Here is a 49,402-nt window from a genome sequence, read left to right on the forward strand (position 1 = left end):
TTCCACGCAGTTCCGAAAGAAATCCGGATGTTGGTTATTGACGGTCCCCAGTGAGATATAAACCGCCGTTCTTGCGTCTGCCGCTTCGGTTGAAATTTGCCTCAGGGAAGGTCCGACAAACTGAATCCGGTCGGAAAAGGTCTCGGCATACGGCTGAAATTCACGCGACGTGTAAACGATCGTGCAGGTCTGATCATCGTTCTGCAGGATGGAAAGCAGATTCTTAACCGGATAGCCGTGTTCCCGCAGCCGCCGGATCTGACGGCGAATCTGCGGCATCGAGCAGATCAGGCTGAACAGCTGGCCAAAACTCTGTTTCATGATTTTGGCGGAGTATCGGTTAAAGGCAAACGTGGTTGTCGACGAGATCAAGGGAATTCCCAGCTTCAAGGCCGCGAACTTTCCCCAGACTGCCATCGAGTCGGCCACAATGCAGTCCGGCTGTAAGGCTTGCAGTGTTTCGCATATCTTTTTGTCAAGCGCCAGCGTCGTATCTGTCAGCAGCTTGATCGACCCGCCGACATCACTATTGGCCGCCATCGCTCCCGCCTTGTCCATGGAAAGCTCCGCATCGCAGTTAATAAACCGGGCGCCCGCTTCCTCAATCCGCTGCTGAAATGGTGAAAATGAGAAGTACACAACCTGATGATTCCGCTTCGTTAGTTCCCGGACGACTTCCAATGTCGGGTTGGTATGCCCGTAAGCAGGAAGGCAGAAGAATGCGATGATTGCCATATAACAACCTCCAAAGCCGGTTTCCCGGTCTTTTATTTTACGCCGCGTCCTTGGCTGAACGCCGGTGAGAATCTTGACGCAAATGGAACAAAAGAATCAATACCTTTACTTTTTCGTTTGACGGATAGATTCCGCGAATACTTTTGAATCTTCCTCCGGCATGTCCGGATAGAGTTCTTTGGCCTTGCCCGCAAAAATCGCGTCGGCGATCTTCTCAAAGACGTCATAGCGTTCGATCGCAATGCCCTTCTCCCTGTCCGCCAGCAGCATCAGCGTATCGCAGGGCTGAATCTGAAACAAATCGCGGACTTCCTTCGGGATAACAATCTGGCCTTTCGGTCCGACCTTCACAGAACTCATATATTTTCCGTCTTTTACCTGTGCTTTCATGTTTTTCTCCTTGTATAAAAAGTATAACTTGTATAACTTATAACACCATATTACTCCTGTCTGCCAGGCTCGTCAAGCAACTTCCTGGATTATCGTGTCTTCCCGCTCTGAATTTCATGAACCAGCCACTTTCTGCCGCAGGAAATAAAAAACGATCCCGGTTTATCCAGAAATCGTTTTCCGTCTTCTTTCAAATTTATTCAGCTTTGCCTAAAAAACTCAGCAGCTCCGCTTTCCGCGTTTCACAATCCGCCTTGCCCAGTTCAAATAACTGCTTCAAGGCTTCCGCGTCGCCGGAGAACCGCTTCACGCCGAGATTTTTTGAAGGTCTTAACAACAACGCTTTGCCTTCCTTCTGCAAATCATCGACCAGATTCATTTCTTCATAATACACGTCGCTGCGGATTTTCAGCGCGTCGATCAACGCCTGGTTATGATACGCCATCTTCGAGGTATTCAGCAGCATCTTGCTGCTCGGCTTACGCACATAACCCTCGTCCTTGGTCACAATCACCAGATGCTTATCGCAGCCATAACCCAGCGAACGCTTGATCGGCACCATCGTCGTCACGCCGCCGTCCATATATAGCCCGCCGCGGTAAGGCACCGGCGCACCGGCCAGCGGCAGTGTACACGCGCCTTTTAACAGCCGCAGATCATCGTCCAGCTCCTGTTTTTTGACCCACTCCACTTTCGATGTATTCAAATTAAACAAGCCGATCTCAATCTCCATCGGCGACTTCCGCAGCGCGTCCAGCTCATAGTGGATCGTGTCTTTCAAAAGCCGGTCAAACATGAAGTCATATCCGACATAATGCCGTTCCTTCAAGAGAGGATTCAGCCCTACATTCCGCTTGTCCGGCATGTAGATAACGCCGACATCATACAGATACTGTTTATTCCGCATTGCGAAGCTGCATAGATTCATCGCCCCGGCTGAAATGCCGACGCCGTAATCGAATTCGATCTCATGGTCGATCAGCCATGTCAAAACCCCAGCCGTATAGGCGCCGCGCATCCCGCCGCCTTCTAAAACCAGTCCGGTTTTTCCCATAAATTCACCTCAATCATCCAGTCATTTATTGTAACAAAAAAAACTGAATTTACCACTACAAAATCATGGTTTCGTCGCTTCTTGAACCATTTTTACGAATTCTTCCGTCCGGTCCGCGGATAAAATCCGGTGCGGGCAGTCCTTGCCTGAGAAATCATGGTGCTGCTTGATATCCTCAATCCGCAGATCATACGCCTTCATCAGCTCGGCGCACAGTGCGGCCGCGTTTTCCATTGTCTTTTCAAAATCATTGCCTTCGTTAACGCACAGCTCAATCCCGATCCCCGTCATGTTGCCGCCGTTTTCCGTCATTTTATCACCTGCGTGCCAGCCGACTTCCTCATCCGGCAGGGAATGATAAATGGCATGATCGTCGACTGTGTAATGCCAGGAATTGATGTCCGTTTCATTCGTCTTTAAATATTCGTTATGATGCCAGGCATCCGCGCTGGCTGCTTCGTTGTCCGTTTCATGAATGACGATCCAGCGGATTTCACGCTGAATCCCGGGCCGGTTCTGATGCCCCTCAGGAATGTAATCATGCACAACTTCAATGCCGTTGACCGTCTGCAGCTGCACGCCTACGGTATGATAGATCCGTTTTTCCCGTGCCGGCCACAGCCACAACAAAAGCAGCGCGATGACGATCAGCCCCGCCAGCACGCCCAGAATTGCCAGCTTGCGGCGGACCGACGCTTTCAGACGGTAACGTTTATGCGCCCGTTTTTGTTTTCCTGACGAAGAACGCGAGGAAACCGCCCGTTGACGCGCGGCGGTTTTTCCTTGTTGAGTATTCATAAAACATCCCCAATCTGCGAAATAAACTTTATTTTATTTTAACATGTTCCTCCGCCGAACACTGAAGGAAATTCTTAATTCTTTCTAAAGCATGCTATAATCAAAAACAAAGGCAGGAAGTGAATATGAAGAAAGTCATTTTTATCAGCGGTACGATGGGCAGTGGAAAAACCACGGTCAGCCGCTTATGCAGCGAACTGCTTACCCGCAGCGTCTGGCTGGATGGAGATTGGTGCTGGATGATGCATCCGTTTCAGGTCAGCGACCAAACTAAAGCGATGGTTCAGAACAATATTACCTATTTATTGAATCAGTTCCTCGCCCAGCCGGACTTCGATTATATTTTGTTCAGCTGGGTGATGGACGACCCCGAAACCGTGCGTTCGATTTTAAAACGGCTTCACGGCGAGTTTACTTTCAATCATTTTACCTTATCGCCTTCCCCTGCTCAGCTGCGCCGCCAGCTGCAGTCTGACATAGACCGGGGCCTGCGAACACCGGAATGTCTTGAGCGCAGCTTGGCCCGGCTGCCTCATTATGACGACATTGACTCAGAAAAAATAGAAACAACCGGACGCGAACCCCTCTCCATTGCCCGGGAAATTCTGTTTCGGCTGCGCTGACTCGCTTCAATTTCATCTAAAAAAAACTCTTATCCGCGTAAGAAGTTTTTTTGCAATGACTTTCATGAGGATATTTCCGCAGATTTTAGAAAAACATGTGTTCCACAAAGATCCGCAGCCCGATCAGAATCAAAATCACACCGCCCAGCACCCGGGCTTTTTCTTTGACCATCGAACCGAAACGCTTCCCCATTGCCGCGCCGATCAGGCTCAGTCCGAAAGTGATGCCGCAAATCAACAGACAGGCAGTAAAAATATTAACGTGAATGACCGCGAAGCTGATCCCCACTGCCAGGGCGTCGATACTGGTGGCGACCGCCTGCATCAGGATCGTCGGCAGCGTCAGCGTTTTATTCCCGCAGTTTTCACATTCCGATTCCCGGCTTTCCTGCCACGCTTCTTTAATCATATTCAGCCCGATCACGCCCAGCAGAATCAGCGCGATCCAATGATCGATCGAGCTGATCGCGTCGCTGAACATCCGGCCGCAGAAATAGCCGATCAGCGGCATGATTCCCTGGAACAAGCCGAACGCCCCGGAAGTGATCAGCGCTTCTTTGCGGTGAAAGTTTTCATAACATAAGCCGTCGGTGATCGACACCGCAAACGCGTCCATCGCCAAACCGACCGCTAACATGACTAACGTGACCGCATCCATAACATTTGCATCCATACATTTCCCTCTTTCTTCCTAAAAAAAGACCCAGGCATAAGCTCGTTAAAGCCTATGCTTGAGTCTTGTTCATTAAGCCAAACCAGGCGGCAAACCGCCATTGTGTTGATTTGACACGCAGGTTTCCCCACGCAAACTACTCCCTCAAGAAGTATGTTCAATATACCAAAAATAGGATGAAGATGCAAGCCTTTCCGCCTGTTTTTCCGGCCGCTTTCGACAAAGTGGCGCAGGTGTTGGAATTTACTTGAAATTTCCGATCCACAGCGGACTGCCGATCGCTTTCAAATGATCCTGAAACTCGTTCGTTCCATAAAGAACGTCGCGCTGATTCACCAATTCAATTTTGTTTTCAATAATCCAGTTTTTATATTCCTCGCTCGTGCATGCCTGCAGCTCTTTGCATCGGTGTAGATTACAGGTCGATTCTTCCATGATGTGATCGTCGCAATAGCCTGGATGCCAGCCATACATGAAAACTTCCTCGGCGTCTGTCCACCGCAGCGCCATCATTTTCTCCAGCGGTTGATAATCTTTGAAATCTTCCAGCTTATAGCTGGAGTTTGTTGCCAGGCCGGAAGAATAATAACGCAATGCCTTATATTTCGGATCACATTCCGTCGGATGGCGATGATCCGGCGCGGAGGAAAAAATATTATAGGCGATTCCGTATTTTTCCACGACCGCTTTAAATGCTTTTTCAAGCGGCAGCTCGCTGTTTTTCACACTTGCGACATCAGGATATTTCCCCAGGATGCGGTAACATAACTCCATCTGCGCGTCAAATTCCTTATACGCGTCTTCATAGGTTGCTTCCTGCATTAACTCCGGATGCCGGTGTCCCCATTTAAACCGGCCTTTTTCATTGACTAAAGAAGGAACTTCCTCCGGCGGCAGGACGGGACTTTCCCACAGATGACGATGCCAGCCGATCGACAGCCACGGTTTGTCCTTCAGCCAGTTTAACGCGGCGATAGTATCCGGCGAATCGAACATCACGTCCGCGGACGACGCGATCCCGCATTCAAATGCCTTAAACGCCCCCATGTCATAGGCCGGCGTATAACCGACGTCGTCGACCCTGAAAACCAATCTTTTTCTCATTCTCCTATTCCTCGTCTTTCTGTACTTATTATATAAAATCCTCCGCTGTCTTCTGTCGCAAAAAAAGTTTTAATATGAGTGAAAAAGATGACACTTATCGGCATAGCGCCGCTTTGCGGCGTGCCCTTAACAATCCGTGGGCGTTCTTTCTCCTAATTCAACAAGAAACAGCCCGGAAATCCGGACTGTGTGAAGACGCCTTGAAATTTTTACTCGTTGAAAATATCCGTCATTTGCGAAAGTTCGTCATTGTTTCCCTGGCCTCGGACTTGCCGTGCCTGCCGCCATAACAACGGCTGGATTTCCGGATATGTCAGTTCTTCAGGCAGTGCGCTGAACCATCGGGTTTCGGCCATTTCAAACGCGGGAAGGGGGCCCTGGACGCCGGCGGACGCAGCGTAAAGCAGACCGCTGTCCTGCCGGCCGTCCTGGCTCACCGTATAAATGCACACCGGTTCAAGTTCAGCTTGCATGACGCCGGTTTCCTCCCACAGCTCGCGTTCAGCCGCCTGACGCGGAGTTTCTCCCGGTTCAAGATGTCCGCCAGGAATTTCCCAGGAAGACCGCCGGCGATGCCGCGCCCACAGCACCTGATCGCCATCCCGCAGAACGATAACGACATATTTCAGGGGTATAGCCTCGGCGCAGGATTGAAAGCTAACCTTAATTTCGCTCATTTCCAACTCCTTTTCGACTTATTCTAATGTTTGACGTCCTTATTAAAACTTCATTCCATGGGGCTGCACACTGGGAAACCCGGCGTTTACATCATCGGCGCAAACAGATTCAGAATAGCCCGGATTAACCGCACGGCGGCCGGAGTCTTGCGGCAGTCGTCCAGCGTCACTTCGCGGCAATCCTTTAATGTCTCGATGTAGTCCTGCTTCATATCCCGGATGATCGAACTCTTGTACGCCAGCACCCCGCATTCAAAATGCAGATAGTAACTGCGGTAATCCATGTTGGTCGTACCGCACAGACCGATCTCATCGTCGCTGACAAAGGATTTGGAATGGATGAAGCCCGGCGTGTACTCATAGATCTTCACGCCTGCTTTTAACAGCGGCTCATAGTTGGCGCGCGTCACCATAAACACCAGCTTTTTATCCGGTACATGCGGCACGGTGATGCGCACGTCGACGCCGGCCTTGGCTGCGGTTTCCAACGCCCGCTGCATCTCATAGCCGATGATTAAATAGGGCGTGTGGATGTAGACATAATGCCGCGCCTGATTGATGATGTTGAAATGGATCGTGGCTCCGACTTCCTCCTCATCCGTCGGGCTGTCGGAAAACGGCTGGATATAGCCGTCGCTTTGCGGCTGTTCCTCAGGCTTGTAGACCGGCCAGTAATCGTCATAGTTGCTCGGCGCCATATCTTTATAAACAAAGTTCCAGAACTGTAAGAACATGACGGTCAGACTCCACACGGCCTCGCCTCTGAGCATCACAGCCGTATCTTTCCAATGACCATATTTTTCATAAGCGTTGATGTATTCGTCGGCCAGATTGATCCCGCCGACAAAGCCGATCTTCCCGTCGATCACACAGATTTTGCGGTGATCGCGGTTATTCATCTGGATCACCAGCCGGGCTTTTAACGGATTGAACACGGCGCAGCGGATTCCCAGCTTTTCTAAGATTTTACGGTAGTTGGCCGGCAGGGTATAAACGCAGCCGGCATCATCGTACATCATCCGCACGTCGACACCCTGCTTCACCTTCTCAATCAAAATTTCCAGGATTGAATCCCACATGATCCCGTTATCGACAATAAAATATTCCAGGAAGATATACCGCTCCGCTTTTTTCAGTTCCCGCAGCATGTGCCAGAACTTCACCTCGCCGGTCGGGCAATAGGTCGCCTCCGTATTTTTATATACCGGATAGTAGGCGTTGTTGAGCACATACCGGAACTGCTTGACAATCTGATTGTCCTGTTCCTCAATTTCTTTCAAAATTTTCTCATTGCGCGGCAGGACGGGATGGGTTCGGGCCGCTTCCGCGATCGCTTCCCGGCGCAGCGCCTTCGGCATTTTCCGCCCGCCGAACATCAGATAAAATAACCCGCCGAACAGCGGGAAGACGAGCACCAGGATGATCCAGGCCAGTTTATATGACGGATTTTCCTGTTTGTTCACGATGTAGATAATTAAAAAGAAGTTGATGAAACGAAGCAGGTCGCTGACCAGCTTGAACCCGGACAGGCTCACCATCACGCCGATGATCAAGCCCAGCTGAAGCAGGATAAGAACCGCCACGATGAAAAGTCGGTTCGCCATGATGTTCCATAGTTTTTTCATCATTTTTCCTTCTTTCCAAACTGCAGCGCATCCCACTGTTCCCTGACGCGCACGCCCGTCAAATCAATAAACGTCTGAACCTCGGCGATCCGCTGCGGCATGAGCGCAAACTGCCGGGGGTCATGGGCATCCATGCCGTAGACCGCGGTACAGCCGAAGGTTCCGGCGATTTCCCAGAACCTCGCCCACGGGTAAGCGTAACGCCAGCCTTCCCGATAAGCCAGCTTGCCATGCTTCATTCCCTTGAGATTGATCTCCAGCGGCACCTCGGCGTTCACCGCCGCCGCGCAAATGATCCGCGCCGCTTCGTCGCAGGCCGGCGACCAATGGTCGCGGCTTAACATAAAGTATTCCGGATGGGCAACATAATCCGCCAACCCTTCCGCTAACGCCGCCGCGATCCGGCGGGCATAAAGCAATACGCTTTCATCCTCCGCCGCTTCGCAGAAATCCATGCCACCGGGGGTCAGATAGTGGTTGCCAAGGATCATATAGTCCGTTTCATCCCGGCGTTCCTGCAGCTCCTGGCGCAAGGAGGGAAAATATTCAAATTCATATCCGGTAAGAATGGTAATCTGATCCCGGTATTTATCTTTCAGGCTTGCGATCGAGTTCAGATATCCTGCTTTTTCTTCGATATTCATGCGGTCGCGCTGATCTCTCAAACACGCGAACGGGCAGTGATCGCTGAAGCCTAAAACCTTGAATCCGGCTTTGATCGCCGCCTGAACATACGCTTCATCCGAGCCGACGGCGTGACGGCAGCGGGCGGTATGAGTATGGAGATTAAAATCCGGCATGCTTTCACCCCTCAATACGTCATATTATAGCGAAATCCGTGCCCATTTGCACGAAAGACTTTCTTAAGATCAGCCTAAGAAATGAAGCTGGAAAAGCCTGGAAATCGAATATGCGCAGAAAATGTCCGCAAAGGGCATATCATTCAACATTTCGTTGGACGAACAAGCCGGAAGATATGAAAAGAACCGGCAGCGCCGGTTACAGGTGATATTCAAAAATACATTTCTGAACGTCGCCGTACTGATACAGATAATGCTCCTTCGGCACGTCGACGATCGCCTTCAGTTCTCCGCCCAGCGCTTCCAATGTCCGACGCGAAGGCAGATTGTCCGGATTGCACGTGATAATCAGCGAATCCATGCCATATTTCTGCTTCGCCAGCTGGAACAACAGGCGGCAGGCTTTAAGCGCGTAATGATGTCCGCGGTACATCGGGTACACGGTATAGCCGATCTGCCCGGCATAATATAATTCCTCATTCATGCCCATCCGCAGATCGCAGCGTCCCACAGCGGCGTGCTTTCCATGTTCGCGGATTTCAAAAACAACGGACGGCACATCGTTGCGGCCCGCCTCTTTTTTGACTTCCATGACCTTGATCAAATCAATTTCCTGATCGGTCAGCACCTCTCTGCGAAACAGCCAGTCCATAACCTTCATCCGCCTAGCCCACGGCCGCTTCGTCCAACAGCGCCTGAATCTGCGCGCGTGTCAGCGCGCCTTCCAGTTTCTTCTGCGCGCCCAGATAAAAGGTCGGGACATAATAATAATCATATTGATCAGCCAGCTGCGGATTTTCGCCTTCATCAATCTTCGTGATGCGGATATCCCGATAGCGCGGATCCGCAAGCAAAGCGTCGAGATCTTTCTGCGCCTGGCGGCAATAGGGGCAATTCTTTAAGACAAACATTGTGATTTCCTGCATGGTTTCACCTTCTTATCTTCAGTTTACCAGAATCAGGAAAAAGAGACAATGCCTTTGCCTGGAAGAAGTCCCGACAAGTTTCGTCCCATTCCGCGATTTCTTTCAATTCTTTTACGAATTGACAAACGTTGAAAGCGCATGAACAGAATATGATAGAATAAGACTAATTATAGAGCGAACAAATCCAAAACGGGAAAGGAGGCTTTCAAATATGATGAGAAAAACAGGGGTGCTGGCTTTATGTGTTCTGCTTTTGGGCGGCTGCGCCAGGCGGGTAGAAAATCCCGGGCCGCCGCAGATTACGATTTTAGAAGACGCCGTCATCGAGGTCAATCAGCCTGATTTTTCAGAAGATGTGCTGCGGGCTTATTTTAAAGCCGTGGACAGTCAGGGCAACGAACTGCCTGCGGAAAACGTCGTCTTTCTGAACAACGCCAATAATTCTCTGCTCGGGACCTCTTATATCAAGATCAAGGCGGTGGATAAAAACGGTTATTACGATGTGAAAACCTTGAAGGTCACGACGGTCGATCATACCGCTCCAACCTATGTGCTGCCGGTGCAGCTGCCGGTCTTTTTAACGGGCGAAGCTCCTGAACTGACGGCGAAGACCGCCGGGATTTTGCTGCAGGATAATTTCAACCGCGAATCCACGCTGGTCAAAAACTTCCGCTGGCTGATCAGCGACGTCGATTACGCGGCCCCGGGAACGTATTCCCTGCCGGGCCGGTTCCAGGATTCTTCCGGCAATGCCGTGGAATTCACACTCGCGGTGAAGGTCAGCGAGGATCCGGTGGAAAAAGCGCAGGCCTGTCTGGAATTAATATTAGAGCTGTGCCAGGGATCCGCGAATTACTTCATTCTGGACGCGGCCGGCGAGGATCAGCAGGTCGAGATTCAGAATTACGACACAATCCTCAACACCTTCTTCACCGCGGAAGGCCGCCGGCTTCTGGAAGCCTCTGCGTTCGCCCAGCGTGTTATAATTACGGATGATACGGTCAGCTGGATCGGCGCGCAGACGCCCGCCGGCGACGGACAGTATATCAAAACCAGCTTCACTCTGGCCAAGCAGGATGAAGATCAGCTGACCTTTGACGCGACTTCGGCATGGCAGGTTCAGGGACAAAGGGTCGAGGAAACCTCCGAGTTTATCCTGAAAAAAGAACAGGGCGTGTGGAAGATCGACAGCTTCGTCAATCCGTTGGACGGACCGCCGGCAAATCCGAAAACCACCCCGTCTCCTTCTCCGCAGGCCACAACCTCTCCCTTGCCTTCCGCTTCCCCGCAGCCAACACCGTCCGCCAGTCCGAAAATCGGATAAATCCTAATCTCAAAATCGGCGCAAAATCAGAGGGACAGCGATCATGAGGCAGGAAAACGGCTGCCGCGTTGACAAACTATGCATCGATTCTGACACGACATCCGGTTTATCTGTTCCGCAATTTTTCACAAAATAAAACAACGTCGGGAAGTCTTTCCTCTGGACGTTGTTTTTTTAGAATGAGGAAGCCGGTCTGGTCTATCCAGCCTTCTTTTCCGCCCGCATCGCTTGCTCAGTCCGCCATCAGGTTGTTGCCGGACAACAACGGCGTCGCCAGCGCCAGACAGACAAGTCCGATCAAGCCGTTGACAGCCAGGCCCGCCAGCTGCACAGCCAGCGCCGGCAGTCCCGGTACGAACATCAGCGCCACGACCGTAATACCGTAAGGAATCGCCAGGATCAGACAGAAAACCATCTTGATCATCTGCTCCATCAACGGCGTCGAGCGGCTTTTCATCAACCGCAGACAAACCAGCGAAGCGCTGAGAAACAACCAGCCGAAGCCCGTCATCATCAACGCGGCCGGTATGATTTCTGCCCAGCTGCAGCCCAGGACAAACGGACAGAAAACTAACGAAGCGAACACCACCGCCACGATGTGCAGCATCGACGGCACCATCAGGGCCGCCAGCTTTTTAAGCGGCCGGTCCGGAATCAAATACAAATAGAACACCCGTAAATCCTGGGCGATCCGATCCGTCGTCGCACTGGTGAACAGGACGATTAGAACGAAGAACTGATAAAAGCCGAACCCTTGTCCATTCATCCAGACAATCCCCAGATAAATTGCGATTAACAGCACTTCCTGCAGCGATAACAGCCGCCGTGTTTTGCGCAGGATCAGAAGATTCTTGGAAACCAGCGCCGCCGCGCCGCTGCCAAAGCGCGCCTGCTTCACTGACACAACCTTTTCGTTCGTTCCACCCGAAGACCGCCGCGCGCGGGCATTCTGCCGCAGCTCGCTGATCCATTCCGCGTCCATAATCGCCTGTTCGTAGAAATCACCCTTAACGTTCAAAATCAGCGCGGTGATCCCGGCGCAGACAAGAAACGTCGCCGCAAAGCCGATCAGACAGGCCGTCATATCCTGACTCACTAAGCCGATCAGCGCCATTTTGCACCAGCCGAACACCGGCACCCAGTTAAACAACGGATCGGCTACAAACCGGGTGATTGTACTTTGAATCCCGCCGCCGTCAAAGCCGACGTTGCGAATCGCGATCAAGCCGATAAACCCCAGCAGCACCGCCAGGAATCCATATTTTAACCACTTCGCCCGCGGCTTCACCAACTCCAGAAAATAAAACCAGGTGAACAGGGCAAACGCGAAGTAAAACATCAACAAGCTGCTCAGGATTAACGAAAGCACTAACGGAACGGTCAGAATCACGGTGGAGCTCATCATCATTAAGATATAAGCCACGGCGATCAGCGCATAAATCAGGCTGCCTTCCACCGTTTCAATCAACAAGTAGGCCAGCGTCTGCTTCCGTGTAAACGGACCCGCAAAAATAAACTGGGCGTCATCACGTGTCACGATCGCGGAACGCTTCTGCAGGATCATAATCGTCATCAAAAACAGCACATAACCGCAGAACAACATCATCCAGCCCTGCACTGACTGAATGTTCATCATTGCCGACATCATTTCCCGATTCCGCACCGCCGAATAAATGGAAAATCCGAAGAATCCCACGACCAGCAGTGTTACGATCGCCGAGGTCGGCTTAGAAAACAACCGGCGAAGCTGCGCCTTGAGCTTGACAAAAAACAAATAGCTGAGCGCATTCATCCCTGTTCCCCCTGCGTGCAGGCAAAGAAAATTTCCTTCAGCGACTGATCGCCCAGATCCTCGCGGCGGACCTCGCGCACGATTTTTCCTTGATGCAGAATGTACGCGTCATCCCACAGCGATTCAAACATGTCGATAATATGCGTGGAAATCAAAATACTTTTTCCCTCGTCACGCAGCTCTTTCAGCAGCTGCAGCACAGTTTCAATCGCTGCCGGATCAAGTCCGATCATCGGTTCGTCGATCAAAATCGAATCCGGATCGGCCAATAACGCCAGCACCATCGACAGCTTCTGCGACATTCCTTTGGATAATTCGCGGGCTGTTTTTTTCGTTTTATCCGCCAGCTCCAGCCGTTCCAGCAACGCCTGGGCACGGGTCTCACCCTGTTCAGATTGATATGCCCGGCTGATGAACTGGATATGTTCCCGGATCGTCAGCTGATCATACAGCACCGGCGTTTCCGGAATATAGCCGAACCGCCGCTTCGCGTCGATCGACGAATTGGGGAAACCGTCAATAAGAATCTTGCCGTCAAATTTAAGCAGCCCCGCGATGCTTTTAATCGTTGTGGACTTGCCCGCTCCGTTGGGGCCTAAAAGAATTGTGATCCGGCCATTGTTCGCCGTCAGCGACAGATCGTCGACCGCTTTAAACGAGCCGTATTTTTTTGTGACGTGATAGACTTCAATCATTGAAATCACCCTCCCATTTTATGTTTCTTATTCTAGCATATTTTTCTTATTTATTACAAATTCTTAACTTTCGTCTCCAGCTCGCCTCCTTGCCCCTAACTTACGCCCGGACGTTAGGGACAGGTCAAGCAATTTCTCATATTTTAATATAGAAACAATCGTTTTCCGTCATTGCCTTTCTAATCTCAGTTTTAGCGGATTCAGCCCAGTTCTTTCATTTGTTTCCAGCAAATTAATTTCAGTCCCAGCCCGGCGCTGACCTGCAGCGCGATCAGAAGCCATAACCCTACGGGCATCGGCTTGCGGGCATAAGCGATCATCAACAGGTATAAACCCGACAGAAGCAGAAGCAAATGCGCGAAGGCCGTCCGCGTAATGATTTGTTTCCGCAGCCGATCCTCAAGCTTCTCCTGCAGCGACGCCTGGCGTTTCAGCAGCTGCATTCGGATGCGGTAGGCGGAAGCACACATCGTCGTCATCGTAAAGCCGATCAGCCCGATCAGAAAGATCAGCGCAATCCCCCGGCCTTTAAGTCCAGAGAACAAAAGCGCGATTAACAAGCCGCCCAGAACCAGACTGATCCGCGACAGACCGCGGGCCAGCGGCGCATAGGACTCCAGCTTCGTCGATGCCTCCGTATGGATCGGAGTCCGCTTTTCATCAGACCAGAATAAAACGATCGGATCCTGACGAAATGCCGGATGCCAGCCGGAGGCTTCCATCAAGGCCAGATATTCCTGCCGTTCAGCCGGATCGGAAGGCAGATAATCAAATTCATACTGTCTGAACTGCGGCTCGCCCCGAACCAGCCGCCATCCTAATCCACCCCAGGCCACACTCTCGAACAGCCAGCCTTCCTGCGCCAGTTTTTCAAGCCGCAGCTTTTCCTGTTCTTCCTCAAATACAAGACCCTGGGCTAATATAATTTTTTTCTTCATCGGTTATATTCCTTTCTCCAGCATTATTTTGCGGGCCGTCGCGACAATCGTTTCCCGGCGGGTTAATTCATGGCGCAGTAAGATCCGGCCTTTATCGGTCAGCACGTAAGACTTCTTTCCCTCTTCCGCCGCCGTCTGCGTGATCAGCTCGTTGGCGCACATCTTTTTCAGCAGCGTATACAACGTGCCGGGCCCGATCATTCCCGGTACGCCGGTCAGCTGTTCAATATACTTCATAATCGCATAACCATGCAGCGGTTCGATCAGCGCTAATAAGATGTAAAATGCCGCGTCGGTCAGCTGTTCTGTCTCAAAGGTATCTTGTTTTGGCATTCCTATTCCTCACAGTCTATTCACGATATATCCATTTAAGATATATCTATTATAGATATACTGAAGAACTCTGTCAATGAGATTTTTCGTTAGTAATAAGGCATTGATCTTGAATCGCAACAGTTAACTGTTTATAATAAACTTAAAATCAGGAATCAAAGCAAGATTCAAACCAATTCATAAGCTGCCGGAGGATCAAGATTCAATGACGGCAATTTTACACATAAAAAAAAGGTTCTTTCAAGATGTTTCTTCGATAAATAGTTATGATTAACTAATAAAAAAGGAGTAATTGATCATGAGATATTGGTTTGAGAGCGTGTTAGATAATATTAATACTACTCGGCTTGTCATAAGACGAAACGATCACTATGACTTTGAACGTTGGGATCATAAAAAGAAAGATTGGGTAGAAGACAGCGATATGGCTAAACTTCTCATTGGTGAAATGATCGTGGATGACTGCACAGAAGAAAAATCAAATCAGATTATTGAGAGGTTTAAGCATGAGCATAATGATTGATCGCGCTTTAAAGATTGCGACGGAAGCCCATAAAGGTCAAAAAGACAAAGGCGGGTGTGATTACATCAATCACCCTGTAACCGTAGCATCAATGTGTGATACAGAAGAAGAAAAGATTGTTGCCTTGCTTCATGATGTAGTCGAAGATACCGATATAACTCTGGAGGATTTAGAGAAATGCGGTTTTGATCGTTCCATCATAGAAGCCGTTGACTGTATTACGAAGCGGCCCGGGTTTTCCTATGATGAATATCTTAAAAGATTGAAAAATAACGAATTGGCCAGAAAAGTCAAAATCGCGGACATGACGCATAATTCTGATCTATCCAGACTTAAGGCTCCAACAGAGAAGGATTACGAAAGGGCTGCAAAGTATAAAGAAAAAATAAAATATTTGACAGATTAAGCACGGTTGGTCGTGCTTTTTTTCTATTAAGAGAAGATAATGAAAGGAAGGGTAAATTGTTATTTAAGTAAATCCGGCTATACGAGCCAAATTGGCAAAAAAAATACAGCCGGAAGATGAAGCGTACAGTCCATCTAGCCGCTGCATTTGTAATTGCACGACGAAGGGTAGGATATCAGAATTAAATAGAAATACGATTCTTCAATTTTTCCAAAGAGAGCAGCTTACACAGGAGAAAAATAGAATTCAAACAGAATGGTCTTAAAGAATCGCAGGATACAAAATACGCCACAGCCTCCGGTTTATTTTCTTTGCCTTAAACATAAAAATGATTGAAAATATGCTAAAAGCACGCTTACAAAATAAGTGGAATTCATTTTCTGCAAATTTAACAGTAAAAAGGATTCCTGTCGCTTTACCTGCTGCAGAAATCCTGCTCGCCAGTCTTCTTTTAATCAACGGATGATCTATGAATTCGCTTCATAAAACATTTCCAATACCAAGGCTGACAACACTGAGAAGCGGAATGAAGCCTCAATCCTGGCTGCCCGCCATCCAGCCGTCCAACGTCGCCGCCTTGATGTTTCCCGGCCGTTTGACATCGCCGATTTTCCAGGTGTGGCAGGTAATTCCATAAAAACGATCAGCTTCCTCGCTTAACGGTTCAATGCCCGTGCAGATGATCAATATGTCGGCTGGAATCGTCATTAAAACGCCCGTTTTTTCTACAACGATATGCTCGGAATTTACTTTAAGGCAGCATGTTTCCCGGAGGATTTTCAGATTTTCACAGCGTTTCAGATGCTCGTCCAGCGCTAAACCGACAAGTAGATTTTCCCCGCGGTGAAGCTCACTTCCCTGTTCGATCAAGACAACCGGACACCCGGTTTCCGCAAACTTCAGCGCCAGCTCGCAGCCGATCGCACCGCCGCCTAAAATCGCAACGGATTTTCCATTCGGAATCGGATTTGTATAGGCTTGAGCCGGCGTCAGTCCCCGTTCGATTCCCGGAATTGGCGGAATTGCCCACTTTCCGCCCAACGCCAGAATTAAATGATCGGGATTCAGGTTTTTCACCAGTTCCGGCGTCGCTTTTGTATTCAGTCTGACGTTAACCCCTGACTTTGCGATCTGTTCTATCAGATAATCCCGGTAACGCCGTAAATCCAGTTTATGCGGCTCCTGATTAAAGATGGTCAGCGCGCCGCCCAGACTGGAATTTTGTTCCAGCAGCGTGACCTGATGTCCCCGCCGGTCCGCCGTCAGCGCCGCTTTCATTCCGGCCGGTCCGCCGCCGATCACAACAACCTGCTTGCGGATTTTAACCGGCAGGCACTCAGAAGACATCCAACTTCCGTTCATATAGGCAGGATTCACGGAACAGCCATGATCGCGCCGGTCAGTCGTCCAATGCATGCAGCTGCCGCAGCGCAGGCAAGGCACAATATCCGCATCCCGGCCGGCTTCCGCTTTATGAATCCAGTCTTCGTCTGCCAGCAATGCCCGTCCCAGAACCACAAGATCGGCATCCTGTTCCTCAATCACCGCGGCAGCTTCCTGCGGCGTTAAGATCGCCCCTACCACCGCAACGGGAATCGTAAGGGTCTGCTTAATTGCGCGAGCCAGCTGACGATTGACGCCATGCGGCTCCAACGTGGACGTCGCCATGTGGATGTTGCCCTGTTTGTCCATATCCTGTCCAGCTGACACATTCACCATATCTAAATACGGTTCGGCCTGTTTCAAAAAAATCAGAACCTCGTTCAGATCAATCCCGCCGTCAATCCACTCCTTTGCGCTGATTCGAAGATCCACCGGATAATCCGGACCGACAGCTTCACGTACTGCTTTAATAATCGCCAACGGAAACTTCATCCGGTTTTCAAGACACCCGCCATAGTCATCCGTCCGATGATTCAGCGCTGGTGAAAGAAACTGTGCCGGCAGCCAGCCATGCGCGAAATGAAGCATGACCATATCGAAGCCCAGTTCTTTAGCGTCGCGGCAGGTTTGCGCGAACGCTGCAGACGTCTGATCCATTTCCGCTGGTGTCATGGCTTTCACCCGATTGCCATAGGCATTAACACCGTCAGTCGATCCCCAAAGCACGTCATCCGGATGCGCCCCACGTCCGACGCTGCCCATGTGCATGACCTCGAGCGATACTGCCGAACCTCCCTGACGCATAAAGTTCAGCCACTGGCGCGTATTCTGAATCTGCGCCTTGGCAAATAAATACCCCGGATCAAACCAGGCGTTCGGCAGATCTACACCGCCGCAACCCGCAATCAAAATCCCTGCTCCGCAGCGGACACGCTTGTTATTGAGCGCCTCGTTCATCGGCGCGGAAATAATCCGGTTGGGAATCATCAGAGAATTGATTTTTAACGGCTGAAATAAACTCGCAAACTTCATAGACACCACTCCTTTTTAAATATATAAGCAAAAAGCGTGCCATTTGAGCCTATTTTCAAAAAGAAACTTACTTTCATTTAAACACAGGGGTGTAAAGCTGGGAAATCCTGTATTTTCCATTCTTTTTTCTGTTTAAAATCAGATAATTGAACCATCCGCATAATAATTCCTGTTATCTTCTTCCTTGCGGCACCCTGTAAATTCACAGTGTCGAAAGCTTTTCGACACGCCTCGAAGATACATCCCGAAAAGAAAAAACCTGATCGTTTGATCAGGCATGCGGTTCCGAGCGCATCAGTTTATCGAAGATCAGATAGGCCGCGAAATAGAACGCCGCCAACATAAAGGAAAACAGGATGGTAAATTTATCAATGTTCTGCAGCAGCGTCAAAAGCAGCGTCTTCGGCTGCAGCACATCCCAGGTATTCAGCCGCAGAAAACGGCCGATATAAACACCGTAACCGCATAACAGACTGATCACGCTCATCCAGCAGAAGTTAAACACCTTATTTCTGCGCCATTTGACGTTTTGATGAATTAACGAGGTGGAAAACAAGCCGTCGACCAACGCCATTAAAATCCCGCCGACGATATAAATCAAGCGCACCCAGCCGGATAAGCTTTGCAGATAAACGCCGTTGCCGCCGATCAGCTGCGAACCTTGAAGATGGATCAGATCCGTGACCATGTAACAGGCGTTGGGCAGAAACAACAGCCAGCCGATCGCAAGCCCCAGTGAAATCGGTCCCCAGTGTCTGCGCCAGCTGGTCAGCAAATAAGCCGGCACTGCCAGCGCCACCGGCATGAACGCCAGACCCAGGTTCCAGAACAACCATCGTAAATTAAGCTGGATCCCGGCTTTCCGCAAGCCCAGACCCGCCAGAATATAAATGAGATGAAGGGCCAGGATCAATCCTAAAAGCATCATATTGCGTTTTTGTCTGCGTTTCATTGTGATCACACTCCTGACATCGACCGTATTATACCCAATTTTTATGCGCTTTTCTTTAAGTTTTTCTTACGTCTTCCTGAAAGTTGCTTCCACAAGCGCTTACTTTGACTTTTCCTTTCACCCGGCAGAGAAAAACAGATAAAAGAAAAGGATCGCAAAGATCCTATTTCAGTTTTTCAAATATTTTCTTGTAAATGCCCTTCAGCTCTTTTTTCTGGCTGTCGGTCATGTTGCCCTGGCTCGGACTGTACGAATCGACGGTGCTCAGATGATCGCCTACGATCTTTCCGTTTTTCACGACGAACACCTGCGGCACAAACAGCGCCGGTTCACCATCGTCATCAGTTTTCAGGAAATCCTTCACCAGATCGATAAATTCGTTGTAGCTTTCTTCCGTGTTGCCGTCGTCCGTGCCCATATCGACATAATAAATCGTCAGACCCAGCTCTTTGGCAACTTCGTTCATCACCGGAACCGCCTGCGTGCACCAGGCGCAGCTTGTATATCCATAGTACAGGATACCGCTTCCGCCTTCTTTATAAATGCGGTTGGCTTCCTTCAGCGTAACCCGCTTGAACTGATGCTCCGCCACATTGAATCCCTGATACCCGCTCATATCGACGTCCACCATCTTTAAGTCGTCTAAATAATGAACCGGCGTATTATCCTTCTGACTGCAGGCACTCAGCGCCAACAGGCAGCAGCCTAACAGAACTAAACCTTTCAGAATCTGTTTTTTCATTTTCTGCCTCCTTGCCATAACAGTACTAGTATAAATCAAAATCTTCCGTTTGGCTAGAATTCTATCGATGAATCTTCTTCCAGCCCCTGCGGCGTCAAGCGCAGAATCCGCTCCGTCACCTCGGCTAAAAAGCGGCGGTCATGGCTGACGGCGAGGATACAGCCGGGAAAGGACGCCAGCTGCGCACGGATCTGACCGGCGGACAACGGCGAACAATTCCGCGTCGGTTCGTCCAGAAGCAGCACGTCGTTGTGATCGACGACCAGCTTCACCAACAGGATCTTGGCTTTCTGACCGCTGGAAAAGGTACCCATCGGCTGACGCATCTCCTCCGGCGTAAATTTCAGCGAGCCTAAATGATTCTGAATCCGCGTCCGGAACGCCTGATCCTGGCCTTCGCTTAAAAAGTCGACCGGGTTCTTATCCATCGGCAGCTGTTCCTCATAATTCTGCGGCATGTAACCGACGCGCAGATCTGTCCGGTCCTTCATCTGTTCCCAGATCAGCCGCAGCAGCGTTGTTTTCCCGCAGCCGTTCGATCCGATAATCGCAACCTTCTGCGGTCCGACGATCTGAAGATTGATCCCGCTTGCGCAAAGATGCGTCCCTGCCCAGAGCTGCGGCTGGTGGAAATCAAGAATCTGCTTGCGGGAATTGGCAATCTTGACTTCCGGATCAAAAAACAATTCGATCTGTTCCTCGCCTTCAAACTTATGCGTCAGCGGTTTGTCCTCCAGCCGTTCCCCCAGCGCCTTGACCGAACGCATCTTGCGTTTAAGCATCTTGGCTGCATGCGGCTGTTGCCGGGAGACGGAGTTCAGCGCGTGATCGACGCTTTGGTATAACCGCCGGTAGCGCTCCATCTGCGCCGCGTACTCCTGATGTTCCTTCACTGACAGCTGATCCTGCCGGCTTGCCAGGGCTTCGCGCTGCCGCACGTAATCGGCATACCCCAGATGCACAAACGTATGCCGGGCCTGGGTCTTGCGAACGATTTGTTCCAGATGCAGAATCCCGTTGGCGCAATGCTCCAGCAGTGTTTCATCATGCGAAACAAACAGAATGCCGGCCGGACTCGACAAGATAAACTGTTCCAGAATTTCAAGCGTTTCCAGATCAAGATCATTGGTCGGTTCATCCATCAAAATCAAATCTGGTTCTTTTAACATCAGTTTGACCAGCTGCAGCTTGACTTTTTCCCCGCCGCTCAGCTGACCCATTTTTCTTTCCAGCAGGTCGGCGCCGGCTCCGACGTCTTCCAGCCGCACATACAGTTCGCCGATCTTTTCATAATCAGGAATTTCTGAAGGAGTTTCGCTCATACAAAAATCCAGACCTGTCGTTTCAACCCACCGCGTATCCAGCGACTGAGGAAGATAGCCGATCACCGCCCCGCGGCGGTCAATCGTGCCTTCCATCACGGTATATTCTGAAATCAAGTCTGGATTCCAAATTGCTTTAAACAACGTGCTTTTGCCGTTCCCCTCTTCACCGATCACCGCAATTTTATCGCCTGCGACGCAAGTAAAGCTTAAATGATCGATCAGAATTCTATCTTTGAGGGTCTTAATTGTAAGTTGATTTACAGTTAACATCCGCACCACCTCCTTAGGAAGCGGTAAACGGTAAAAAAAGAGAACGACAAAAAACAAGATTTCAGAAATTCAATTTTCTTCGTCTTATTTTCTGTACATCCTCTCACCTCGCATCATCTTGATCTATGATATCAAGCCTCTTCGTTTTCGTCAATCTTTGTTACAAGAATTTCGTCATAAAGGCTTTCAATTTTCTCCCGGGTCGCCATTCCTTTGGAAAAAGCGGTCGCGATGCCGCAGCAGTTCGCGTATTTAAAGGTTGTAATGATATCGCGGGAACGCAGATAATTCATCACGAAGCCGGCGATCATACTGTCGGCCGCGCCGACGGAATTGACAACCTCGGCGTCGATTGAATTGGCATGGTATACACCGTCCTGATTGATCAGCAGCGAGCCATCTTTTCCCATCATTAAGATAACATTCTCCGCCCCCAGCTCCGCGCAGCGCCGTCCGGCATGGATCAGCTGTTTCTGATCGGCGATCACCTCGTCAAACATCGTTTCCAGATCCTCAATATTCGGCCGCACCAGAAACGGCTTGTATTTTAACAATCTCAGAAGCAGCTCATGATTGACGTCAAGGACAAACTTCACGTCGTTTTCAATGCACAGCTGAATCATTTTCTCCGTCAGATCGACCAGATTATCCGGACAATTGCCCGACAGCACAAAGATGTCGCTGCGGTTGAGACGTTCTACCCGTCTTAACATCATCCGCATATCTTCTTCCGTAATACTCGGACCTTTGGCGTTCAGCTCGGTTTCCAACAGGTCGCCTTTAACCTTCACGTTAATCCGGGTGTGACCTTCAATGAAGGTGAACACCGGCTCGATATACTCATATTTCTGAAGCAGGCTGATGAAAAAATCCTTGGTAAACCCGCCGACAAAGCCCAGCGCCCGGGACGGAATCATCAGATTATTTAAAACGATAGAAACATTGATGCCCTTACCTCCGGCTTCATAGTATTCCAGCGAACTGCGGTTCGTTTTCCCCAGCTCCACTTTATCAAATTCCATATAGTAGTCCAGCGATGGATTCAGCGTACATGTATAGATCATAAAAAAGCCCCTTTCTCTTGAATTTATTTTAGCACATTCCGGTTCCGGAAACGGCAGAATTCTGAACGAATTTCCAATTAATTCTGAAATCTGTCCTTCTTTCAACACGAAAGGCAAAAAAAGAGTTCTGTCAGGGAATACAGAACTCTCGGCTGCGTCGGTCATCCGCAGGGATTCGGCAGACCGCGCTGGAACTTCCGCTCAGGGATTAGCGTTCGTTCCTATTATCTTTTAAATTTAAGAAGAGGAAAAATGTTTAAAGCGTTAATTTACTCTGCGATCCTCCTTTCTGAATCCTAGTATAGAAAACCGATGTGGTGACAAAATGGAGTTTCTGTGAAGAAATGATGAATTTGAGAGATTCTGTGAAACCAAGACTGCCCGGCAGCCGATCAATCTCAGAACCTGGAAACTTTATCCCAGGTAATTTCCGGTTTTATCCATGTTTAACCACATCTGTAATTACTTCCAATTTATTACATAAGAAAAATCCTGTTCAGGGGAGGGAACAGGATTTCCTGGAAGGCGGGAGGGGAAGCCCGCCTTCGCACATTATTTTTATTTTAATAAGAGGGGAAAATATTTTACTTGTAAAGGGAATTTATGCTTTATGCTTTTTCAGCTTGAATTACCTTGGATGCCTCCTTCCTTGTATGCTTGTATTATAGGCAAACATTATGGGATTATGATCAAAAGCGGGTGAAGGTTCCGTGAACTTCCTAAAGAATTTCTTAAGGCTTATTTTCCTGCCAGCCAGCACTGGATTTTGTCCAGGCACCGGCTCAGAATAGCATCATTCCAGATTCCGGCCCCGCCGTGATCGGCATTCTTGACTTTAATCCAGTCTACTTCATGCCCCGCCTTCAATAAGGCTTCCACCAATTCCACACTCTGCGCCATCGGCACATTGCGGTCCTTATCCCCATGCACGATCAAAAATGGAGACAGCGCCGCCTTGCCGATATAGGTTGTGACGGAAGCCTGGCGCGCCTTCTGCGGATATTCTTTAACCGCAACGCCGCCCAGCAGCTTTCCGGCGATGGAATCGGAACCCGCATGATCCTTGGCTGACAGCTGATCCGCCATACTGAGCAGATTTACCGGGCCGTAAAAGTCGATCACCCCTTTGATCGCGGGCAGAAAGGCTTCGCCGTTTTCGAGTGGAAACGCCCCTGCCGCTTCACTGACCGCTGTCAGAGCCGCTAAATGTCCGCCGGAGGAACCACCCCATAAAATCAGCTGATCCGGATCGCCATGAAGGCCCGGCGCCTGCGCACGGACATATTGAATCGCCTGTTTGACATCCATCAATTGGGCAGGAAACGGTTCGCATTCGCTGCCCCGGTATTCAATCATCGCCACAAGAAAGCCGTGGACAGCGATCTTTCCCAGGCTGCAGATATTGGACTCCACATTCTGCCAGCGCCAGCCTGAGCCCTGGATAAACAGAATGATCGGAAACCGCTGACCTTCAATCATTTCCTCAGCGACAAATGAAGGCTGTAAAAATCGGATATGCAGCCCCCGTTCACCCGCCCGGGCATATTCCTGCAGCGGCAGCGCATGCACGCTTCGCTGATGCGGATCGATTTCAATTTCAGTTTGATGTGGAGCCGTGAGTTCACAAGCCGGAAATTCTTCATAAGTATAAGATTTAGTGTCCATATTCGATTGTTTGGCAGATCTGGTTCAAGTGCTTCGATCTGTCTGCTCCTTTACTTCATTATATCGCTTTCTTGGAAAACGGAAAAGAAAACCCGCCAGGGGAAGGCGGGCTTTCTCCGGCAACCAAGGAGGGGAGCCTTGATCACCTGATTATTATTAAGGTTGAGAGGGGAAAAACATCTTGTCCTGAAGGGATTTTCTGTTGGTCTTATCCTTTGGACAATTGTATTATAAGAAAAAATTATGGGAAAAGTATGTCATTGAAATGTGAACTTCAACAAATTTTCGAAATTTGATTTCTTCATGACAAAAAAGGACATTTAGCGAGATCCGCGGTTCTAATTTCCTGTGCCTTGTCTGCATGACCATCTTTTTAATCCATTTCAAAACAGGATTAAAGTCATTGCCGAAAACAGAAAAAAACCGCAAGAGGGAAAGTTGCGGTTTCTCATGGGAGAAAGGAAACGGGGGATTTCCTTTCGTACTTATTATGAACAGAGAAGATCAGGTTTAAATTAATAAAGAAAGGAAAATTTTAGAAATGAAGAAATGTTTTTAATCTTCTCTGTTTATGTTATTAGTATAGCGAAATTCTGTGTGTTGTTTATGGAAGCATCGTGAACTTTTTGTGAAAATCTAGCAGAGATAAAGGACGGATTATGAACAGTTGAATTCTGTTTATCGATCTTTGCCCCGAGAAGTGACTTAACGATCAGGGCTAGATCATGATCGCCAGTTTTGGACAGTAAACAACTTCTGAGGGGGGGATCAGAAGTTATTTCCAAGACACAAATTTTTAGAAGAGGGAAATTTACAATTATAATTTTAAGCTTGTGGAAAGTTGAATGAACGTTATGTTGTGTTTCTGCTTGGATGCCTCCTTTCTGGATAGTGTTATTATAGAAAATCGTTTTGATCGCACCGTGCATTTTTTGTGAAAGACGCGTGAGCAATCTTTAAGGAAAACGAACAAAATTCCAACCTTTTTGTAAGAAACGACGAGTGCGCAGAAAAAAACTGCGCCGGGGAAAGCGCAGCCTTTTCTCCCGTGAAAACAGGGGAGGGTTTTCATCGGGATCATGATTATTAATTTAAGAGAAGAGGGAAAACTATTTTATTTCTATATTTTGAGAAGAGGAAAATATTTTGAATTTTAAGCTGTACTCCTTGGATGCCTCCTTTCCTGATGACTGTATTATAGGAAAAAATTATGGGATAACAATGGTTTTCCCGTGATCGTTTCGTGATGAATCATTACAAATTTTTAACGAATTCCGGTGGAAATTCTAAAGATGCCGAACAGGGTCACAAAGATTTGAAAAGCCTTCGGATAATCTTGATCTAATCACTCGTGAGAAATCGTTTTTAGATTAGTATTTCATGACTTCGACCCAAACCGAGCTGTAGTCCGCTCCGGTTTCTTCAAGAATAAGTTCGTGAAGATTACTTCGCAGCAAATTATGATCCTCCTCTTGCAGATGATTAAGCCGGTCTTCAATCACCTTATCGACCCGCTCCATTAAATCAGGAATCTGACTCAATCGTTCAATTTCATCATTCTTGTCATAAAAATGAATATAAGCCTGTACCGCTATCCTTGCTTCTTCATTGTATAAAACAGAGCTAAATGGCAAGTAAAAGGTAACTCCGAAATTATAAATTTCAATCCCCTCAGCTGTAATTAATTTATAGTTATACCCATTTTCAATCTTAGCTAGTTCCATAATTTCTTCATAGTTCATTTTTTTAAGTTCTTCTAAAGTCTGCGTAAGTTTAACCTCTATCTGAGGTGGATTATTGTAAACATTAATTTTCTCGATGTCTATCTGCTGGACAGTAAAGGGTGTATCCTGAGCTAATTGCGAAAACTGCTGCTCAAAATAATGCAACGTATTCTCGCGATCATTCTCATACAGGAACGCCTGAATCTGCGCATCAGAAAGTCCTTCAAAATAATCATTCACGATTTGTCGAAATCCCTTGTGAATCTTGTCAAATTGATCATAAGTAATTTTATCGTTATCGCCCTCTAAACGATAGCCGATTTCTATCCATCGTTCTTTATCAATTTTCGAATCATTGATAATCGCAACCGCGGAAGCTGATTGCGGCAATGTACTATTCTGGATCAGATTCGGATAGCCTAACGAACAGTTTAGTGCAAAACCCGTTGATTTGATCCTTTCAATTTCAGCGTTGAATTTAGCCTTGAATTGATTCAACGTTAAATATTTATTTTCTTCAATAAACGCTTTTTCAAAATCAGCTTGTTTTATTCCTGCCTGAACTATCAATTCATCAGCATTCAAATAAATCGCATGATTCTCAGGCTTTGCGTTCGCCAGCGGCGTTGCCAGAAAATTCCGGATTTCCTTTTCCTTCATTACGCATCCTGCCATCATAACCAGAGCGGCCACAATCAGCACCTTTTCCCAGTTCATTTTAAATTGCTTCTGATTTATGACCCGTACCAGCCGCTCCTGAAGCTGTTTCGGCTTTAACATAAAACCTGTAGACAGGATCGGCAGCGAGTGTGAAGCGCGCGCTTGCCTTAGCAGAAGACTGCCATAGCGATGCCGCTGTTCCATCGTGCAGTTTTGGATCACGGCTTCATCGCAGGCTTGTTCGCAATATTGATTCATCTGAATTTCCAACAGATAAACGATCGGATTAAACCAGTAAACAACCCGGGCGATCACACTTAACAATCGTACCCAGCTATCATATCGCCGGATATGAATCAGCTCATGGGTAAGAACCAGTGTTAATTCCTCCCCTTCCCAATCCTGTTCCGGTAAAATCAAAGTCGGATGAATCAATCCCAGTGCGCACGGCGTTGCGATCCCACGGCACGTCATCAGCCGGATGTGCCGCTTCAGCTTCATCTGCGACTGGAGCTGACATAATAATTTAAGTTCAGCAGACCCTGCCGGCCTTGACCAGCGGCGTATATATTTCAGACTTTCCCGGTTGCGGATCAGATTTATTCCCAGAGCTACCGCGCAGCCACCCAGCCATAAAAGAGTGACGATCTGAGTTCCGTTCATTCCTGGTTCTGATGGATTTGATCCTGACGCTGTTGACATCGCGGAAGCAACCGGCGTCTGGGATTCAATCCAGACTTCACTCAGCGGCAGCGATCTGACGGGTTCGACGATCTTCGAAGAAACAGGCAGCTGAATTTTAACAGGAATCAATAACCCCAGCAGCAGGATGATGCAGATTCCATAAGCAGTTCGGGAGGATTGACGATGCATGCGGCGAAGGATAAAGAGCACGATCAGCGTTAACAGCGAATGCGGCAGACAATGCCGGAATATCAGCTCTGCCCCGTTCATCCGTCTGTCTTCCGTTTCATATCCAGCCAGGCCTGTAGTTGATCTAATTCTTCATCGCTTACTGCTTCACCATCATAAAACGCGTTCATCAGACTGATCCAGCTGCGCTGAGCGTAGCGCTGACGGAAATCCTGACTTTCAAATTGAAGATATTCATCTTCTGTAATCAAAGGATAGTACGTTCTTTCCTTACCGTTTTTCTCCGTCCGCAGATAACCACGGTCAACCAGGCGGGATAACAGCGACGATAAGGTAGGAACCTTCCAGTCCTTGGTTTGTTTGAGTTCCTCCATTAACATTGTACTGGTCAGCGGTGGTTCCTTTTCCCAGACAACCTTCATGATCTCGAATTCAGCTTCCGGAAGTTTTCGTGATAACTTCATGATATTCCTTCTTTCTTTTATTAAATATCTAAAAATGAAAAACAGATTTAGTTACCTTACTCTATTGTTTATAGGTTCTATATTTAATACGCTTTAGCTACTTCAACGATAATCGGCGCTTTCGTCAATTCCAGTTCATTCAATATCGCATCAAGTAAATTGTACCTCAATGTTTCATGATCGCTGTCCTGAAGATTATTCAGCCGTTCATTGAGCGCTTGATCGACGCGAGTTTGCAGATCAAGGATCGATATTAACTGACGAATTGAAGCCTCATCCCCAAATGCGATATAAGCCTGCGCCAAGATGCCTTCTTCCTTATTCTCACAAATCGAACTGATTGGTAAGTTTACAATACTCAAATTATAAACTCTTACGTTATCAGAAGTCACGACAATATATTCTCTACCTGTCCGCATATCCGCAAGTTTGCGGATTTCATCAATTCCCAGCTTCTGTAATTCTTCCCATGTTACATCAAGCTGGACCACTTCTTCCGGTAAGTCGTCAATGGCTTTCTCTATAGAAAGCAATGCGAATTGAGAAATAGTTAAACCATATTTTTGTGCGGTTTGATTGAGTTCCTCTTCTAAAATAACATGAAAGTCTGTGTTTTTTTGTCTTCCAAGGATCTGCGATATTTGATCCTCTGTTAGTTGATTCAGCTCATTTGTGATCTGGTTCTTTACTGTTTCATAGCACTGTTCTTCATCCTTCAAGCTGACGCATTGATTATCGCCATCCTGCGTATAAACAACATTTATCAGATAATTAGATTCCTTCAACGAAAGATACGGAACGTCGAGTGTAATTTCATAGGGTAGCTCCATAAGCGTCATAGGCCGCGGATAACTATTCATTCCTTGCAGCGCAAAACCTTTCGATTTAATCGATTCCATCAATTGATTCATTCCTTCATTATACTGTTGAATCGAATCATTTTTATGTTCTTCCCGATAGGTATCAACTAGAACACGTTCCTTACTCAACGCCTGTTCCCGCAAAGCGGAGAAGTCCAAAGAAGAAGCATAAACTTTGCCGTTTACAGGTTCATGGCTAGCCAGCGGCGTTGCCAGGAAATTCCGGATCTCCTTTTCCTTCATCACGCATCCTGCCATTATAACCAAAGCGGCCACAATCAGCACCTTTTCCCAATTCATTTTAAATTGCTTCTGATTTATGACCCGTGCCAGCCGCTCCTGAAGCTGTTTCGGCTTTAACATAAAGCCCGTGGACAGAATCGGCAGCGAGTGTGAGGAACGCGCCTGCCTCAGCAGCAGGCTGCCATAGCGCTGCCGCTGTTCCAGCGTGCAGTTTTGGATTACAGCTTCATCGCAGGCTTGTTCGCAATATTGATTCATCTGAATTTCCAACAGATAAACAATCGGATTAAACCAGTAAACAACCCGGGCGATCACGCTTAACAATCTTATCCAGCTGTCATATCGCCGGATATGAATCAACTCATGGGTAAGGACCAACGTCAGCTCTTCCTTTACCCAGTCTTGTTCCGGTAAAATCAAAGTGGGATGAAGCAACCCCAGCGCGCACGGCGTTGCGATCCCACGGCACATCATCAGCCGAATGTGCCGCTTCAGCTTCATCTGTGACTGAAGCTGGCGTAATGATTCAAGTTCGGCAGACCCTGCCAGCCTTGACCATCGACGAATATATTTCAGACTTTCCCGGTTGCGGATCAGATTGATTCCCAGGGCTACCGCGCAGCCGCCCAGCCATAAAAGAGTGACGATCTGAGTTCCGTTCATTCCTGGTTCTGATGGATTTGATCCTGACGCTGTTGACATCGCGGAAGCAACCGGCGTCTGGGATTCAATCCAGACTTCACTCAGCGGCAGCGATCTGACGGGTTCGACGATCTTCGAAGAAACAGGCAGCTGAATTTTAACAGGAATCAATAACCCCAGCAGCAGGATGATGCAGATTCCATAAGCGGTTCGAGAAGATTGATGATGCGTACGGCGAAGGATAAAGAGCACGATCAGCGTTAACAGCGAATGCGGCAGACAATGCCGGAATATCAGCTCCGCCCCGTTCATCCGTCTGTCTTCCGTTTCATTTTTATGTCAAATAACTTCAGATCGACCTGCGATTCCTTTTCCCAGACAACCTTCATGATCTCGAATTCGGCTTCCAGGAGTTTTCGTGATAGCTTCATGTTTTTATCCCTTCCTTCCACCAATATTCTACATTTGTCTAAAATGCTTGTCAACCCAATATTAGACAAACGTCTAATATACTTTATTTCTTTTTACCCCCTTGCCAACAAACGCTCTTTCTGTTTTTCACGCAGAAAAAAACTGCGCCGGGGAAAGCGCAGCCTTTTCTCCCGTGAAAACAGGGGAGGGTTTTCATCGGGATCATGATTATTAATTTAAGAGAAGAGGGAAAACTATTTTATTTCTATATTTTGAGAAGAGGAAAATATTTTGAATTTTAAGCTGTACTCCTTGGATGCCTCCTTTCCTGATGACTGTATTATAGGAAAAAATTATGGGATAACAATGTTTTTTCTGTGATCGTTCCGTGATGAATCATTACAAATTTTTAACGAATTCCGGTGGAAATACTAAAGATACCGGGGCAGGTGATTTTCTTCCGGTATGGGATGAAAAACAAAAAACGCTCCCCTTTTCAGGAAAGCGTTCTGATGATCGATTGAGAAACCTTACTGCGGCTGTTTGCCGATGTAAGCCAGGATACCGCCGTCAACGTACAGAATGTGACCGTTGACAAAGTCGGAAGCATCGGAAGCCAGGAATACCGCCGGTCCCATCAGATCTTCCGGTTTGCCCCAGCGAGCGGCCGGTGTTTTGGAAATGATGAAGCTGTTGAACGGATGACCTTCAACACGCAGCGGAGCGGTCTGCGGCGTTTCGATATAACCCGGGCCGATACCGTTGCACTGGATATTGTATTCGCCGTATTCAGAAGCGATGTTCTTCGTCAGCATTTTTAAGCCGCCCTTAGCTGCCGCGTAAGCGGAAACTGTTTCGCGTCCCAGTTCGCTCATCATCGAACAGATGTTAATAATCTTGCCATGACCCTTCTTGATCATGCCCGGGATGACAGCCTTGGAAACGATGAACGGACCGTTCAGGTCAATGTCGATGACTTTGCGGAAATCCGCAGCCGCCATTTCCAGCATCGGGATCCGCTTGATGATTCCCGCGTTGTTGACCAGGATATCGATCACGCCGACTTCAGCTTCGATCTTCTTTACCAGTTCGTTGACGGCCGCTTCATCCGTAACGTCGCAGACATATCCGTGCGCCGGAATGCCTTCTTCCTTATAAGCCGCCAGCCCCTTATCGACCAGTTCCTGGTTGATATCGTTGAAGACGATCGTCGCGCCTGCCGCTGCGAAGCCGCGGGCAATATTGAAGCCGATACCGTAAGAAGCACCGGTGATCAGAGCGACTTTGCCCTGCAGAGAGAAGCTGTTCATGAAATTTTCCATTTTTATTTCTCCTTTTTTATTCGTTATCGTATGAGTTGAATGCGTTTAACGCAGTTCTGCCGTCGGGATATTGTCCATATCGTCGAACGCTTTGTTTTCGCCGCCCATCGCCCAGATGAACGTATAGTTGCTTGTGCCGCAGCCGCTGTGAATGCTCCAGGACGGAGAGATCACGGCCTCTTCGTTCTGCATGACGATATGACGGGTTTCTTTGCCTTCGCCCATCATATGGAAGACGACGTTGTCTTCCGGGATGTCAAAGTAGAAATAAACTTCCATGCGGCGCTCGTGCGTATGCGCCGGCATTGTGTTCCAGACGCTGCCTTCTTCCAACCGCGTTAAGCCCATCGACAGCTGGCAGGTTTCCAGCACGTCCGGATGAATGAACTGATTGATCGTTCTTGCGTTGGATGTTTTTAAATCACCCATCGGACGCTTGTTCGCATCCTGAATTGAGATAAAAGTCGTTTTGCACGGCTTATGCGCCGGCGCGCTGACCATATAGAATTTTGCCGGATGTGCGGCATCATCGCTCGCAAAGGTGACTTCTTTTGTCCCCATCGTGATATACAGGCAATCTTCATGCCCCATTTTGTATTCGGCGCCGTCTGCAGTGATCACGCCCGGTTCGCCAATGTTGAAGATCCCGATTTCCCGGCGTTCCAGGAAATAATGCGTGCCGAAATTTTTCCAGCAGTCGATGCCCTTGTCAATTGAAACCATTTCGTTGACCGGCATGCAGCCTAAAGTGACCATGCGGTCGACGTGCGAATAAACCGCGGTAACTTCATCGGCTTTGAACAGATCAGTAATCAGGAATTCATCCCGAATCTCATCTGTGGTGTAACGCTTGAAATCCCGCTGGTTAACAGAATAACGAATATCCATAATCGCGTCCTCCTTTTTCTTTCTGTCCCTATCATACCGCATTCTCCTCAACTTGTATACAAGTTTTAGAAACTTTTTTATTTTTTCTCGTAACGGCTCAGCGCAGCGCTGAAAATTGCCTTCATTTCTTCCCTGACGGAGGCCGGTTCCAGAATTTCCATCCACTTCGCATACTGCATCGCCAGGTAAATCACGCCTTCGCGGCTGCCCTTCACCCGCGTAATAAAATGCTCCGGATCCTGCGTGACAATTTGAATTTCCCTGCCGAAATGATCGACGATGTCATCCAGAATCCGCCGGTGGCATAACAGAATAAAATCAAGCACTTCCCCGCCGTACATGTAAACTTTTGTCTTGGCATATTCGTAAGGATCGCACAGCGGCCCCAGCGGTTCCTTCAGCGCCTCGCGTTTTTGGATATTGCGGATCTTATCCACACGGTAATGACTGAAATCCCGATATTTTTCATGGCGGGCAATCAGATATGTTTTCTCATTCTCATAGACGAGATAAACCGGTTGAACGACGTAGGGAGCGGTGCGGCGGGGAACCAGCTGCAGTTTTTCATTATATTGCACATAATCGAATTCCACTGCGCATTTTTCTTCCACTGCTTCCAACAGGATTTGCAGACTGAAGAAGAAATCCTGATTGTCTTTCTTGCGCAGATTATCAATATAAACCATATTGCGATATTTTTGAGCGGTGTAGCGGCTCTGAGTCGCCAGGAGCTTTTTGATCAGATCGTTGGAATGCTTGCGGGGAATAAAATTTGACGCATGGACGGCATTGCACAGAAGCATGATTTCTGATTCTTCAAAATCCCGGTTATCCAGATAATATCCGTGTCCGTTTTCCTGGTAGGTGCTGATTTCATAACCAAATTCCTTCAACATCTGAATATTGGCGTACAGGGTCCGCCGTTCAATCGGGCATTGATACTGCTGCTCCATTTTCTGTTGAATCTGCGCCGCTGTCAGCGGATGATCGCGGTCGCTTTCCTGCCGCAGAATCTCCAGAACCGCCAGCACGCTCGTTTTCTTTTCCATCGCTTTATCACCTCTGTCTTCATTATAGAGCTGGCAGGTTTTTTGTACAGTTAAAAAGCTATAATGACGCTGTAAATAAAAAAGGAGTGAGATTCATGAATTACATCACGATCGTCGCAACGCACCAATTCTTCGGAACCGACATCTTTAAGGTCGGTCAGATCCTGACCGGCGTCAAAGAACCGGAAAACAGCTATGACAGTGAAGCGATCAAAGTCGTCACAGAAAGCGACGTTCCCTGTGGTTACATTGCCAACAGCGTGCATACGGTCGCAAAAGGCTGCCATTCCGCCGGACGGATTTATGATTCCTTCGAGAACCGGGTCAAAATGAAAGTGCTGTTTATTGTTAAAAACGTCGTCATCGCAGAAATTCTTTAATATGAAAAAGTTTAAGATCATTTTCCAGGCGCTGTTCCGCAGGCTTTTAGCTCACTGGAAAAAACCGTCCGCGCCTGTTGTTTCCCCTTCGGCAGCCCCCTTGCCGTCCCTGCCGGTCTTTCCGTTTCCGGTTCACAGCGGAGATCTGGTTTGGTGCTTAATGCCGCTGCCTCAAAAAGAGCTGGATCAGATTCCGGAAGGTCACCAGATCCGGCCGTATTGGATCGCAGCGGTGAAAACAGATCATGTGACAGGGTTTTACTGTTCATCCAAGCCGATTAAAAAGTGTCCCGCCGCTTCCCAGTTCGTTATTTCCAATGCCGTGACGCAAATCCGCGATACCCATGTCGATCTGCGGCGGATCTTCCGCATTCCGGTTGCGAATCTGATCGAGCCGATCTGTTCAGTTCCCGCCGTCGTTCAAAATCAGGCGAATAAACGGTTGATTCTGCAGCATCGTCAAAATCAAAACCGGCCGGCTTTCCGGTTTCCTGTTCCGCTCATTCCAGCGCCTGGGGATCTTCTGCATTCGCGTGGATTGATCCTGGACTGCAGCGAACAGAGCTGCACGATTGTTCCCCGCTGCAACCCCAACGCAGAGAGCGCTGTCGGCGGCAGGATTAACAACAGAGTCTTCTATTTCAATGCCCGCCAGACGCAGACGCTCCCGTTATTTAAGCTCACTGCGAACGATATCGCCGGACTGGCGGATTGGGAGCTTCTTTCCCGAATCCGTTTAGAAAACAGAAAAGCACGGTCGCGGACTTCACCGCCCAAACACAAACAGAACGCCTATGTCCGCAAACCAGCGCCGTTTGCCTGCGGTCAGATTTTAGAGGAATGGGGCGGCCAGCAATATGTGTTCCTCTGCGCGACCCGCACCCATCGGTATGGGTATGTTTATGACGATTTTATGCCCGACAAGCTTGTGTGTCTGAAATCTGATCTGATCGTCACCCCTGAACGGCTTCCAGAGGATCAGCTGAACGACGATCTTGAAGCCTTGATCGAAGTCCAGGAGAATCCGCAGATGATCCAACTCCTTCGGCAGGTTCAGAAACAGAAAGATCTGCCTTTCCCTTTCCTTCGCAGCACTCCGCCTAGATACAGAATTTCCGCGGTCTGAAATCGCCGGAAAAACAGCCGGGTTATCGTAATTGGAATTCCCGATGATTGAATTCCAGTTTTAACCTGAAAAAACGGAATCCGTGCGGACTCCGTTTTTTATTCTCGTTATTCTTCTTCCTTCAGCGTTTCAATGATATTTTCTTTTCTTACTTTCCGCGTCGCATAGCTCATCATCGTCATGACCATCAGCATCAGCACGGCGACCCCGCCGAGCATCATCGGCCATGGCATTGTGAATGAAAACCAGAAACTTCCCTGCATCAAGTTGTAGTGAAGCAAAGTGATCAGATACAGACTGACAGGAATGCCGATGGCTGCCGCGCCCAGTCCGTAAAACAGACTTTCAAGCCGGATCATACGATTGAATTTCTTTTCATCCATGCCCACTGACCGCAGCATCGCAAACTCCTTGCGCCGCAGCCCGATGTTGGTCGAGATCGTATTGATAACGTTGACCAGGCAGATCATGCAGATCAAGGTGATAAATCCGTAGATAAAGATGGAAACAATCGTCAGCAGCGTTTTATCTTCCCGCTGATTCTGAACCGGACTGTACCAGCTGAAGCTGTGCGTAAGATTCTGCTTGCCAATTTCATCGATCTGCTGGATCATCGTTTCCTGCTGTCCCGGAACTGCCCGCAGGTACAGCTTATCGCTGTAAGACCGTGAACCTTTCGCTTCTGTCAGAAGCGTATTCAGATTTGAAACCGGAATCAGCACCGCAAGGTTGCCGCCGTATACGATTTCGCTGGAATACAGATCCATGTCCGCGGCGAGCGCCATCGGTTTTATCGTCAGCGTTTCTCCCGCGTCGCCGATCGAGATCTTCAAGGTTTCCGGCATGCTTTGCAAGAACGGAACGTCCGCATACCGTTTTTTCCCGTTCTCCGTGATCTGCGCTCGATAACGGTTAAAGAGGATTCCCGGGATCACGTCGTCGGCAGGATCTGCCATCATCGCTTCTGAAATTTGATTTTCAGCCAGAATTTGTGCGTATGATTCATCATCCACCGCAAACAACAGCGCCGGATATTCTTCCCCAATCCCTGACCAGTAGTCGTCGAAGTCAAGATTCTGCGTATGCACGGCGGCATACACCTGGGTAATCCGCTGGGTGCCGGCAACTGAAGTCAGCTGGCGAAGCTGGGTGAAGCTGGGCTTTTCTTCGAGAAAGGAATGCGAAGAATAATCCGTGACCCAGGCGTCAGCGAGTTCATCCTGACTGGTCATGCCCACGGCCTGAATCATCATTGTCATAATCGAGGTCACCGTCGTAAACAGAATCAAGCTGACCGCCAGCGATAAAATGGTCAGTCCGGCTTTGCGGCCGCTGCGCTGGATATTTTTGACAGCCAATTCGCCCTCGACACCCCACAATTTTCCCGCGACGAAGGAGAAGAAGCGATGGCGGCGTTTCAGCTTCACTTTCTGCGGCTGACGAATCGCCTGGATCGGCGTCATCCGCGCGGCTTTTAAGGCCGGCAGCCAACAGGCAAGGACGATCATCACTACGGAACAAATTACCGTCAAGGCAACCGCGGGAAAGGAAACCACCGTATGAAACGGAACATCGGCGGAAAGGAATTCCAACGATTGAAGCATTGGATTAATCACGCGCAGCGTTACCGCCATTCCGCAGATCCCCGCCAGCACGCCTAACGGTATGGCCGCCAGCGCGATCATCAGCCCTTCCTGAACCACACACCAGAATTTCTGACGAGAAGTCGCGCCGACACTGGCCAGAATCCCGAACTGCCGGCTGCGTTCAGTCAGTGAAATCGCGAATGCGTTATAAATCAGAAATACCGATCCAGTGATGATAATGAACAATGTCAGCGTCGCCGCTGAGGCGACCATGGCGAAATAACTGTTTTCCCAGAATGGACCGCGAAACCGCAGGACGTTGTTATTCACCCCTGCAGCCGGATACAGCTTGATCTGAAGCTGCGGAAAATCTTCCTGCGGCCGCTGACCGGAATATTTTAATTTAACATATACAACCGGATCCACACCGGGATTCGTTTCGGAACGGGACGTGATCGCGGTATAACCCGGCGACCAGCGCGGTTCCAGATCCGAACGTTCCATGATTCCAACCACAGTGTAATTTCGCGGCTGCGGATCAGCGATCGTTTCCGGCTGTTCCGGATCGTAAGGATTGTTTTGATTTAACGGCTGATCCGGACTTTCCTGCAGCACCCGCTGGCCTGTCTGCAGCGTAATCGTCTGACCCAGTTCAATTTCAACGCCGCCATTGTAGGCAACATGCTCGGAAACCAACAGCTCGTTTTCATTTTCCGGCAGCCGTCCGGAGACTAAATGCAGGCCAAGCCGCTGGAAACCTTCCTCGTCGCAGGCCCGGATAAACCAATACGGCTTGTATTCGTTCTGACTTTCCGGTAAGACGGCATAGCCCAGATCATCAACCGTAAAGGTGTGATCCACCTGTTTATCCGTATTTAAATACTGAATTTCAGTTTCATTCAGATCGCTGTAAGCCAGCTCCCAGTCGCCCGTTTCATAGATTGCCTTGCGTTCCATATAATCAAGAAACGAGGAAGCGAACACGCTGACAGCCGTGATCATCGCGACAGAAATGACGATCCCCATCCCCGTAAACAATGTGCGCCGGCGGTTAACCTTCAGCGATTGAAAGGTATATTGATGCAGGATATTCATTGCCGGATCACCTGATCGGAACTGATCCGTCCGTCTTCAATCGCGATGATGCGGTCGGCCTGCAGCGCGATATTTTCATCATGGGTGATGACGATGCAGGTCTGATTGCGCTGCTTGTTCGATATTCTCAGCAGCGTCATGATCTCCTGAGTGTTGCGGCTGTCCAGATTGCCGGTCGGCTCATCCGCAAGCAGGATCGCCGGATGATGAATCAGCGCTCTTCCGATCGACACCCGCTGCTGCTGCCCGCCGGAAAGCTGGCTGGGCAGAAAATTCCGCTGTTTGGTTAATCCCAGCTGCTCTAACAGCTGATCGACCGTGTCCCGGTCGACTTTACGCCCGTCCAGACGCAGCGGCAGCGTAATATTCTCCTCGACCGTCAGCACCGGAATCAAATTGTAAAACTGATAGATCAGACCGACTTGACGGCGGCGGAACACCGCCAGCTTATCTTCCTTTAAGTCCGTGATCACCGTTCCGTCGACGACGACCTGACCTTCGCTGGGCTGATCGACGCCGCCCAGAATATGCATCAGCGTTGATTTTCCTGATCCGGAAGGTCCAACAATCGCAACGAATTCGCCTTTATTCACCGTAAAACTGACATGATCCAGCGCCGCGATCTGCAGCGCTCCGCGGCCGTAAAACCGGCTGCAGTTTTGCACGCTTAATATTTCCATGAGTATTCCTCCTGACACAATCAATATAAACGAAACGGATGACACGCCGATGAAACCGCGGATGACAAATTCGTCATGTTAAATCACCTGGCGGACAAACCGGATTAAAAACCGCGATCCCCGGCCCGGCGTACTTTCCACGCTGAGCGTCCCGGCCTGTGCGGCTAAAATCTGCTGGGACATCGCCAAGCCGATACCGACGCTGTCCGGCTTCGCATTTTTACCACGGTAAAACCGTTCAAATAAGTGCGGCAGATCCTGCGGATCGATCCCCTCCCCGTTGTCCTCGATCACAATCTGATCGACCAGAGCTGTGCGCGTACAGAGAATCCGGATCTGTCCGTTGGGCGCATGTTCGGCGCAGTTGCGCAGAATATTCCCCAGCGCTTCCGCCGTCCAGTTTTCATCGACCGTCAAAACAAACGATTCCGGACATTCCAGCACCCATTCCACATTATTCCGCAGCATCTCCGCTTCCGCTTGGGACAGCGCCTTGTTAATCAGGGCGCGGATCGTTATGGAATTGGGCAAAAACTGCACCGCTCCCGCCTGCAGCTTCGCCATTTTGAGCAGTGACTGAATCAGCCAGCGCATCCGCGTCAGCTGAGCGGCGATCAAGCGCAGAAATTCCTGCTGCCGAACCGTATCCATGTCCGGCTGCTGCATCAGATCGACCATCATCATCATTGAGGTCAGCGGTGTTTTCAGCTGATGAGAAATATCGCTGAGCGAATCGGAAAGAAACTGCTGCTGCGCCTGCAGCTGTTCCGCACTTTCCCGCAGCTGAACCGTCACCTTATAGATCTCGCTGTGCAGAATACTCAGTTCCCCTTCCTCATAATCCTGCGGATTCATTTGATAAAGGCCTTCCCGGACCCTGCGCATCTGATCGTTCAGCTGCCGTAGCCGGCGGTAGCGCCACGCCGTAAACAGACAGAACGCACTGATCAAAACAGCGGCCAGGCTGACACAGACAATCAGCATCTCCCGGGACGCCGCTGCGGCGATCAGAAAAAAGGGCAGGCATAATCCGATGCAGCCCAGGATAAAAATTTTGATTTCACGATTTCGCATCTGTCATTCCCCCAGTTTGTAGCCTAACCCCCGGATCGTCCGGATCAGCTGCGGATGCGCCGGATCATCCTCCAGCTTTTCCCGCAGCCGTTTAATATAAACCGTCAGCGTATTGTCATTGACGTATTCCCCGCCCAGATCCCAGATCGCTTCAAACAACTGGTCGCGCGTCATGACCTGATTGCGGTGCGTCGCCAAAATTAATAAAAGCCGGTATTCCATGCCTGTCAGAAAGACTTCCTGATTATTCTTAAACACCCGCGCAGCGATCGTATTGATGCTTAAATCCTGATAGTTGATCGTCGTTTCGGCCTGTTTTTTTCCGGCCCTGCGCAATACGGAATTCATCCGGGAAATCAGCTCACGCACGCGAAATGGCTTCGTGATGTAATCGTCCGCCCCCAGATCCAGCCCCATGACAATATTGACCTCATCGTCGCAGGCCGTCAGAAAAATCACTGGAATTTCTTTCAGCCGGGAGTCCTCGCGCATCCGCTTGCAGATCTCATAGCCGCTGCCATCCGGCAGCGTCACGTCCAGCAGCACCAGATCAAAGCTCTCCTGTTGGATCAACTCCAGCCCCTGCGTCTTGGTCATCGCGGTCATGACCTCGTAGCCTTCCTGACTCAGCGTATATTGCAGCGCCGTTAAGATCGCGCTGTCATCCTCTACGCAGCAAATTTTATTCATGTTTATCACCTGGTTTTATTATAACCGATCTAACCGCCTGACACATGACGAGTTCGTCACTTTGAAACTGACAATTTCATGACGATTGTCCCGGGCCGATTGTTGTCGGCTTGGATTTCCTTTATAATAGCCTTAAGTTAAGGGGCCATCAATAGACTTAGAAAAAGAAAGAAGGCGTCATCATGACAAAGTGGAAATGTTTTGCGGACAGCTGGAAATGTTCGGTAATTCTGATCGCAGCGATTTTAGGCTGCTTATTTTTTCTGCCGGAGATGCGCAGCATCCGCCAGCTGATGTTTGCCCCTGCCGCCATCAAGCCGCAGGATTTCTGGGATATTCAAATTCAAAACTCTGACAACGAACAAACTGAGATCATCTTTCAGCCGTATTCCTATGAGGAACAAACGTTTTTCCAGGCGTTAAGCGAACGGAGCTGTCTGCTTGCGGAAATCAATGATCATCCGCTTCAGGTGATATTTCCCGGGCAATCCATAAAACTCCATGAAAATGATCAAATCCGCCTTCTCTGGCTGGTCGATCCTCAATTAGAATCTCAGCTTAAATCGCGTGTGATTCCAGATCAAGCCCTGGTTTTCACTCACGGCCAGCTGCAGGAGGACGTTGATCATGAATAAGAAAATACGGATTCTGAATATTTTTTTAAGCTTGATCTTAATTGGAATTGTCGTTGTTCACTTTCAATTTGAAGTTCCCGCACTCCACTTCAACCAGCCGATTATCGAGGAATGGGAGGATGACTTCGCCAGCGGCGGCGGCTTCGGCGACGCGCTTACCGACGCGATCGAAACCGCGGCCAGTAATCAGGATTGGCAGCGGGCCTGGCAACTGAGCCAGCTGTACGCTTTCGTTTATGCCAGACCGGACATTCAAAACGGAAAACTGTGTTGGATTGACACCGCGGGCGGACAAAGAAAAACGGTCTGCGGAGTTTTAGAACCGTAGCGATTCAGGTACCCGATTCTCTTCATTGGCTATTCACTTCCTATTCAGCAGTTGATAAACAAGACACATTGTAAGAACCCCCTATTTTGTAAAAAAACATTCCATTCATTATTGAAAGAAGGACAACGCATGATGCTTACTTTTCAAGCCGCTTTCGAAGAAGAAATCGATCTTATTTACCAGCTGTATCGACGTTGTGTTCTAACAAGCCGCGGCAGTTGGGATGACGAATACCCGACCCGAGATTTTGTGGAACAGGATTATCTTCGCCAGGGATTAATGACTTTGAAAAACGAACAGGGCGAGATCGTCGCGGCGGGTGCGATCACACCGGCGGATGAACTGGAAGATTTAGAATACCGCACGGCTTTGCTTCATCCTCTGGAATTAAGCCGTTTAGCAACAGATCCGCAGTTTCAGGGGCGGGGATATGGTAAGCTCCTGCTGCAAGGTTTAATGGAAGAAGTACGCAAACGGGGGCTGATGGAATTCAGTTGTTAGCGGCCAAAGAAAACGCACCGGCCCTGGCCTTGTATCGCGGCGCTGATTTTCAAGAGAAAGGCAGCTGCCGGATGTACGATACTGACTTCATCCTGTTTGAAAAGAAATTGTAAAAGAAGATAAAGCTCAAAAAAACAGGAAGTCCACGTCTGCCTCAGCGGTCAGATTGACTTCCTGTTTTATTTTTATCGTTGTCAGAACAGGCAGACCTAAAATCCAACTTCCCGTCAACCAGATGATAGGTCTGCCGATGGCGAATCAGACAGGGAAGAGAAAACGAACTCACGGCTTGAAAATCGTGTTTAATTCATTGATGAAATCCAGATACTTTGTGATCAGAGCATCCCAGCTTTCCGGAGTTTGAAAGCTGATGACGGCTAACACACCCCGTAGTAACCAGAAACGGATCGCGGCCCATAGTTTGGATTGATCAATCGCTTGATATGTGTCGCCATAACTGTTCAAAAAGGCTTCGATCATTAAAGGATACAGCGCGTGGTCGGGTTCGCTTTGAATACAAGAGGAAAGACTGGCGGCTAAATCAAAATAACCATCGCCCAGCCGGGCTTCGCCAAAATCAATAATTCGCAGACCCGAGGTTGTCCAAAGCATATTCCACAATCCCAAATCTCCGTGTATCGGCTGATCTTCACGCAGATTGATTATCAAGCTGTCCTGAAGCAAACTATGAATTGCAGCCTGATGCTCAGCTGTGACCGCCGTCGGAAATCCTGCGATCCGGCTTTGGGCTTTTTGCTTCAGCTGTCTTAAAGCAAACCGGTCAGGAACAACTGGCAGAGTCATCCGCTTGTGGAACAAAACTTTCTGCATCCGTGCCACGGTCTTTCCTACATGCGCGGCCAGTTCCACGCCCCGTGGTTTATCTGGCGAAGGCTGCATATATTCCTGAAAGTTAAAGAATTTCCCTTGGTCCTGAACATAAGCAGCTTTTGTTATTGTGAGCTTAAGACCAGGTGCAATTCCCTGCGGCGCCAAAACAGCGGTGAATTCCGCTTCCGTCTTGGCTTGAGCTTCCGACGCGATTTCCCTGAAAATTCCCTGAGTTTCACCGCACATGATCTTGCGGGCATGACTGGAAATACCACTATGAATTTCTTCTATTATTATTGGTTCTTCTCCCGGCAGCCACTGCCGAAGAATTCTTTCTAATCGTTCTGTTTCCATCGATGTTCCCTCATCTTTAGTTGATCGTGTAAAAAGCTGAACCCTTACGATTCAGCCTTTTCATTTTCTATTTCTTTAAATTCGTCGTCGCTTTTACGATGTTCAGCAGAATCTCTACCACCTTGTGCATCTCCTGCACGCTGCATACTTCGTAACGGCCATGGCAGTTCGCCCCGCCGGTCCCCAAGTTCGGACATGGCAGACCCATGAACGTCAGCCGCGCTCCATCGGTGCCGCCGCGAACTTTTTCCACCCATGGCTGCAAACCCGCTTCTGTGATCGCCTGTTTCGCCAGATCTACAATCCATTCCTGATCCTTCAGGATTTCCTTCATATTTCGATACGATTCCTTAATCTCCACCTGCACCAGCGGCTGTCCGTATTTCTGATTCATATACGTCTCCGCCGCCTTCATCGTGGCCATCTGCGCCTGGAACTGCTCGCTGTCATGATTGCGGATGATATATTCCATCACCGTCTGTTCAACATTGCCCTCCATATTGTTCAGATGATTAAAACCTTCGGTCCCCTCGGTATATTCCGGACGGTTGAACACCGGCAGCATCGCGTGGAATTCCATCGCGACGTTCAGGGAATTGATCATCTTGTGCTTCGCGCTGCCCGGATGGATCGAGAAGCCTTGAACCGTGACCTTCGCGCTGGCTGCGTTGAACGTTTCATCACTGATCGCTTCCATCTCGCCGCCGTCAACCGTATACGCGAAATCCGCGTGGAAATTCGCAACGTCGAACAAATCCGCACCGCGGCCGATTTCCTCATCCGGCGTAAAGCCGATCCGGATCTCGCCATGCTTGATTTCCGGATGCGTCAGCAGCGTTTCCGCCATCGTCAGAATATCTGCGATGCCCGCTTTATCATCTGCCCCCAGCAGCGTATTGCCGTCGGTAACGATCAGATCCTGACCCGTATATCGCGCCATATTCGGGAAATCGCTGACCTTCAGCGTAATCTTGTCGTTCAGTGCGATATCCTTGCCGTCGTAATGAGCAATCATCCGCGGATTGACGCCTTCGCCGCAGAAATCCGGCGCGGTATCCATGTGCGCGATAAAGCCGACGGTCGGCACCTCATAGTCCAGATTCGACGGGATTCTGCCGTACAAATAGCCCTGATCCTCCCGAACCTCCTGGATGCCCAGCTGTTCCATTTCTTCTTTCAATACCTTTAACAGATCCAGCTGACAGGCCGAGCTGGGGACGGTCGGACTTTCCGGATCCGAAACCGTGTTGATTTTCGCATAGCGAATTAAACGCTCTTCTGGGGTCATAATTTATTCCTCTTTTCTTCCCATTGCAGGCTTTCAATCATCATATCAAAAAACTCAGCGTCAAACGTCGAATCCTTGGGACTGCAGGCATAAAACCCAACCTGTGCGACACCCTCGGTGAACGGCAGCGCAAACTCCCGCAGCCATTTGAATTTCTGACCGTTAAACGAAAATTCGACGCGGAATTCATTCTGCCACCGATGCAGCCGCAGCGTCAGCGTATGAATGCCGCTGGAGATCGGCATGCCGGCCCAGTCAGAGAAACCGCCGTACGTCACCGTTGAACAGACCGACGACGCTTGTTCGTCGCGATATTCAATTCCCGCCTTGCACCAGCAGGAAGGATCGCTCATGACAAAAATCCCCAGCTGATCATAAACTTCATGCAGCTGCGCACGAATCGTTACCGTCAATGTGAAATCCTGACGGATCGGAAGCAAGAGCGCATGCCCGTTGAATTTATTCAGCTGACGGGCCTGGTTGATCCAGAAATCCGTCGCCGGTTCTGTACTGAAAATGATCCGGCTGCGTCCGATCGTCCATAAGGACGGACGGTTCATCCAGACCAGCAGCGAAGTATCCAGCCGTTTTTTCATACTTATCCTTCCTAACTATTTTTATTATATCAAATTCCCCGGCAAATAGGTTTTTGAAAGTGAAAAGAAGATGAAAAGAAGACGAATTTCAGGCAATCGAATTGACTTTTTTATTTAAATGGTTAATATTTAATGCATTAATTATTTAAAATCAAGGATTGGGGATGACTGTATGCACTATGAAGCCGATGAAAATGAGCTTATGAATCTTGTACGGAGTGTGAACAATCACATGAATCACGTATTAAATCAGTTCTATTCACCCTACGGTTTAACACGTCCGCAGGCGATAGTTCTTTCGGAAATTGAACGAAATGGCCCGGTTACCGTCAGTCTTCTGGCGCATCGTCTGGGCATGACCACCAGCAATCTCTGCCTGATTGCGCAGCGGCTGGAGAAAAGCGGCTTCTTAAAGCGAAAACGGGATCCGCAGGATCAGCGCAGCGTGATTTTGATCAACACCGCCAAAAGCCACGACCTGATCCATCAGGTACAGGAAAACGTCAATGAAATGATCCGGCAGCGGCTGAAATACACCGATCCCGAAAATATGGATAAGATAATGGAGGGACTGCGGTTGTTAAACGCCGTCATGATAAAACAGAATCAGGGGGACAAAGCATGCGATTAGGAATAGATATTGGTTCGACGACGATCAAATATGTCGTCCTGGATGACGCGGGACGATGCATTGATCAGGATTATCAGCGGCACAGCTGCCAGATCACGGAAAAGCTGATCGAGGTGCTGCAGCGTGTATCTGCCAAATACAATCAGACGGCCATGGCGTTAGCCGTGTCCGGCTCCGCCGCGATGGGCCTGCAGGAAAAATGCAGCCTGCCGTTTGTGCAGGAAGTGTACGCGACCCGGATTGCCGCGACGAAAAGACTCGAGGAAGTCGACTGCATCATCGAGCTGGGCGGCGAAGACGCGAAGATTCTGTTTCTCAGCGGCGGTCTGGAAGTCCGGATGAACGGCACCTGCGCCGGCGGTACAGGCGCGTTTATCGATCAGATGGCCACGCTTTTAAACTTAAGCGCGGAAGAAATGAACGAAGCCGCTAAACAGGCGGAGAAGATCTACACGATCGCCTCCCGCTGCGGCGTGTTCGCCAAGTCGGATATCCAGCCGCTGATCAACCAGGGCGCGGATAAAGAGGACCTGGCCGCCAGTATTTATCAGGCGGTCGTCAATCAGACGATCCAGGGACTGGCGCAGGGGCGTAAAATCGAAGGTCATGTCGTCTATTTGGGCGGACCGCTGACCTTCAACAGCGAGCTGCGCGCGGCGTTTGATAAAACATTGAAGCTCACCGGCGTCTGTCCGGAAAACAGTCTGTATTACGTCGCGATCGGCACCGCGTTATTAGCGGAAGAACCGGTGAATTTCGCCGACGCCATCGAACAGCTGCAGACAATGGACGCATCCAGCTTTGTCCGTTCCCTGCCGCCGTTGTTTGCGGACGAGGACGAATACCGCCGGTTCAGCGAGCGGCATCAGCGCAATCAGGTCCGGGTTCATGAACCGAAAGAAATTACCGGCCGCTGCGCTTTGGGCATCGACGCCGGCAGCACGACGGTCAAAATGGTGCTGATCAACGAACAGGAAGAAATCCTGTATTCGATGTATCAGCCCAACCAGGGCAACGCGCTGCAGTTGGTCCGGGAAGCGCTGATCGAATTGATGCGCGCCAACCCGCGGATGGAAATCGTGTCCAGCTGCGTCACCGGCTATGGCGAAGATCTGATCCGCAGCGCCTTCGGCGTCGACGCCGGCATCGTGGAAACAATGGCGCATTTCACCGCCAGCCGCAAATATATGCCGGACGTCGACTTCATCATCGACATCGGCGGTCAGGATATCAAATGCTTTAAAATTCATAACGGCACGATCGACAACATCTTCCTGAACGAAGCCTGTTCCAGCGGCTGCGGCAGCTTCCTGCAGACGTTCGCCAATGCGCTGGGCTATGAAATCGAGGATTTCTCGCGGCTCGGCCTGTTCGCCAAACATCCTGTCGATCTGGGCAGCCGCTGCACGGTCTTCATGAATTCCTCAGTCAAGCAGGCGCAGAAGGACGGGGCGACGATCGACGAAATCTCCGCGGGTCTGTCGATCAGCGTTGTTAAAAACGCCTTGTATAAAGTCATCCGGACCGCCGACGCGCGGTCTCTGGGCAAACATATCATCACCCAGGGCGGCACCTTCTACAACGACGCGGTGCTGCGGGCCTTCGAGCAGGAACTCGACACCGAAGTTATCCGGCCGAACATCGCCGGTCTGATGGGCGCTTACGGCTGCGCGCTGCATGCCCTGCGCCATTGCCCGGATGCATCGTCGCTGCTGAATCTTGATCAGCTGGAACACTTCCACAACGAAATCCGCTATGTCCAGTGCGGTTTGTGCAACAACCATTGCCGGCTGACCGTCAACCAGTTTTCCGACGGCCGCAAATATATCGGCGGCAACCGCTGCGAACGCCCGGTTACGAAAAAAAGCACGGCTCAGGACTTAAACATCTACGCCGTCAAGCGCGAGTTGTTAAGCCAGTACAAGCCGGTTCCCGGGCCGCGGGGGAAAATCGGCCTGCCGTTAGCCTTAAATATGATGGAGCTGCTTCCATTCTGGCACACCTTCTTCACAGAGCTGGGCTTCGAGGTCGTCACCTCCGGCTTCGCTTCGCTGGAAAAATACCAGAAAGCGCAGAACTCAATTCCTTCCGACACGATCTGCTTCCCGGCCAAACTGGTTCACGCCGCGATCCAATCGCTGCTCGACCAACAGATCCCGGCGATTTTCTATCCGTGCATGACCTACAACATGCGTGAAAAAAATGCCGACAACAATTATAACTGTCCGGTCGTCGCTTACTATCCGGAAGTCATCGCCGCCAATATGCAGCAGGTGACGCAATGTGATTTCATCTACGATTATGTCGGCATTCACCGTCAGAAGAATTTCCCGGTCAAGGTTCATAAAATCCTGAACCAGCACTTCCGCGTCGGTCTGCGCGAGGTGATCAAGGCCAGCAAGAAGGCGTATGAGGCTTATGATCAGCATCTGGAAACAATCCGGCAAAAAGGGCAGGAAATCATCACGCAGGCGCAGCTGGATGATCGTGAAATCATCGTGCTGGCAGGCCGGCCGTATCATGCCGATCCTCTGGTTTCCCATGATATCGACAAACTGATCACCAGCTACGGCGCAGCGGTCATCAGCGAGGATGTCATCAACGAGGAAGTCGGCAAGAAGGAGCTGGGCGTCTGGAACCAATGGACATATCACTCCCGGCTGTACGCCGCGGCCCGCTATGTCGCGACGCAGGAAAAGATGAATCTGGTGCAGCTGGTTTCCTTCGGCTGCGGCGTCGACGCGATCACAACTGACGAAGTGCGGGAGATTCTTGAGGAACACGGCAAGATTTACACGCAGATCAAAATTGACGAAATCACCAACCTGGGCGCGGTCAAAATCCGTCTGCGGTCCCTGTTCGCCGCGCTGAAGCAGGAGGAAGAACATCATGACTGACAATAAAGTTTTATTCACGAAAGAAATGCAGAAGGACTATACGATCCTGATTCCGATGATGGCGCCGATCCACTTCCAGCTGCTGCGCAACGTGCTGGTCCACAGCCGGTACAACGTCGAGCTGTTGGAAAACACCGGTCCTTCAGTCGTCGAGCAGGGTCTGAAATATGTCCATAACGATACGTGTTATCCGGCGCTGCTGGTCATCGGTCAGATGATCGACGCACTGAAAAGCGGAAAATACGACGTTCACAAGACGGCGCTGATCATCACCCAGACCGGCGGCGGCTGCCGCGCGAGCAATTATATTTATCTGCTACGCAAAGCCTTGAAAAAAGCAGATCTCGGCTTTGTCCCGGTTATTTCCCTGAATTTATCGGGATTAGATTCCCAACCGGGTTTTAAATTAAGCCTGTCGATGCTGCAGAAGATGTTGTGCGCGCTGGTCTATGGCGATCTGTTGATGGATCTGACCAATCAGGTACGGCCGTATGAAGTGACTTCCGGCACTGCCGATCAGCTTTGCCAGCACTGGATTGACGACCTCAGCCGCCAGTTTAACCGCCGTCAGGGCTTATCCATTGGGGATATGAAACGCAATATGCGCGATATCGTCATGTCTTACGCCGCGATTGAGCGGGAAAAACGGGACTTAGTCAAGGTCGGCATCGTTGGTGAAATCTATATTAAATATTCGCCGCTGGGCAACAACAGCCTGGAGAAGTTCCTGGCAGAGCAGCAATGTGAGGTAAAGCTGCCGGGGATGATGGGCTTCATGTTGTACTGCGTCTACAACGGCGTCGAAGACGTCAAGCTGTACGGCGGTGGTTTCGTCAAAAAACAGCTGATGAGTTTCGTCTATTCGCTGGTGCTGAAACTGGAGAAAATGACGATCGACGCGATCCGCACTTATTCCGATTTTGAAGTGCCAGGCTCATTTCCGGAAATGAAAGCGGGCGCTGAGCAGATTATCGGTCTGGGGGCGAAGATGGGCGAGGGCTGGTTATTGACCGGCGAGATGGTTGAATTGAATAAAGCAGGGTTTAAAAATATTATCTGTACCCAGCCGTTTGGCTGTCTGCCGAATCATATCGTCGGCAAAGGCATGATCCGCAAAATCCGCGAACAGGATCCGGACTGCAACATCGTCGCGATCGATTATGACCCAAGCGCAACACAGGTCAATCAGGAAAACCGGATTAAACTGATGTTGTCCATCGCGCGGGAAAATATGAAAAAAGCAGAAACTGACACGGTATCCATACCTGTACCCGAGGCTGAGTAGCTCAAATTTCAATATAACGCAAGAAGGCTGAATCCGCCTTCTTTTTTTATCTTTAGCTTCCTTATCTTAGCGTTGTTTTGTTTTGATTTCTATTTGGGATCCGCGACCTTTACAGCTTGTGAAAAAGAACCTTCATTCTGTGAAAAAATGATGAAAAATGAAGAAATAACGGGGCTTTTCGCAAAAAAGCGCAATAGGTATAAGGGAGGGATAAAACCTATGACTTTAATAAAAGCGAAAAAGCAACGTTCCAAACCTCAGGCTCCATCCAACTACAAGCTGCGCTGTACGAATGACTTTGTGTTCAAATCCCTGATGACTTATGATCCGGAGATTGGAAAACGGCTGGTAAAAGATCTGACCGAAAGTATCCGGGATTATGTCGTAGACAAGGTCGATCTGACTTCTACGGAGCTGTTGACCGAAGGCTTCCAGGCCAA

At 49.3% G+C, this 49,402-nt stretch carries 47 protein-coding genes (1 of these 47 running past the window's edge); 13 read left to right on the forward strand and 34 right to left on the reverse strand.

Going from position 1 to position 49,402, the window contains the following annotated elements; genetic code table 11:
• From DWY25_RS06665 to DWY25_RS06680, 4 genes are all read right to left on the reverse strand, one after another.
• On the reverse strand, nt 1–735 hold the 5' portion of the coding sequence (locus tag DWY25_RS06665; RefSeq protein WP_117894580.1) for a macrolide family glycosyltransferase. Its footprint begins 435 nt before the window's first position; only the first 735 of its 1,170 coding nucleotides appear in the window; the start codon lies at nt 733–735; its stop codon lies off the left edge, out of view.
• Nucleotides 736–840: 105 nt separating this feature from the next.
• Nucleotides 841–1,125 carry an AbrB/MazE/SpoVT family DNA-binding domain-containing protein gene (locus DWY25_RS06670; RefSeq protein ID WP_117894581.1) on the reverse strand — a complete coding sequence of 95 codons (285 nt, stop codon included), beginning with the start codon at nt 1,123–1,125 and terminating at the stop codon, nt 841–843.
• A 196-nt stretch (nt 1,126–1,321) separates the two neighbouring features.
• On the reverse strand, nt 1,322–2,179 hold the full coding sequence (locus DWY25_RS06675) for a patatin-like phospholipase family protein (RefSeq protein WP_117894582.1): 858 nt from the start codon (nt 2,177–2,179) through the stop codon (nt 1,322–1,324).
• A 63-nt stretch (nt 2,180–2,242) separates the two neighbouring features.
• On the reverse strand, nt 2,243–2,977 hold the full coding sequence (locus DWY25_RS06680; protein WP_117894583.1) for a peptidoglycan recognition protein family protein: 735 nt from the start codon (nt 2,975–2,977) through the stop codon (nt 2,243–2,245).
• Between the two features lie 77 nt (nt 2,978–3,054).
• On the opposite strand from DWY25_RS06680, the gene DWY25_RS06685 reads away from it, so the two are divergent.
• Nucleotides 3,055–3,600, forward strand: a complete 546-nt coding sequence (locus tag DWY25_RS06685; RefSeq protein WP_420809866.1) for an AAA family ATPase — start codon at nt 3,055–3,057, stop codon at nt 3,598–3,600.
• Nucleotides 3,601–3,685: 85 nt separating this feature from the next.
• Here the strand turns inward: DWY25_RS06685 and DWY25_RS06690 are convergent, their stop codons facing one another.
• From DWY25_RS06690 to DWY25_RS06720, 7 genes are all read right to left on the reverse strand, one after another.
• Nucleotides 3,686–4,273: a manganese efflux pump MntP gene (locus tag DWY25_RS06690; protein WP_006061254.1), complete on the reverse strand. Its 588-nt coding sequence runs from the start codon at nt 4,271–4,273 to the stop codon at nt 3,686–3,688.
• Between the two features lie 243 nt (nt 4,274–4,516).
• Nucleotides 4,517–5,377 (reverse strand): ChbG/HpnK family deacetylase, encoded by an 861-nt coding sequence (locus DWY25_RS06695; RefSeq protein WP_117894585.1) that lies wholly within the window; start codon nt 5,375–5,377, stop codon nt 4,517–4,519.
• 209 nt (nt 5,378–5,586) lie between these two features.
• Nucleotides 5,587–6,054 carry an NUDIX hydrolase gene (locus tag DWY25_RS06700; protein WP_117894586.1) on the reverse strand — a complete coding sequence of 156 codons (468 nt, stop codon included), beginning with the start codon at nt 6,052–6,054 and terminating at the stop codon, nt 5,587–5,589.
• A gap of 86 nt (nt 6,055–6,140) precedes the next feature.
• A complete protein-coding gene (cls, locus tag DWY25_RS06705; protein ID WP_244925943.1) occupies nt 6,141–7,679 on the reverse strand; it encodes a cardiolipin synthase in 1,539 nt (512 codons plus the stop codon).
• Entirely contained in the window at nt 7,679–8,479 is an 801-nt protein-coding gene (locus DWY25_RS06710; RefSeq protein ID WP_117894588.1) for a histidinol-phosphatase, read from the reverse strand. Before DWY25_RS06710 ends, cls begins: the two co-directional genes overlap by 1 nt.
• 199 nt (nt 8,480–8,678) lie before the next feature.
• Nucleotides 8,679–9,131 (reverse strand): GNAT family N-acetyltransferase, encoded by a 453-nt coding sequence (locus tag DWY25_RS06715; RefSeq protein ID WP_181981729.1) that lies wholly within the window; start codon nt 9,129–9,131, stop codon nt 8,679–8,681.
• Nucleotides 9,132–9,144: 13 nt separating this feature from the next.
• A complete protein-coding gene (locus DWY25_RS06720; RefSeq protein ID WP_117894590.1) occupies nt 9,145–9,405 on the reverse strand; it encodes a thioredoxin family protein in 261 nt (86 codons plus the stop codon).
• 211 nt (nt 9,406–9,616) lie between these two features.
• Between DWY25_RS06720 and DWY25_RS06725 the strand changes: the two genes are divergently transcribed.
• On the forward strand, nt 9,617–10,729 hold the full coding sequence (locus DWY25_RS06725; RefSeq protein ID WP_117894591.1) for a putative periplasmic lipoprotein: 1,113 nt from the start codon (nt 9,617–9,619) through the stop codon (nt 10,727–10,729).
• Between the two features lie 232 nt (nt 10,730–10,961).
• Here the strand turns inward: DWY25_RS06725 and DWY25_RS06730 are convergent, their stop codons facing one another.
• From DWY25_RS06730 to DWY25_RS06745, 4 genes are all read right to left on the reverse strand, one after another.
• Nucleotides 10,962–12,521 (reverse strand): putative ABC exporter domain-containing protein, encoded by a 1,560-nt coding sequence (locus DWY25_RS06730; protein WP_117894592.1) that lies wholly within the window; start codon nt 12,519–12,521, stop codon nt 10,962–10,964.
• A complete protein-coding gene (locus tag DWY25_RS06735; protein ID WP_117894593.1) occupies nt 12,518–13,216 on the reverse strand; it encodes an ABC transporter ATP-binding protein in 699 nt (232 codons plus the stop codon). Before DWY25_RS06735 ends, DWY25_RS06730 begins: the two co-directional genes overlap by 4 nt.
• A 200-nt stretch (nt 13,217–13,416) precedes the next feature.
• Nucleotides 13,417–14,154, reverse strand: coding sequence for a DUF2812 domain-containing protein (locus tag DWY25_RS06740; RefSeq protein WP_117894594.1), 738 nt, complete (start codon nt 14,152–14,154; stop codon nt 13,417–13,419).
• 3 nt (nt 14,155–14,157) lie between these two features.
• The gene (locus tag DWY25_RS06745) at nt 14,158–14,487 is read right to left on the reverse strand and encodes a PadR family transcriptional regulator (protein WP_117894595.1); all 330 of its coding nucleotides are present in this window, start codon (nt 14,485–14,487) and stop codon (nt 14,158–14,160) included.
• Between the two features lie 298 nt (nt 14,488–14,785).
• Here DWY25_RS06745 and DWY25_RS06750 point away from each other — a divergent pair, with 298 nt between their 5' ends.
• Nucleotides 14,786–15,010 carry a hypothetical protein gene (locus DWY25_RS06750; RefSeq protein ID WP_117894596.1) on the forward strand — a complete coding sequence of 75 codons (225 nt, stop codon included), beginning with the start codon at nt 14,786–14,788 and terminating at the stop codon, nt 15,008–15,010.
• Nucleotides 14,994–15,416, forward strand: a complete 423-nt coding sequence (locus DWY25_RS06755; protein ID WP_117894597.1) for an HD domain-containing protein — start codon at nt 14,994–14,996, stop codon at nt 15,414–15,416. The genes DWY25_RS06750 and DWY25_RS06755 overlap by 17 nt, the downstream gene beginning before the upstream one ends.
• 534 nt (nt 15,417–15,950) lie before the next feature.
• On the opposite strand, the gene DWY25_RS06760 is transcribed toward DWY25_RS06755, so the two are convergent.
• The 12 genes from DWY25_RS06760 to DWY25_RS06820 form a co-directional block, all read right to left on the reverse strand.
• The gene (locus tag DWY25_RS06760; RefSeq protein WP_117894598.1) at nt 15,951–17,831 is read right to left on the reverse strand and encodes an oxidoreductase; all 1,881 of its coding nucleotides are present in this window, start codon (nt 17,829–17,831) and stop codon (nt 15,951–15,953) included.
• Nucleotides 17,832–18,102: 271 nt separating this feature from the next.
• Nucleotides 18,103–18,783, reverse strand: a complete 681-nt coding sequence (locus DWY25_RS06765) for a DUF1361 domain-containing protein (protein ID WP_117894599.1) — start codon at nt 18,781–18,783, stop codon at nt 18,103–18,105.
• 163 nt (nt 18,784–18,946) lie between these two features.
• Nucleotides 18,947–19,525 (reverse strand): TlpA family protein disulfide reductase, encoded by a 579-nt coding sequence (locus DWY25_RS06770; protein WP_050767019.1) that lies wholly within the window; start codon nt 19,523–19,525, stop codon nt 18,947–18,949.
• A 53-nt stretch (nt 19,526–19,578) separates the two neighbouring features.
• Entirely contained in the window at nt 19,579–21,120 is a 1,542-nt protein-coding gene (locus DWY25_RS06775) for an ATP-binding cassette domain-containing protein (RefSeq protein ID WP_117894600.1), read from the reverse strand.
• A 131-nt stretch (nt 21,121–21,251) separates the two neighbouring features.
• On the reverse strand, nt 21,252–22,184 hold the full coding sequence (locus DWY25_RS06780; RefSeq protein ID WP_039865411.1) for a 1-phosphofructokinase: 933 nt from the start codon (nt 22,182–22,184) through the stop codon (nt 21,252–21,254).
• Between the two features lie 738 nt (nt 22,185–22,922).
• Entirely contained in the window at nt 22,923–23,849 is a 927-nt protein-coding gene (locus tag DWY25_RS06785) for an alpha/beta hydrolase (protein ID WP_117894602.1), read from the reverse strand.
• A 1,370-nt stretch (nt 23,850–25,219) separates the two neighbouring features.
• Nucleotides 25,220–27,187, reverse strand: a complete 1,968-nt coding sequence (locus DWY25_RS06790; protein ID WP_117894603.1) for a M56 family metallopeptidase — start codon at nt 27,185–27,187, stop codon at nt 25,220–25,222.
• A complete protein-coding gene (locus DWY25_RS06795) occupies nt 27,184–27,570 on the reverse strand; it encodes a BlaI/MecI/CopY family transcriptional regulator (protein ID WP_117894604.1) in 387 nt (128 codons plus the stop codon). Before DWY25_RS06795 ends, DWY25_RS06790 begins: the two co-directional genes overlap by 4 nt.
• A gap of 83 nt (nt 27,571–27,653) precedes the next feature.
• Entirely contained in the window at nt 27,654–29,627 is a 1,974-nt protein-coding gene (locus DWY25_RS06800) for a M56 family metallopeptidase (protein WP_117894605.1), read from the reverse strand.
• A gap of 629 nt (nt 29,628–30,256) precedes the next feature.
• Nucleotides 30,257–31,048 carry a gluconate 5-dehydrogenase gene (locus DWY25_RS06810; protein WP_006061286.1) on the reverse strand — a complete coding sequence of 264 codons (792 nt, stop codon included), beginning with the start codon at nt 31,046–31,048 and terminating at the stop codon, nt 30,257–30,259.
• 45 nt (nt 31,049–31,093) lie between these two features.
• Nucleotides 31,094–31,936: a 5-dehydro-4-deoxy-D-glucuronate isomerase gene (gene kduI, locus DWY25_RS06815; RefSeq protein ID WP_117894606.1), complete on the reverse strand. Its 843-nt coding sequence runs from the start codon at nt 31,934–31,936 to the stop codon at nt 31,094–31,096.
• 77 nt (nt 31,937–32,013) lie between these two features.
• Nucleotides 32,014–32,985, reverse strand: a complete 972-nt coding sequence (locus DWY25_RS06820; RefSeq protein ID WP_117894607.1) for a helix-turn-helix transcriptional regulator — start codon at nt 32,983–32,985, stop codon at nt 32,014–32,016.
• Nucleotides 32,986–33,080: 95 nt separating this feature from the next.
• Between DWY25_RS06820 and DWY25_RS06825 the strand changes: the two genes are divergently transcribed.
• Both DWY25_RS06825 and DWY25_RS06830 read left to right on the forward strand, forming a co-directional pair.
• A complete protein-coding gene (locus DWY25_RS06825) occupies nt 33,081–33,365 on the forward strand; it encodes an HIRAN domain-containing protein (RefSeq protein ID WP_117894608.1) in 285 nt (94 codons plus the stop codon).
• Between the two features lies 1 nt (nt 33,366).
• The gene (locus DWY25_RS06830; protein ID WP_117894609.1) at nt 33,367–34,491 is read left to right on the forward strand and encodes a hypothetical protein; all 1,125 of its coding nucleotides are present in this window, start codon (nt 33,367–33,369) and stop codon (nt 34,489–34,491) included.
• Between the two features lie 107 nt (nt 34,492–34,598).
• On the opposite strand, the gene DWY25_RS06835 is transcribed toward DWY25_RS06830, so the two are convergent.
• The 4 genes from DWY25_RS06835 to DWY25_RS06850 form a co-directional block, all read right to left on the reverse strand.
• Complete coding sequence (locus DWY25_RS06835) at nt 34,599–37,172, reverse strand: ABC transporter permease (RefSeq protein ID WP_117894610.1); 2,574 nt, start codon at nt 37,170–37,172, stop codon at nt 34,599–34,601.
• Nucleotides 37,169–37,852, reverse strand: a complete 684-nt coding sequence (locus DWY25_RS06840) for an ABC transporter ATP-binding protein (RefSeq protein WP_006061294.1) — start codon at nt 37,850–37,852, stop codon at nt 37,169–37,171. The genes DWY25_RS06835 and DWY25_RS06840 overlap by 4 nt, the downstream gene beginning before the upstream one ends.
• Before the next feature lie 78 nt (nt 37,853–37,930).
• A complete protein-coding gene (locus DWY25_RS06845) occupies nt 37,931–38,926 on the reverse strand; it encodes a sensor histidine kinase (protein ID WP_117894611.1) in 996 nt (331 codons plus the stop codon).
• A 3-nt stretch (nt 38,927–38,929) separates the two neighbouring features.
• Nucleotides 38,930–39,616, reverse strand: coding sequence for a response regulator transcription factor (locus DWY25_RS06850; protein WP_006061296.1), 687 nt, complete (start codon nt 39,614–39,616; stop codon nt 38,930–38,932).
• A gap of 182 nt (nt 39,617–39,798) precedes the next feature.
• Here DWY25_RS06850 and DWY25_RS06855 point away from each other — a divergent pair, with 182 nt between their 5' ends.
• From DWY25_RS06855 to DWY25_RS06865, 3 genes are all read left to right on the forward strand, one after another.
• Entirely contained in the window at nt 39,799–40,251 is a 453-nt protein-coding gene (locus DWY25_RS06855; protein WP_117894612.1) for a hypothetical protein, read from the forward strand.
• Complete coding sequence (locus DWY25_RS06860; RefSeq protein ID WP_117894613.1) at nt 40,244–40,579, forward strand: hypothetical protein; 336 nt, start codon at nt 40,244–40,246, stop codon at nt 40,577–40,579. The genes DWY25_RS06855 and DWY25_RS06860 overlap by 8 nt, the downstream gene beginning before the upstream one ends.
• 129 nt (nt 40,580–40,708) lie before the next feature.
• Nucleotides 40,709–41,080 (forward strand): GNAT family N-acetyltransferase, encoded by a 372-nt coding sequence (locus DWY25_RS06865; RefSeq protein WP_117894614.1) that lies wholly within the window; start codon nt 40,709–40,711, stop codon nt 41,078–41,080.
• A gap of 282 nt (nt 41,081–41,362) precedes the next feature.
• Here DWY25_RS06865 and DWY25_RS06870 read toward each other — a convergent pair whose 3' ends face one another.
• From DWY25_RS06870 to DWY25_RS06880, 3 genes are all read right to left on the reverse strand, one after another.
• Nucleotides 41,363–42,265: a phosphotransferase gene (locus DWY25_RS06870; RefSeq protein WP_117894615.1), complete on the reverse strand. Its 903-nt coding sequence runs from the start codon at nt 42,263–42,265 to the stop codon at nt 41,363–41,365.
• A gap of 67 nt (nt 42,266–42,332) precedes the next feature.
• Entirely contained in the window at nt 42,333–43,553 is a 1,221-nt protein-coding gene (gene pepT, locus DWY25_RS06875; protein WP_117894616.1) for a peptidase T, read from the reverse strand.
• On the reverse strand, nt 43,550–44,149 hold the full coding sequence (locus tag DWY25_RS06880; protein WP_117894617.1) for a DUF1349 domain-containing protein: 600 nt from the start codon (nt 44,147–44,149) through the stop codon (nt 43,550–43,552). Before DWY25_RS06880 ends, pepT begins: the two co-directional genes overlap by 4 nt.
• A gap of 232 nt (nt 44,150–44,381) precedes the next feature.
• Here DWY25_RS06880 and DWY25_RS06885 point away from each other — a divergent pair, with 232 nt between their 5' ends.
• The 4 genes from DWY25_RS06885 to DWY25_RS06900 all read left to right on the forward strand — a co-directional run.
• Nucleotides 44,382–44,780: a MarR family winged helix-turn-helix transcriptional regulator gene (locus DWY25_RS06885; protein WP_181981730.1), complete on the forward strand. Its 399-nt coding sequence runs from the start codon at nt 44,382–44,384 to the stop codon at nt 44,778–44,780.
• Complete coding sequence (locus DWY25_RS06890) at nt 44,771–47,677, forward strand: acyl-CoA dehydratase activase (protein WP_117894619.1); 2,907 nt, start codon at nt 44,771–44,773, stop codon at nt 47,675–47,677. Before DWY25_RS06885 ends, DWY25_RS06890 begins: the two co-directional genes overlap by 10 nt.
• Entirely contained in the window at nt 47,670–48,962 is a 1,293-nt protein-coding gene (locus DWY25_RS18015) for a 2-hydroxyacyl-CoA dehydratase (RefSeq protein WP_117894620.1), read from the forward strand. Before DWY25_RS06890 ends, DWY25_RS18015 begins: the two co-directional genes overlap by 8 nt.
• A gap of 219 nt (nt 48,963–49,181) precedes the next feature.
• On the forward strand, nt 49,182–49,402 hold a 221-nt coding region (locus DWY25_RS06900), incomplete at its 3' end, for a hypothetical protein (protein ID WP_147336670.1).

The organism is Holdemania filiformis, assembly GCF_003459085.1.
GTDB lineage: Bacteria > Bacillota_I > Bacilli_A > Erysipelotrichales > Erysipelotrichaceae > Holdemania > Holdemania filiformis.

Excerpts from the sequence above, each read along its gene's own strand:
- DWY25_RS06670 (WP_117894581.1), bottom strand. The coding sequence starts at position 1,125 with ATGAAAGCACAGGTAAAAGACGGAAAATATATGAGTTCTGTGAAGGTC.
- DWY25_RS06675 (WP_117894582.1), bottom strand. The coding sequence starts at position 2,179 with ATGGGAAAAACCGGACTGGTTTTAGAAGGCGGCGGGATGCGCGGCGCC.
- DWY25_RS06680 (WP_117894583.1), bottom strand. The coding sequence starts at position 2,977 with ATGAATACTCAACAAGGAAAAACCGCCGCGCGTCAACGGGCGGTTTCC.
- DWY25_RS06690 (WP_006061254.1), bottom strand. The coding sequence starts at position 4,273 with ATGGATGCAAATGTTATGGATGCGGTCACGTTAGTCATGTTAGCGGTC.
- DWY25_RS06695 (WP_117894585.1), bottom strand. The coding sequence starts at position 5,377 with ATGAGAAAAAGATTGGTTTTCAGGGTCGACGACGTCGGTTATACGCCG.
- DWY25_RS06700 (WP_117894586.1), bottom strand. The coding sequence starts at position 6,054 with ATGAGCGAAATTAAGGTTAGCTTTCAATCCTGCGCCGAGGCTATACCC.
- cls (WP_244925943.1), bottom strand. The coding sequence starts at position 7,679 with ATGAAAAAACTATGGAACATCATGGCGAACCGACTTTTCATCGTGGCG.
- DWY25_RS06710 (WP_117894588.1), bottom strand. The coding sequence starts at position 8,479 with ATGCCGGATTTTAATCTCCATACTCATACCGCCCGCTGCCGTCACGCC.
- DWY25_RS06715 (WP_181981729.1), bottom strand. The coding sequence starts at position 9,131 with ATGGACTGGCTGTTTCGCAGAGAGGTGCTGACCGATCAGGAAATTGAT.
- DWY25_RS06720 (WP_117894590.1), bottom strand. The coding sequence starts at position 9,405 with ATGCAGGAAATCACAATGTTTGTCTTAAAGAATTGCCCCTATTGCCGC.
- DWY25_RS06725 (WP_117894591.1), top strand. The coding sequence starts at position 9,617 with ATGATGAGAAAAACAGGGGTGCTGGCTTTATGTGTTCTGCTTTTGGGC.
- DWY25_RS06730 (WP_117894592.1), bottom strand. The coding sequence starts at position 12,521 with ATGAATGCGCTCAGCTATTTGTTTTTTGTCAAGCTCAAGGCGCAGCTT.
- DWY25_RS06735 (WP_117894593.1), bottom strand. The coding sequence starts at position 13,216 with ATGATTGAAGTCTATCACGTCACAAAAAAATACGGCTCGTTTAAAGCG.
- DWY25_RS06740 (WP_117894594.1), bottom strand. The coding sequence starts at position 14,154 with ATGAAGAAAAAAATTATATTAGCCCAGGGTCTTGTATTTGAGGAAGAA.
- DWY25_RS06745 (WP_117894595.1), bottom strand. The coding sequence starts at position 14,487 with ATGCCAAAACAAGATACCTTTGAGACAGAACAGCTGACCGACGCGGCA.
- DWY25_RS06750 (WP_117894596.1), top strand. The coding sequence starts at position 14,786 with ATGAGATATTGGTTTGAGAGCGTGTTAGATAATATTAATACTACTCGG.
- DWY25_RS06755 (WP_117894597.1), top strand. The coding sequence starts at position 14,994 with ATGAGCATAATGATTGATCGCGCTTTAAAGATTGCGACGGAAGCCCAT.
- DWY25_RS06760 (WP_117894598.1), bottom strand. The coding sequence starts at position 17,831 with ATGAAGTTTGCGAGTTTATTTCAGCCGTTAAAAATCAATTCTCTGATG.
- DWY25_RS06765 (WP_117894599.1), bottom strand. The coding sequence starts at position 18,783 with ATGAAACGCAGACAAAAACGCAATATGATGCTTTTAGGATTGATCCTG.
- DWY25_RS06770 (WP_050767019.1), bottom strand. The coding sequence starts at position 19,525 with ATGAAAAAACAGATTCTGAAAGGTTTAGTTCTGTTAGGCTGCTGCCTG.
- DWY25_RS06775 (WP_117894600.1), bottom strand. The coding sequence starts at position 21,120 with ATGTTAACTGTAAATCAACTTACAATTAAGACCCTCAAAGATAGAATT.
- DWY25_RS06780 (WP_039865411.1), bottom strand. The coding sequence starts at position 22,184 with ATGATCTATACATGTACGCTGAATCCATCGCTGGACTACTATATGGAA.
- DWY25_RS06785 (WP_117894602.1), bottom strand. The coding sequence starts at position 23,849 with ATGGACACTAAATCTTATACTTATGAAGAATTTCCGGCTTGTGAACTC.
- DWY25_RS06790 (WP_117894603.1), bottom strand. The coding sequence starts at position 27,187 with ATGAACGGGGCAGAGCTGATATTCCGGCATTGTCTGCCGCATTCGCTG.
- DWY25_RS06795 (WP_117894604.1), bottom strand. The coding sequence starts at position 27,570 with ATGAAGTTATCACGAAAACTTCCGGAAGCTGAATTCGAGATCATGAAG.
- DWY25_RS06800 (WP_117894605.1), bottom strand. The coding sequence starts at position 29,627 with ATGAACGGGGCGGAGCTGATATTCCGGCATTGTCTGCCGCATTCGCTG.
- DWY25_RS06810 (WP_006061286.1), bottom strand. The coding sequence starts at position 31,048 with ATGGAAAATTTCATGAACAGCTTCTCTCTGCAGGGCAAAGTCGCTCTG.
- kduI (WP_117894606.1), bottom strand. The coding sequence starts at position 31,936 with ATGGATATTCGTTATTCTGTTAACCAGCGGGATTTCAAGCGTTACACC.
- DWY25_RS06820 (WP_117894607.1), bottom strand. The coding sequence starts at position 32,985 with ATGGAAAAGAAAACGAGCGTGCTGGCGGTTCTGGAGATTCTGCGGCAG.
- DWY25_RS06825 (WP_117894608.1), top strand. The coding sequence starts at position 33,081 with ATGAATTACATCACGATCGTCGCAACGCACCAATTCTTCGGAACCGAC.
- DWY25_RS06830 (WP_117894609.1), top strand. The coding sequence starts at position 33,367 with ATGAAAAAGTTTAAGATCATTTTCCAGGCGCTGTTCCGCAGGCTTTTA.
- DWY25_RS06835 (WP_117894610.1), bottom strand. The coding sequence starts at position 37,172 with ATGAATATCCTGCATCAATATACCTTTCAATCGCTGAAGGTTAACCGC.
- DWY25_RS06840 (WP_006061294.1), bottom strand. The coding sequence starts at position 37,852 with ATGGAAATATTAAGCGTGCAAAACTGCAGCCGGTTTTACGGCCGCGGA.
- DWY25_RS06845 (WP_117894611.1), bottom strand. The coding sequence starts at position 38,926 with ATGCGAAATCGTGAAATCAAAATTTTTATCCTGGGCTGCATCGGATTA.
- DWY25_RS06850 (WP_006061296.1), bottom strand. The coding sequence starts at position 39,616 with ATGAATAAAATTTGCTGCGTAGAGGATGACAGCGCGATCTTAACGGCG.
- DWY25_RS06855 (WP_117894612.1), top strand. The coding sequence starts at position 39,799 with ATGACAAAGTGGAAATGTTTTGCGGACAGCTGGAAATGTTCGGTAATT.
- DWY25_RS06860 (WP_117894613.1), top strand. The coding sequence starts at position 40,244 with ATGAATAAGAAAATACGGATTCTGAATATTTTTTTAAGCTTGATCTTA.
- DWY25_RS06865 (WP_117894614.1), top strand. The coding sequence starts at position 40,709 with ATGATGCTTACTTTTCAAGCCGCTTTCGAAGAAGAAATCGATCTTATT.
- DWY25_RS06870 (WP_117894615.1), bottom strand. The coding sequence starts at position 42,265 with ATGGAAACAGAACGATTAGAAAGAATTCTTCGGCAGTGGCTGCCGGGA.
- pepT (WP_117894616.1), bottom strand. The coding sequence starts at position 43,553 with ATGACCCCAGAAGAGCGTTTAATTCGCTATGCGAAAATCAACACGGTT.
- DWY25_RS06880 (WP_117894617.1), bottom strand. The coding sequence starts at position 44,149 with ATGAAAAAACGGCTGGATACTTCGCTGCTGGTCTGGATGAACCGTCCG.
- DWY25_RS06885 (WP_181981730.1), top strand. The coding sequence starts at position 44,382 with ATGAATCACGTATTAAATCAGTTCTATTCACCCTACGGTTTAACACGT.
- DWY25_RS06890 (WP_117894619.1), top strand. The coding sequence starts at position 44,771 with ATGCGATTAGGAATAGATATTGGTTCGACGACGATCAAATATGTCGTC.
- DWY25_RS18015 (WP_117894620.1), top strand. The coding sequence starts at position 47,670 with ATGACTGACAATAAAGTTTTATTCACGAAAGAAATGCAGAAGGACTAT.